Here is a 53,232-nt window from a genome sequence, read left to right as displayed (position 1 = left end):
ATGACTGCGGAGCTGGATCTTGTGCTGGCGTTGGTGGAACAGGACCTGGGAGCCGAGGTGGCGCGCTCGGTCGCACGCCAGCTGGTCATGCACCAGCGCCGTTCGGGCGGGCAGTCACAGCACTCCGAGATGCTCAAGCTCGCACCGAAATCCGACCGCATCCAGCAAGCGCTGGAACATGCGCGCCGCAACCTCGCCGGACCTTTGGGCGTGGAACAGCTGGCTGAGGCTGCACGCCTGAGCCCACGCCAGTTCAGCCGCGTGTTCACGGCCGAGACGGGGCAATCGCCAGCCAAGGCCGTCGAGGGGCTGCGGCTCGAAGCCGCGCGGCTGATGATCGAGAGCAGCCGCCATCCGCTGGAAGTGGTGGCCAGGGAAACGGGCTTTCGCGACCGACGCCACCTGCGCGAGGCCTTCCTGCGCGGCTTCGGCACGTCGCCGCAGGCGGTGCGGCGCGATGCGAGATTCGTGCAATGAGTAGCTGCACGGCCTCGTCGCGCTGATTGCGCGTCGCGCGGCGCAAGACCAGGCGCCCTGCCCGCTCAGTGCGGGCGGCGACCCAGCTGAAGCAATGGTTGCGCGCCTGCGCCATCTTGTTGACGAAAGTGCAATGAAGCATTCGCGCGAGTGCTCTTTTTCCATCGACGCCTGCCTTCTAGATTTGGCGTACCGGTCGGAAAAGGAATCGTCATGAAACCCAGCCTGCTCTCAGCATTCGTCCCCGTGTGCATCTTCGCGGCCGCCATGATTCATGGCGCAGGTGCAGATGGCACCACCGTTGACCCGACGCCTTGCGCCACCAAGAGGGTTCTGGCCGACGTGAAAGCCGAACTGGTCCGGTTCACGGGCGCGGGCTCAAGGCCCGACACGCACGTGCTCCGACCAAAGTAGCAAGCCCGCATCACGCCACAGGCCGATTCCAGATCCTCCGGCCCGCACAAAAGTCAGGGCAAGCGCAACAGCACGCCCATGCCGGTTCCTGATCCACCACCAAACCCTCAAGGAAAACTCATGTCGAAAGGAATGATCATGTCCACCACCCTCCTGTGGCCGCGCTGGCGCAGCGCGCTCGTCTCCGCCGCCTTGAGCGTCGTTTCCGCGGCGACGCTTTTGCCAACGGCATCGATGGCGCAAGCCGACACCGACGAAGTGAACCCCATCCGCGCGTTCAAGGTCAACGTTCCCGAGGCCCAACTCGTGGAGTTGCAAAAGCGCGTGAACGCCACCCGCTGGCCCGACAGGGAAACCGTCGACGACCAATCGCAAGGCCCGCAGCTACTCAAGCTGCAGCAGCTCATTCGCTACTGGGGTACCGACTACGACTGGCGCAGGGCCGAGGCCAGGCTCAACGCGCTGCCGCAGTTCGTCACGGAGATCGACGGACTGGACATCCACTTCATCCACGTGCGTTCGCCGCACCCCAACGCCCTGCCGCTGATCATCACGCACGGCTGGCCGGGATCGGTGCTGGAACAGCTGAAGGTCATCGAGCCGCTGACCAATCCGACCGCGTACGGCGGACGTGCGGAAGACGCTTTCGACGTCGTCATTCCCTCGATGCCCGGCTACGGGTTTTCCGAGCGGCCGACACGCACCGGCTGGGACCCCGAGCACATGGGCCGGGCCTGGGACGTGCTCATGAAGCGCCTGGGCTACACGCGCTATGTGGCCCAGGGCGGCGACTGGGGTTCGGTCGTCGCGGACGCGATGGGACGCCAGGCGCCGCCGGGGCTGCTTGGCATTCACGTCAACATGCCTGCGACCGTGCCGAAGGATGCGGCAAAGGCGCTGAACAATGGCGACCCGGCACCCAAGGGCCTGTCGGCCCCGGAAAAGGCGGCATTCGACCAGCTGGACAGCTTCTTCAGGAAGAACGCGGGCTACGGCGCCATCATGGCGACGCGTCCGCAAGCCGTGGGCTATGCACTGTCCGACTCGCCGGCGGGCCTCGCGGCGTGGTTCTACGACAAGTTCTCGCAGTGGACCTACAGCGGCGGCGACCCCGAGCGCGCGCTGACCAAGGATGAGATGCTCGACGGCATCACGCTGTACTGGCTGACCAATACCGCGGTCTCATCGGCCCGGCTGTACTGGGAGAACAACAACAACAACTTCAGCTCGCCGGCGCAGCGAACCACCGAAATCAAGGTGCCGGTGGCAGTGACGGTGTTTGCCGGCGAGATCTATCGCGCGCCCAAAAGCTGGACTCAGCGCGCCTATCCCACGCTGATCTACTTCAACGAAGTCAGCAAGGGTGGCCACTTCGCCGCCTGGGAGGAGCCGGCGCTCTTCAGCGCCGAACTGCGCGCCGCCTTCCGGCCCCTGCGCTGAAGCACGTCACAAGCACCCAGGGAATCATGATGAAGTTCTCCCGCATGGCCATTGCCGCTTCTTTTTTCCTGCTTGCCATCGCCCAGGTGTACGCCGAGGAATACGACGGCGTGCTCCACATCCAGTCGACGCGCAGCCGCAGCGAAGTTCGTGCACAGGCGGTCGAGGCCGCGCACGCCCGCAACCAGAATGCGGACGCAGCCTCGTCCGTGGTGGCCTCCGCGCCGACGTCGCCGCGCGACCGTGCCACCGTGCAGGCCGAAGCAGTCGCCCACGCGCATCGCCCCAATCAGAACTTGCGCGTCGAAGCTTTCGCGAACAGCCGTATTCCGTCCTACTACGACCTGAACAAGGCATCCAGTCAAGCCCATGTCGGCAAGGGCGCGACGCAGCAATGAGCTTGTTCCAGCCATGAAAAAAGGCCAGCGGCTCGCGCCCTGGCCTTTTTTCTTTCTGACGGGCCGGCGCATCCGGCTGGCCTTCCTGCAGGCACGGAAGTCGCCCGATGGAGCGAGTCCCGGCCAGATCACCAACGGATCACGAATTCACTTGCCCTCCAGATTGAGGTTGTGGGCCGCGAAGCGCGCTTCTGCCCGCACGGTGCTGCGATCGATCGAACCGGCCGTCGGAGGCGTCACGCCCTGGCCGTAGCCGTCGGCATAGCGATCGGGACCATGTGCCGTGGCGACGGCATCCGAGCGCACGATGTTGCGGGCCACCGGGTTGGTGGGAAGCGCAGCAACATGAGACTGGGCGCCTTCCGCGTAGGGGTCTTCGCTGTGCGCAGCAGTCACTGCCTCCGCCTTCACTTCAGCGCGGCTTCGAACAGAGTGGATCGTCAGCACACCGTCGTAGGTTTCTGCTTGTGCGCCAACAACGCTCAAAACCGCAAGCGCGGCACCTGCAAGGATCATCTTTGAGGTCTTCATTTCACTTTCCTTTCCGTGGACTTGAAATTCGAATCGGACCCTGGCAGTGGTGCACTTGGCCGATTCACGCAGAACAGCGGAATTGCTGCGCTGTCAGGTTCACGTGGGAACGAAGGTGGTGGCAACAAGCACCCTGGATTGAAGAGGAGTCTTGACGAAACTGGAACAATTGCGCCGCTGACGAATGCCGCAATGTGCGCGTTGCGTTCAGCGTGATGTGAGCTGACTTGCCCGTGGACTCAAGGCTGTAGAGCGTTGCGCTTTCAGCAATAACAAGTTGCGGCAAGCGTCGTTTATCAGATGCGACCGGCGCTCTACATTGGCGAAACCCACCGCAACGAGGCGTCCGACATGAACACGTGCACAGTGAGCCCGCCAACCACAGCTCATGCGCTGATCACAGGCGCAGAAGCTGCGCCGCAGCCGGAGCGGGCCTTCCAACTGCATGCGGTGCAAGCACGCGCCGAAGCCCAGGCGTTCCCCACCTTGGAGGCAAGGCAGGCACTGTGGCTCAAGGGCGCGATCCTCGTGGCTTTCCTGGCCGCTTCGAGCGTGCCACCGCCGCTCCGTGCGATGTACGGGAAGATGTGGGGCTTCTCCGAACTCACGCTCACGTCGGTGTTTGCAAGCCATGCGCTGGCGCTGATCGCGGCACTGCTCGTTCTCGGCACGCTGTCCGCCTTTCGCGGGCGCCGCGCGATGCTGGTGACCGCACTGGGACTCGAAATCGTCGCGGTCATGTTGTTCTTGCGTGCGGACTCGGTGGCCTGGCTCGTTGCCGCGCGCCTTCTCCAGGACGCCGCCACCGGAATTGCCTGCGGCACGCTGGGTGCCGAACTGGTCGACCTGCACCCGCAACGGAGTGCACTGATCAGTGGCGTGGCACCAATGGTCGGCCTTGGATTGGGAGCGTTGGGCGCCAGCGCGTTGCTGCCGTTCGCTCCGGCGCCGACGCGTCTTGTGTTCGAGATTCTCCTGATCATCTTCATGCTTCAATTGACTGCAGCGCTCTATCTCCCGGAGACGCTGCGGCGCAGTGCCGGCGCCCTGCCGTCTCTGGTGCCAAGAACTGCGGCGCGTTGCTCGCACCGGCGGGGGTTCCATGGAACTCGGCCGGTTCTGCGCAGTTCGGGACCGCGCTGGCAGTTGCAGTCTTCGATGCGAACTTCAATGCCTCGATCCCTGACCCAAGGAGACAGGCGTGATTGAGCAGCGCGAGCGTCCCAACATCCTCATTGCACACCCGGACCCCATCGTGTCCGCGGGCCTGGTGGCAGCCTTGAGCCAGAACGGCACGTTCGAGGTCTACGTCCACGGCGTGGACAACCTGGGCGCGGACGGTCCGCTCGTGGATGCAGTCGTCTCCGACTACGCCGGTGCCTTGCGCCTGACCCACACGAACGAGCGCAAGGCCTGGGGTGTGCGGGGTGCGGCCAGGATCCTTGCGCTCACCTCCAACGACCGCGAGGCGGACATCCGCTGCGCCATCGAGCTTGGCGTGCAGGGCTATCTGCTGGTTGGCGGGCCGCTCAGCGAGTTGATCGACGCCGTGGCATCCGTCGCACGCGGCGTGCGTTTCTTCAGTGCGGCGGTGGCCCAACGCCTGGCGGACAGCCTCACCCGCGAAGCGTTGACGACGCGCGAGGTCGACGTGCTTCAGTTGGTCGTGACCGGCCAGCCGAACAAGGCGATTGCGCGAAGCTTGCGCATCGAACTGGCCACCGTGAAGTCGCACATGAGCGCCATCATGAGAAAGCTGGGCGCGAGTTCGCGCACCGATGCCGCGCGCATCGCGGCCGCGCGTGGCTTGCTGGAGAGCGCCTGCCACACGCATCAGCGCGCACCCGCATCGAAGCCCTTGTCCGTTGAAGCGGCGCAAGCCGCGCTCTAGCGCAAAGCCTTCTTGCGGCCTCCTCCCTTGGTCGGAGAGGCCGGCCATCCGTCCCGCCGATACCCGAACGCGAGCCTGACCCCAGCTTCAAGTCAGGTCGGATGCGATTCAGCGCTGACCTTTCATCCTCAAAAACCTTCTTTCAGGAGTGATCATGACCACAGCCATTCAGACCCGTAAAGTTCTCTATACCGCCCGCGTGCACACCGCAGGCAACCGCGATGGCGGCGTCTCGCGCAGCGACGACGGCCGCCTTGACATCGCCCACGGCGTGCCCGGCAAGTCCGCCACCGGCACCAATCCCGAGCAGTTGCTCGCGGCAGGCTGGTCCGCCTGCTTCCAGGGTGCCATGGGCCTGGCAGCGGGCAAGCTGAAGGTCGGCATCCCGGCACAAACGGCCGTGGACGCGGAGGTGGATCTGGTGCTGGGCGATGACGGCTTCAGCTTGCAGGCGCGCCTGCACGTCAGCCTGCCCGGCCTCTCGCGCAATGTGGCGCAGGCCCTGATCGACGCGGCGCAGGAAACCTGCCCCTATTCGAAGGCCATGGCCGGCAACGTGAACGTGCAGTACTTGCTGGTCTGATGCCGGCAGGTCGTTGCCACTGTCCCTTCATCCGACGGATTTGCCCATGAATTCATCGTTCACACGGCGCGACCTGCTTGCCGGCGCGGCAGCGGTCGCGCTGACCACCACGCCGCTTGCGTTTGCTGCCTCCGCCGCTTCTGCCGCCATACAACCGGCCGCATCGACACCCGGCGCCATTCGCCCTTTCAAAATCAGCGTGCCGCAAGCGAAGCTGGACGACCTGCGCCGGCGCATCGCGGCCGTGCGCTGGCCCGGCAAGGAACTGGTCGCCGACGCGTCGCAGGGCGTGCAGCTCGCCACGATGCGCAAGCTCGCGCAGCATTGGTCGACCACCTACAACTGGCGAAAGATCGAGGCCAGGCTCAACGCGCTGCCGCAGTTCGTCACCGAGATCGACGGCGTGGAAATTCACTTCATTCACGTCCGCTCCAGGCACCCCGATGCGCTGCCGCTCATCGTCACGCATGGCTGGCCCGGTTCCATCATCGAGCAGCTGAAGATCATCGAGCCATTGACCAACCCCACGGCCCACGGAGGCCAGGCGTCGGACGCCTTCGACGTGGTCATTCCTTCCCTGCCCGGCCACGGGTTCTCGGGCAAGCCCACGGAGCTTGGCTGGGATCCCGTGCGAATCGCGCGCGCCTGGGCGGTGCTGATGGAGCGGCTGGGCTACACGCGCTATGCCGCGCAGGGAGGCGACTGGGGCAATGCAGTGACGGAACAGCTGGCGCTGCTGACACCGCCGGGATTGATCGGCATACACACCAACATGCCGGCCACGGTGCCCGACAACGTCAGGCAGGCACTTGCGCTTGGCCACCCCGCGCCATCCGGGCTCGCACCCGACGAGCAGCATGCGTTCGACCAGCTCGACTTCTTCTTCAAGCACGGCCTGGCCTACGCCCAGGAGATGGGGAATCGTCCGCAGACCCTCTATGCCATCGAGGACTCGCCCATCGGGCTGGCGGCCTGGATGCTGGATCACGACGCCCGCAGCTACGAGCTGATCGCGCGGGTGTTCGACGGCCAGCCCGAGGGACTGACCCGCGACGATGTGCTCGACAACATCACGCTCTACTGGCTCACCGAAACAGGGGTTTCATCCGCGCGGCTGTACTGGGAAAGCAAGCTGGATTTCTTCGCGCCGAAGCATGTCGCCATTCCTGTGGCGATCAGTGTGTTTCCCGATGAGCTGTATGCGGCACCGCGCAGCTGGACGCAGCAGGCCTATCCCGGGCTGGTTCACTACAACCGGTTGCCAAAGGGTGGGCATTTCGCCGCGTGGGAGCAGCCGCAATACTTTGTGGACGAACTTCGCGCGGGCTTCAGGTCACTGCGGAGAGGCGACAAAACGGCGTGAACCCGACAGGCGTGCGGCAAGGACTTCCTGCCGCACTTCTCAGGAGAATTCGAGCTTGCTCAAGTCGATGGCGACCATGAGCAAATCGCGCACAGGTCGCAAGTCGGGGCCGCGAACGTAGGCACGCCGGCGGGTGGGCATCCTGAAGCCCTGGATGTCCGTGAAGCCGTCCACGTACTGCGCCGCCGGGAACCCGCCAGCAACGTCCACCACGTAGTCGTGGCGCCGCAGGAGGAAGTCGTCACCGAAGTAGAAGTCCTGCACGTCGCAATGGCTGGCGAAGCGCGCAGGAAATCTCACGCGCAGGCCGCGCCACCGCGCATCGCCCTCCTCGATCGGGTCGATCTCGCTGACCTCGAAGCCCGGCATCGCCATGAAGAACGGCGTGGTCAGATAGGTCCAGAGCGCATAGCCGTTGAAGTAGGCGCGATGGAGCGGATCCCAGGGCGTGTTCATGCTGTGGCCGGCAAAGGAATTGCGCGGGTCCAGGCGCTCCTTGACGAGCTCACCCTCCATCGTCTCGATCGCGACGCGTTCGGGCCTGAAGTTCGTGCGCCAGTTGGGTTGGCCAAAAGGCGCGACCGAGGCGAACTCCTCATGAAGCGACACCTTCATCTGCCGGGGCGCGGGATCCTGGATCAGGCCCTTGAGTGGCCACAGGCCGCCACCCGAGACGATCCGTGCGCTCAGGACATTGAACTGGTTCCAGCGGGCCAGGCCGCCGTGAGCCTCCAATACATCGTCCAGTAACTTGACCATCGCTGCTCCAATTTCGTTTGCCAGAAGCTGCCAGCGTAGTCAGGGACGACCGGGTCAGAAAGCGTGGATTTCGCAAAACTCCATTTCAGCGACAGCATGCAGCGAAGCTTCACGGAGATCGCGTCGCGAGCCGCACGTCAACCGAGCCGCAGGTCCTCATGACGTTCGAAAAGCGCGATGGTCCAGTCGATGAAGACGCGAACCTTGGCACTGAGGTAGCGGTTGGGCGCATACAGCACGTGCACCGGGACCTCCGGCGTGCGCCAGTCCTCGAGCAATGGCACGAGTTGTCCGGCCTTGAAGGCGGGGCCAACCGCGTAGCTTGGCGCCTGGATGATGCCGAGGCTCGCCAGGCCGGCAGCGACATAGGAGTTGGTTTCGTTCACGATGAGCTTGTGCTCGAGCGCGAGTTCAATCTCCGAGTTGCCTTCGAAGAAGCGGAACGCCAGCGCTCGATTGCTGCGCGCGGTCATCAGGCCCACCACCGGCAGCTCGCGAAGCGCTTCGGGCGTTGCCGGTGTGCCATGCGTCTTCAGGAAGGCAGGCGTCGCGCACGTGATGAAGCGGAAGACACCGATCTTTCGGGCCACCATCGACTGCTCGTTGACCTCGCCGGCCCGGATGACGCAGTCAACGCCTTCGGCCACGACGTCGGTGCGCCGGTTGCCCACGCCGAGCTCCAGGTCGACGTCAGGATATGCGCGATAGAAATCAGGCAGGTTGGGCACGATGATCATCGTGCCAATGGCGGCGGGCGCTTCCACGCGCACCTTTCCCGTGGGCTTGCCACGGGACAGGCGCGTGGACGATTCGATGTCGGAAAGGTCGGCCAGCAGACGCACCACGCGTTCGTAGTAGGTCGCGCCCTCCGGGGTGACGGTGACGGAGCGCGTCGTGCGGTGCAACAGTCGCACCTTCAGCTCTTCCTCGAGTCCCTGGATCAGCCGGGTCACCGTGGCATTCGGAACGTCGAGCGTGTCGGCGGCTTTCGTGAAAGTGCCCGCCTCGACCACCCGGACGAAGGCGTTCATTGCGGCGATGCGGTCCATGGTGACGGCCCCTGCTTTGACACGGGCGGCCATCATAGACCGTGGCCGGCAGGCGCGCGGCGATTGTTCCGGCAATGGCAATAACGCATTGATCCGGCTTGTCTTTTTCAAGAGGGCGACGGGCACTAGATTGGAGCCATGCCAACCCCTTGAGGTAACCACCATGATCCATCTGAGCCATGCCGGGTCCGCGGCCCGTTTCGAGGTCCGGTTCCAGTCGCTTTTTCATGAAGGTCGCGGGTATGCGTTCCCTTGCGATGCCGAAGGGCACGTAAAACTCGATTCGCTGTCCGAGCGCGGACGCTCCAGCTACCTGCACGCGCAGGCGATGGTGGGTCGGGAGTTCGCGCTGCCCAACGTCTGCCTTGCCTGAATCCAGGAGATCCTCATGAACGCCTTGATGAACCCGGTGACGGCTGCAGCAGGCATCGTCAGCCATCCTCTCTTTGACACGCAAGCCCTCGAAAGCTGGCTGGCCGATCCCGAAAACCGGGAGGGCCAGGTGCGCGTGCGCCTCATCGAGCCCGACGATCTGGAACGCGAGCGCGAATTCGTCAACGGGCTTTCAGCGCAGACTTCCTACCTGCGCCTGATGTCTGCGAGAAAGCCGACGGATGAAGAGTTGCAACGCTGGACGCGGATCGATCGATCGCGTGAAGGGGCTCTGGTAGCCACGGTGGTCTCCGAAGGCCGGGAACGGCAAGTGGGCGTGGCGCGCTACGTGCTGGACGGCCCGGAAGGCCAGGCCGACTTTGCCGTCGTTGTCGCCGATGAATGGCAGGGCGAAGGCCTCGGCAAGCGTCTCATCCTGGCCTTGATCGATCTCGCCAGGGAGTCCGGCGTGAAGCACCTGTTGGGGAGCGCCATGTCGGACAACAGGCGAATGCTCGCCCTCGCCCGCCGGCTTGGCTTCAGGCTGTCGAAGGAGCCTGGGGCTGCGACCATCACAAACGTGAGCTTGTCGCTGCAGTGAATGCCCGGTCCCGCTCGAGACCGTGACGAAGCAAGCCGGGCCCTCCCTTGTTCAGTTGACGGCCACGTTCTTGTCGCGGATGACCTTGCCCCATTTGTCGAAATCGGTGCGGATACGCGAGGACATCTGCGCCGGGTCGCCGTAGGCGGCCACGGCCCCTGCCTTCACCAGGTGCGCCTGCACGTCCTTGTCGAGCAGGATCTGCTTCACCTCGGCGCTCACGCGATCCACGATCGGCTTGGGCGTGCCGGCCGGCGCCAGCAGACCGCCCCAGGACACCGCGTCGAAGCCCTTGAAGCCCTGCTCCGCAATCGTCTTCACATCCGGCAGCTGCTCGATGCGCTGCGGCGAGCCGACGGCGATGGCGCGAAGCTTGCCGGCCTGGATGTGCGGCAAGGCCGCCACCAGGTCGGCGTACATCACCGGCACCTGGCCGCCGAGCAGGTCGGTCACGGCGGGCGTGCCGCCCTTGTAGGCGATGTGCTGCATGTCGAAGCCACCCAGGTCCTTGAGCATTTCCATCGTCAGGTGACCGAAGCTGCCAGGGCCGGAGCTGGTGTAGTTGAGCTTGCCTTTTTCGGCCTTGGCCTTGGCGATCAGGTCGGGCAAGGTCTTCACATCGGGCAGGACTGCGGGATTGACCACCACGACGATGGGCAGGTCGTACACGCTGGCAACGGGCGCGAAGTCCCTGGACACGTCGTAGCCGGCCGACTTGTAAAGGTGCGGCGCGAGCAGCGTGGGCGTGGCGAGCATCATGAAGGTGTAGCCGTCGGGCGCGCTCTTGGCCACGAATTGCGCGGCAATGGTGCCGGAAGCGCCGGCGCGGTTCTCGACCACCACGGGCTGCTTGAGGCGCTCGGCCAGCTTCTGGCCGACCACGCGCGAGGCCGTGTCGGTCGGGCCGCCCGGCGGGAAAGGCACGATCAGCTTGATCGGCCGCGCGGGCCACTCCTGCGCGACCGCCGGGGCAACCGCAACGATGGCCAGCGAAGCCGTGGCGATCGCCAGGCACTGACGGCGGGTGAAGGTTGCGAATTTCATCAAGAAGTCTCCAGGTTCAAAAATTCAAACAAAGCTACAGGACGCCGCCCTGGCGCAGCGCGGCAATGGCCTGCGCGTCCATGCCCAGCAAGTCGCCGAGCACGCGCTCGGTGTCCTGCGCGAGCAGGGGCGGCGCGGCACGCACGGGCATGCGCTGGCCGTCGATTCGGTAGGGAGGCGCCAGCACCTGCACCCGGCCCGTTTCGGGGTTGGGAAGTTCGGCCAGCAGGCCGGCCTCGGCACTGCGCTGCGACTGCAGGGCCTCCAGCAGGCCCAGGACCTCGCCGCAGGGAATGCCGGCTGCCGTGAGCCGCGCCAGCAACTGTTCACGCGGGCGGCGGGCCAGTTCGGCGCGCAGTTCAGGCAAGAGCACATGGCGGTTCTGCGAGCGGACCAGGTTGGTGGCGAACCGTTCATCGGCCGCCAGGTCCGGACGCTCCAGCACCTCGCTGCAGAAGCGCTGGAACTGCGCGTTGTTGCCGACCGTGATGACCAGCGGGCCATCGGCCGCATCGAACACGCCATAGGGAACGATGGAAGGATGCGCGTTGCCGTACTTGGGCGGGTCGCTGCCCATGAGCAGCGCCTCCATGCCGTAGTAGGCAGTGATCATCAGGCCGCAGTCGTACAGGGCCATCTCCACATGCCGGCCCTGCCCCGTGCGCTGGCGGTCGAACAGGGCCGCCAGGATCGCCTGCGCCGCGAACATGCCGGTGAACATGTCCACCGCCGCCACGCCGAACTTGAGCGGGCCCTGCCCTTCCTCGCCGTTGAGCGCCATCAGGCCGGCCTCGCCTTGCACCACCAGGTCGTAGCCCGGGCGTGCGGCCTCGGGGCCGTCGGTGCGGTAGCCGGTGACGGAGCAGTACACGAGGCCCGGATTGATGGCCTTCAAGGACTCGTAGTCCAGCCCCATCTTGGCGATGCCGCCGAACTTGAAGTTCTGGATCACCACGTCGCTCTTGGCGGCCAGATCGCGCACGAGGCGCTGGCCCTCGGGCTTTTGCAGATCGACACCCACCGACTGCTTGTTGCGGTTGACGCTGTTGAAGTAGGCGGTGTTGCGCGAGCCCACGCGCAGGCCCCAGTCGCGCGTGTCGTCGCCGCGGCCGGGGTGCTCGATCTTGATGACTTCCGCGCCCAGGTCGCCCAGCGCCTGCGCGCACAAGGGACCGGCCAACACACGCGACAGGTCCAGCACGCGAACGCCGGCAAGCGGCAGTCGCACTTCGGTGGGCGCGCTCATCGCTTGCCGCGCAGCAGCGCGAAGTCGGGCGTCTTCTTCGCCAGGAAAGCATCGATGCCCGCCGCGGATTCGGCCGTGCCCTGCGCCTCGACCATGAACTGCGCCTCGCGTTCGAGCTGCGCGTCGAGCGTGTTCGATACCGCCTCGCGGCAAAGCGTCTTGATGCGCGCCGTGGCCTGCTCGGGACCGCCTGCCAGGCGCGTCGCCAATGCGATGGCCTCGGCGTCAGCACCGCCGGGTTCGGTGAGCCGGTTGACCACGCCCAGGGCATGCAGGCGCTCGGCGCCGATGCGGTCGCCCGTGAGGCACATCTCGGTCAGCAACTGGCGCGGCAGTGACTGCGCCAGGAAGGCCGTTGCACCGCCATCGGGTGTGAGGCCCACTTTCACGTACGCGACAGAGAAGGTCGCATCGCGCGCGGCGACAAGCAGGTCGCAGCCCAGCGCCATCGACAGGCCGGCACCGGCCGCGCCCCCTTCCACCGCCGCGACAATGGGCTTGGGAAAGTCGCACAGCAGGCGCACCAGGTCGTGCAGGCCTTCGAGCTTCTCGCGCCGTTGCGCGGGCGCCAGCTGGCGGCGGGTGGCGAGCAGGTTCAGGTCGCCGCCCGAGCAGAAGTAGCCATCGGCGCCCGTGAGCACGACCGCGCCGACGGTGGCATCGTTCGTGGCGGATGCCAACGCGTCGGACAGCGCGCCATACAGGCCAGGGCTGATCGCGTTGCGCTTGCCGGGTGTGTGGATGGCCAGCACCAGCACGGGGCCTTCACGGCGCACGAGGATGGGTGGAACGTTCGTGGTGTCGGTCATTGCACAGTCTCCTGTCCCAGCGCGATGTAGCGCGCCAGGTGATGGTCCTCATCGCCGAGTTGATGGTCGATCATGACCAGCCGCTTGGCGTAGTGCGACAGCGGCAGCTCCCAGGTCATGCCGATGCCGCCGTGCAGCTGGATGCACTCTTCGGCCACGCGTGTGCCGATGCGGCCGATGCTGTACTTGGCCGCCGACAGCGCCTTCTCGCGGCCGATGCGTTCGCCGCCGTCGATGGCAGCGGCCGCATTGATGACGGCCGAGCGCGCCTGCTCGACCTCCAGCAGCAGGTCGGCCATGCGGTGCTGCAGCGCCTGGAAGCTGCCGATGGGCACGCCGAACTGCTTGCGGATGCGCAGGTATTCGAGCGTGTCGCGCTTGGCGACTTCCATCGCGCCCAGTGATTCAGCGGCAAGTGCCAGCAGACCCCAACCGAGCGCGTGCTCGAGCACCGGGGCACCGGCCCCTTCCGCGCCCACCAGCGCGTCGGCGCCCACGCGCACGCCTTTCAGGGTCAGCTCCGCGGCACGGCCGCCGTCGATCTTGGGATAGCCGCGCCACGCGAGGCCCGGCGCGTCGCTTGGCACCAGGAAGAGCGAGATGCCGTCAGCATCGCTGTCGTCACCGCTCGTGCGCGCCGACACCAGCAGCAAGCCCGCTCGCTCACCCTGCTGCACGACCGCCTTGGCACCGCTGAGCGTCCAGCCGTCGCCCGAGCGCTCGGCGCGCGTCGCGACCAGCGTGGTGTCGTAGTGCGCGCCCGGCTCGTCGTGCGCCAGGGCGGCGACGGTGCTGCCGTCGATCAGTGAGGCGATGTGTTCCTTCTGCGCGTCGCTGCCAGCCTGCGCGATGGCGCGGCCCACGATCAGCGCGCCGAGGAAGGGCTCCACGACCAGGCCCTTGCCCAGGCTCTCGAAGACGACAGCCACGTCGAAGCCTGCGCCGCCAAAGCCGCCCACTTCCTCGGGGAACAGGGCGCCCAGGGCGCCGATCTCTGCCAGTTGCGACCAGTGCTTGCGGCTGAAGCCCTCGTCGCTGCGGGCGATGCGGTCACGCGTGCCGAAGTCGTACTGCTCGGCGATGAAGCGGTCCAGCGAGTCCGCCAGCATGCGGCGGTCTTCCGTGTGTTCGAAGTTCATGATGTTGCGCCCTTCAAAGGCCCAGGATCATCTTGGAGATGATGTTCTTCTGGATTTCATTGGAGCCGCCGAAGATCGACAGCTTGCGGTTGTTGAAGTACTGCGCGGCCAGCGGCGCTGCCTCGGCCGGTCCGACGGGCGCCTCGCCCCAGCCTTCGTGCAGCGCGGCCTCGATGAAGGGCTGCGCATACGGTCCCATGGCACGGCGAGCCAGCGAGGAGATCTCCTGGCGGATCTCGGTGCCGCGGATCTTGAGCATGGAGCTTTCCGCGCCCGGCACGCCGCCACCGGCGACGGCGGCAATCACGCGCAGGTTGGTGGTCTTCATGTTTTCAAGGTCGATTTCCACCTTGGCCAGGCGGGCGGCAAAGAGCGGGTCTTGCGCGAGCGGCTGCCCGTTGCGCCGAGCCTTCTTCGCGATGCGCTTGAGCTTTTCCAGCGCCGCGACGGAGAAGCCAACGCCCGCGATGTTGGTGCGCTCGTAGGTCAGCAGGTACTTGGCACAGGTCCAGCCCTTGTCCTGCTCGCCCACCAGGTTCGCAGCCGGCACCCGCACGTCGTTGAAGAACACCTCGTTGACCTCGTGCTCGCCATCGAGCGTGATGATCGGCCGCACTTCCACGCCGGGCGACTTCATGTCCACCAGCAGGAAACTGATGCCCGACTGGGACTTGGCCTCCTTGTTGGTGCGCACCAGGCAGAAGATCATGTTGGCATGCTGGCCCAGCGTGGTCCAGGTCTTCTGGCCATTGACGACGTAGTGGTCGCCGTCCAGCACCGCCGTGGTCTTGACGGAGGCCAGGTCCGAGCCCGAGCCGGGCTCCGAGTAGCCCTGGCACCACCAGTCCTCACTGTTCAGGATGCGGGGCAGCCAGTATTGCTTCTGCGCCTCGCTGCCGTACTTGATGAGCACCGGCCCCAGCATGCTGACGCCGAAGGGCAGGATGCGCGGCGCACCGGCCAGCGCGCATTCGTTCTCGAAGATGAACTTCTGCACCGCGCTCCAGCCCGGTCCGCCGTACTGCCGCGGCCAGTGATTGGCCAGCCAGCCGCGCTCGTGCAGGATGGCGTGCCATTGCACCGTGTCTTCGCGCGTCAGGCGCAGCCCGTTCTTCACCTTGTGCGACAGACGCTCGGGCAGCTTCTCGCGCAGGAACTGCAGCACCTCGCTGCGAAACGCCTCTTCTTCGGCGGTGAACTTCAGATCCATGGTGGTTGCGCTTTCTTCAGAGGATGTCGAACAGTCCCGCCGCGCCCATGCCGCCGGTGATGCACATCGTGTTGGCTGCGAGCGGGTGTTGCTTCAATTCTGATATGGCAATTCAAAATCTACAATTGCCACGCAGATTGACACACTGTCAATCCCTGCTTGACAGCGGACGCCAAGGACCAGAACGCCTTCGCCTCAGGAGGCCAGCACCGGATAGTCCGTGTACCCCTGCGCACCCAAGGTCGACAGCGGGTCGTAGATCGTCTCCGCCACCAGCGGATTCAACGGCGCGCCAATCCTCAGCCGCTGAACCAGGTCGGGATTGGAGATGTAGTCCCTGCCAAACGCGACAGCTTCGATCCCACCGTGGGTCACGGCCTCGGTGGCTGCTGCGAGGTCAAAGCCGTCGTTCGCGATCACGGCGCCTCCGAATGCGCTCTTGAGTTTGCCCAGCAGCGCACCGGGCCCACGGGTCTCCCGGACAAAGAGGAAGGCCAGCTTGCGCTTGCCGAGTTCGGCCGCCACGTAGGGGAACGTGATCTCCGGATGACTGTCGGACACCCCATGGCTCGGAGAACGCGTCGCCAGGTGCATGCCAACCCTGTCCGCGCCCCACACGCTCACGACAGCGTCGGTCACCTCGAGCATGAGCCTTGCGCGGCGCTCCACGCTGCCGCCGTAGGCGTCAGTGCGTTGGTTCGTGCCGTCCTGCAGGAACTGGTCGAGCAGGTAGCCGTTGGCCCCGTGAATGGTGACGCCGTCGAAGCCCGCCGCCTTCGCGTTTTGCGCAGCCGATCGGAACGCCTCGATGACACCCGGGATCTCCTCCAGCCCCAGGCTTCGCGGAACGACGAAGGGACGCTGGGGCCGCAACAGCGACACATGCCCCGGCGCCTGTAACGGGCTCGGTGCCACTGGCAAATCCCCACGCAAATGCGCCGGGTCCGAAATCCGTCCGACGTGCCAGATCTGCATGAAGATGCGTCCCCCGGCCGCATGCACGGCATGGGTCACGAGTCGCCAGCCGGCCAGTTGCTCCGCGGTCCAGACTCCAGGAACGTTCAGGTACCCGACGGCCTGGGGCGACACCGGTACGCCTTCGCTGATGATCAGTCCCGCGTCCGCGCGCTGGGCGTAGTACTCGGCCATGAGGCGATTGGGCACGTGCGCTGGCGCTCCGGCGCGCAACCGCGTGAGCGGCGCCATGACGATGCGGTTCGGCATATGAAGGCTGCCGAGTTGGACGGGGTCGAAGAGTGTGGGCATCTGAACGCTTTGATGGGCAACAAGGTTCAGCGAAGCTTAGGGAGCGATGTGCGCGAGAACAATTGGTCCCGCTGCAGAAGCAAATTCCAGAATCAACAATGATCGACGCGCTGCGAGCCACAGAGCCCCAAAGCGCCTTCGTCATTCCAGTTCAGACAAAGATCCGTTTCAGGGCGACGCTGGATGCCGGCCCCGCCGCGGTCTAGAGTGCTTCCTCAAGACCATTCATGTACCACGCATGTCCCAGCATCAGCACAACGTCCAGGCAGACCTCCATGCGAAAGCAGTCGAGGACGAAAACGAATCGACTCGAAGGCGCTTGCGGGAGGGCACGCTCCTGGATGCGTGGAGAGCCAATCCACCCGCCGGTGTCTCGATTCGAAGCGACGAAGAACTGGACGCGTCCCTTGCGTACATGCTGCGCTCGCACGATGGCGCGCAGGATGTCCACGTTTTTGGCTACGGATCCCTCATGTGGAATCCCGCACTCGAGTACACGCAGGTCATGACTGCGCGCCTTCAAGGCTGGCATCGAAGGTTCTGCTTGCGGCTGCTCTTGGCGAGAGGATCGCCCAACGCACCCGGCGTCATGCTCGCGCTGGATCGGGGCGGGGCCTGCGTCGGACGTGTCTTTCGAATTGCCGCGGCAAAGGTGGATGAAGAATTGCATCTCCTGTGGAGACGCGAAATGCTCGCCGGCGCGTATGACGCGCGGTGGGTCACGGTGCTTGCCGATGGTCGAAGGCTTCGCGCATTGGCGTTCGTCGCGAACCGCCGTCACGCCCGCTACATCGGTGGACTTCCCATCGAGCAGATCGCGCATCTTGTTCGCACGGGACATGGCGAAATCGGCAGCACCCGGGCCTATTTCGAATCCACCCTGGATACGCTGCAATCGATGTCGATCCAGGACGCCGGCATGGAAAGATTGCGCCGGTCGCTTCGACTGGCAGACGGAATGGCGTAGCTGTCGGTCTCGGCGACCGTTTCGTCATCCGTGCCTGAAGCAGGTGCGCCGCGACGTTGCCAATCGCGGCCGACATTCAGCGGCGCAAGCTGCCGCGGTGGCTGGTCAACGTCCCTTGAAATCCAGCAGGGGTCGCGGTTTGCCGGCCTTGAGGGCATCGACCGCGGACTTCAGTCCGGCCCGGACATCTTCAGTCTCGAACAGCGGCATCGCAATGTCGAACATCGCCTCGTCGGCGGCGGAAACACCGCCGACCGCCCAGGCGCGCAACAAGGCCTTGTGCGCTGCGTACGCTCGCGTGGGACCGCGGACGACCTTCTCCGCGAATTCCCTCGCCTCGGCGAGCAGGCTGGCATCGTCCACCACGCGATTGACCACGCCGAAGCGTTCCATCGTGGCCGCTGGCACCCGCTCGGACGTCATCGCCCATTCGGAGGCGCGCGAGCGTCCGGCGCGCTCAGCCACCCGGTAGATGCCGCCCAGAACGGTCACGATGCCCAGCGACTGCTCCGGATGACCGAAGCTTGCGGTGGCGCCTGCGAAGATGACGTCGGCCCTCAGCGCCAATTCCAGGCCACCGCCGAAGCACAGGCCCTGGACCGCGGCAATGACGGGCATCGGCATGCGCTCGAAGCGATTGAAGACCGACATGTAGTGCTCGAATCGCGCGCGCAGTTGATGCGTGCTCGCCTCCGGCCACGACATGATGTCGCCGCCAAAGCTGAAGTTCTCGCCTTCGCTGCGTACCAGAACGGCGCGAGCGCCGCTGTGTTCGATGGCGTCGATGGCAGCCGCCAGTTCGTCGACCATCTGGTCGTCGATGCGGTTCTGCGGCGGGCGGTCGATGACGATCGTGGCGAGCTGTCCTTCGATCGAGTAGGTGAGATGGGTCATGTGGATTCCAGTGCGCATGGATTGAAGAAGAAGATCAGCCGAGGTGCGACTTGAACCAGTCCAGCGCAGCGCCGCTGGACTGTGCGAACTGCGACACGTAGGGGGCGAAGTGGCTGCCTTCGATCGTGACGAGCCGCTTGGGTTGAAGCGCACGCTCGTAGGCCGCCAGTTCGAGATCCGTCAACGTGATCGTGTCGTGCGTGGCAACCACCATCAGCAAGGGCGTTGGCGACACGCGCGCAATCCACTGCCCCGGCTCGTACATGCGAGCCGCGCGCGTGGAACGCACCGTGACGTTGTTCTCCCACACCCCGTCCGGCAGCGGCTGCAGGTAGAAGTCGATGGCATCCTTGGCCCGGTAGGAGGCTGAAACCGCCGGATCCGCGCTCACGATGGTCTGGCGACGAAGAGGCTCGCCGCGCAACTGCGAGCGTTCGTCCTCGGCGAAGGCCTCTTCGATGGCCGCCACATTTTCCGGGGCGATCCGACGCAGCCCTTGCTCGAAACCGCTGATCGTCGGCACCTGCGCGACGACCGCACGCAGACGCCGGTCGGTGGCGCCCAGCACGATGGCGTGTCCGCCGGCATAGCTGGTGCCCCAAAGGCCGATGCGCTTCGGATCGACGCTCGGCAGGGTCTCCAGGTAGCTGATGGCGCGCCGCCAGTCGGCAATCTGCCGCCAGGGATCGACGTCCTGTCGCGGCTGGCCTTCGCTGGCGCCAAAGCCCCGGTGGTCGTGCAGCAGCACCACGAACCCGTTCTCGGCGAAGAGCCTGGCGAACGGCTCGAGTCCGTGCTCCTTCACGCCGGCATAGCCGTGCGCCATCGTGATGGCCGGATGGCGCCCGGCAGGGCCGTCTGGAACGAACAGCCAGCCGCGCAGCTTGACGCCGCCATCGGCTTCGAATTCGACTTCGGTACGTTTGACCATGATGTTTGCTCGCAGGTTGGATGCGTCAGGCGACGCGGTGGAAATGGCTGGCATCGATGCGGCCGTGCACGCGGCGGCCCAGTTCGGCGGAGAACTTCAGGGCAGCGTTCAGCGGGCGATGGTGAATCGCCGCATGCACGACCTTGCCGTCGTCGTCTTTCGTGAGGATCGTGATGCCGAAGAGTTGCACGCCGCCGAAGGCCTTGGCCGACCATTCAAGGTAGGTGCGCTTTCCCTTCGTGGCTTCGTTGGTGAAGGCCAGCGACTCGTAGATCTGGCTGGCCTCGGCCATGACGGCCTTCACCTGCTCGCGCCCGGCGACCGGCTCTGCCAGGACACTGGCTTCCAGCACGATGTCGCTGGCGAAGGCCTCGGCAAAGGTGTCTGCCGACTTCTGCGCGAAGGCTTGCGTCCAGCCTTGCTGCCGCACCTCGGCGCCTGCGTTGACCGAGGCAAGGTGCGTGATGAAGTCCCCAAGGATCTTGGCGAAGGCTTCGGGCCGTTCGACGTGGGGCCAGTGACCGGCCTTGTCGATCACCGCGAGCTCGGGGCGGCTGAAGCGAGGCGCGACGGCGGACGCCACCACTTCGTTGGTCACGAACGGGTCGCCCTGGCCCCTGACGATCAGCACGGGGCCGCCATAGCGGCTCGGGTTCCAGCCGTCGGGATGCCCGGTATTCCAGGCGTCCGCGAAAGCCGCAACGGAAGCCGGCGCGGGGCGATCGCCCAAGGCGCCCAGCGCCTCGGTTTGCGCATCGTCCAGGTCGACGGACAGTTGGCGACGCAGGATGCGCTGCGCCTGGGGCAGTCCCCCCAACTCGCGGAAGGGCTGCATCGCGTCGTCCGCCAAGCCGGTGCCGGCCAGCGGCACCGGCGTGAGCAGGACCAGCCCCGCCACACGCGAGGCATGGCTTGCCGCGACGAGTTCGGCCACCTGCGCGCCCATGCTCTGTCCGACCAGGACCACCGGCGTGCGGATCGAATCGACCACGCGGCCGACGTCTGCTGCAAAGCGCTCCAGCGTGAAAGGGCCCGGCTCCCCTGCCCGATCGCCCATGCCCGCGAGATCAACACGGACAGCGTCCGAACTGCGCTCGCCGAGCGCCGCGACGACCGGGTCCCAGACGGTGGCGCCGTCGAGAAAGCCATGAACAAACAGAATGGTTGGCGTGGTATCTGCCATGCGGTGTCTCCTTGAAAGCCTGGATGGATCAATTGGCAGTGGCGCCGGAAGCGGACCACTCCTTGCTGTCGATGGGCGAGTAGCCATCGGGCTTCCCATCGAGTCGTCCTGCGCGCTGCCCCTGGAATGAAGCCAGCAAGTCGGGCTCCAGGGGCGTGGTGAATGCGTTGTGCACGAGCGTGTACTCCGCCGCCAGGCGTCCAACCGCCTGGACCGCAGCGGTATCGATACGGCCGCCCTCGAGGTAGATGTCGTCGCGAACATGGAAGCGAAGCACCTCGCCGAACACCACGTGGTCGCCGAGATCGCCGATGGGGATGATCCGGTCCACCTTGCACTCGAACGAGATCGGGGCGCCCTTCACGCGCGGTGTGCGGATGGCAACGGAGGGGTCTTTCTCGAGACCCAGCGCAGTGAACTCGTCGACGTCGGATGCGAACTCGAATGCCGAGCGATGCATGAGGTGCGCTTGCGGCAGCGACACCATGTTGTAGACGAACTCGCCGGTGTCCCGGATGTTGACGTAGGTGTCCTTCAGGGTGACGCCATCGGACCGCGGCTGCAGCGAAAGCGACACCATCGGCGGCTTGCGACCGACCGCGGTGAAGAAGGAGATGGGGGCCAAGTTCGCGACGCCATCGGTGGAGATCGTGCTGATCCATCCGATGGCCCGCGGCAGGATCGAGCCGATGAGGAGCTTGTAGGCCGATGTGGGGTCAAGCGTTGCTGCGTCGATGAGCATGATTTCGTTCTCCGCGAGATGTGATTGGAGGGGTTCAGGCGGAACGGCGCGCAACGACCAACTTGGCGGTGAGCGTCTGCAGGATTTCGTCGCGCTGATTGACCGTGTTGGCACGCAGAACGACCATGCCCCGGTCGAGGCGCGAGCGCGAGGGCGTCAGGGAGACCACTTCGCCCAGCACGCGAATCTCGTCACCGGGCCGCGTGGGCGCCTTCCACTCGACTTCCCCACCGGCGCCGACGATGCCGTTGACCAGCGGCGGCCCGCTGGTCACGAGCAATTGCATCGTGACGGCGGCCGTGTGCCATCCGCTGGCCGCGAGGCCGCCGAACACCGACGTGCGCGCGGCGGCCTCGTCAAGGTGGAAAGGCTGGGGGTCGAACTGCTGGGCAAAGGCCTTGATCTGGTCGGTATCGAACTTGTGCGTCGCAGTGTGGAAGGTGTCTCCGACCTTGATGTCGTCGAAGTACAAGGGGTCGCGGTTCATGGATGCGTCCTTTGTGAACAGTGGGCACCGGAAGAGGCAACCCTGCTGGCAACTCTAGGGACGAAGGCGCAGCGGAAACAGACGCGAAACCTGAAAGGCTTATTTCATCGCGATCAATGATCGCGGCGGCGCCCCTTCGCGAGGTCCGCTCGCTGTTGTCTTGAAACGAGGGAAGATTGACATTCAAGCCGAAGCCATGACTTCTACATTCATCGGGTCAATCAACTCGACTTGAAAGGATCCCGATGAATTCGACCGACAACGCCAGAGGCATCGCACCAGCGATCCGCGCACTCGCAAAGCGCACGCTCGTCGTCGCGGCCCTCGCGGGCACGTCCCTCGGCAGCCTTGCAGCGCAAGCCCCGACCACCCACGCGCCGAGGACGACCGTCGTTCTGGTGCATGGCGCCTTTGCCGACGGATCGGGATGGGACAAGGTCATTCCACTCCTGCAAGCCAAAGGTCTTGACGTCGTGTCCGTCCAAAACCCCCTGACCTCTCTTGCTGACGACGTGGCAGCGACGCGTCGCGTGCTGGACACGCAGACGGGGCCCGTTGTTCTGGTCGGGCATTCGTGGGGCGGCGTGGTCATCTCCGAGGTCGGCACGCATGAACACGTGAAGTCGCTGGTCTATGTCGCCGCGTTCGCACCATCGGAAGGGCAATCCGCGGCCGATCTGGGAAAGGGTTATCCGACGCCGCCCGGCCTGAACTTCGTCGTTCCGGACAAGGAAGGCTTCCTGTCCTTGTCGCCCGAGGGCATGGCGAAGCACTTTGCACAAGACTTGCCGGCAGCAACGACCAGGCTGATGAGCGCGACGCAGGGGCCGATCAATGGCAAGAGCTTCGAAGAGAAGGTGACGACGGCCGCGTGGAAGACCACGCCATCCTGGTACGTGCTCACGCAGCAGGACCACATGATCCCGCCTGCCCTGCAAAAAGCCATGGCCGAGAAGATCTCTGCGCACGTCGTCAGCGTGCCGACTTCCCACGTTCCCCAGTTGTCGAAGCCTGCGCAAGTGGCCAACGCCATCATTGCCGCGGCCAGCGTTGCGAAATGAGATACGGCATCTGAACCTTCCGGCCCCGCCGGCCACGGCGGCAAGCCGACCACGCTCGCGCCGGGGTCCTTGGCACGGGCGTTTGACGCGCGAAAGAGATGCGGCGTACTCTTGCTCAAAACCCTTGTTTCCCTCGTTTTGAGCCATCATGAAACACATCGCCATCCTTGTTTTCCCCGGCTTCCAGATCCTCGACCTGGCTGCCATTGCCGCCTTCGAATTGGCCAATGCGACCCAGGAGCAACCGCTCTACAAGGTCGAGTTGCTGTCGGAAAACGGCGGCCTCGTTGAAAGTTCATCCGGGGTGTTCGTCGATTCAAAACGACTGAACTCGACAAGATTCGACACGCTCGTGATGACGGGCGCATTGACCATCGGGCCCCTTCCGGAAAAGCTGTGTCGCTTCCTTCGGGCACGCCAGCGCACCGCGCGCCGCATCGCGAGCATCTGCACCGGGGCCTTCGGCCTGGCCGACGCCGGCCTGCTCGACGGGCGCGCGGCCACGACCCACTGGGCTTTTGCGGGCGAATTCCAGAAGCGCCATCCGCTGGTCAAGTTGCAGCCGGACCGCATCTTCATCCAGGACGGACCCGTGTGGACTTCAGCGGGAATGACGGCCGGCATCGACCTGGTGCTTGCGCTCGTGGAAGACGACCTCGGTGTCGAGGTTGCGCGCGGGGTGGCGAAGAAGATGGTCGTGTATCACCGGCGCGCCGGCGGGCAATCGCAGTTCTCGGCGCTGCTCGAACTGGAGCCGAAGTCCGATCGCATCCAGCAAACGCTGGTTCATGCGCGGGCGAATCTGCGAGACCCGCTCTCGGTTGAAGACCTCGCCGAAGTCGCCCATCTCAGCCCGCGCCAGTTCAGCCGGGCGTTCAAGTCCGAGACCGGGCAATCGCCCGCGCATGCCATCGAGAACCTGCGCGTGGAGGCGGCCCGCCATCTCATCGACGCCGGCAATCTCGCAATGGGCGTGATCGCCGAGGAAGTGGGCTTCGGCGACTCCGAACGAATGCGTCGCGCCTTCATCCGTTCCCTGGGCCACCCGCCACAGAGCATGCGCAGGATGGCGCGACAGAGTGCCACCACTCAACCTGCGATGTCATAAAAGGAGGTTTAAACGACATTTACGCCACGACGGCTCCAGCAGACACTTTCCTCTCCAACACACCCCGTAGCGAAAGGAAAATGTCATGACTCTCAAGCACAACCCAGGCACCGCCCTCATCAGCGGTGCATCGTCCGGCATCGGTGCCATCTACGCCGACCGTCTCGCACGGCGCGGCTTCAACCTGATCCTGGTGGCCCGCAACAGTGATCGACTGCGTGCCCTTGCCGACCACCTTGCCGTGTCGACCGGACGCCGCGTCGAGACCATCACCGCCGACCTCACAGCGCCGCAAGACATCGCGCGGGTCGAAGCAACGCTGCGCACCCGCGAGGACATCACGATGCTGGTGAACAACGCGGGTTTCGGGGCGACCGCGCCGCTGCTCTCCTCCGACATCGACAGGATGGAGGAAATGATCACGCTGAACGTCGGTGCACTCACCCGCCTGGCCTACGCAGCCGCACCTGCATTTGTCCGCCGCGGCACCGGCACCATCATCAACATTGCCTCCGTCGTCGCGATCTCGCCGGAAACGCTCAATGGCGTCTACGGCGGCAGCAAGGCGTACGTCCTTGCTTTCTCCCAGTCGCTGCAACACGAGTTGTCCGACAAGGGCGTGCGGGTCCAGGCCGTTCTTCCCGGGGCCACGGCGACGGAGTTCTGGGGCATTGCCGGTCTGCCGGTCGAACACCTTCCGCAGTCGGTCGGCGTCATGAGCGCCGACGACCTGGTCGATGCCGCGCTTGCAGGGCTCGATCAGGGCGAACGCGTCACCATCCCTTCCCTGCCCGACCAGGCGGAATGGGACGCCTACAACGCCGCGCGCGTTGCAATGGCTGGCAGGCTTTCAAGCGCAGTGGCAGCGCCGCGCTACGGCATCGATCGCTTGCGCGCCGTCGAGGCCGCCACCGTCTGAACCCTTTGCGGGAGCGGCCTCACAGGGGGCCGGCTCTCCGTTGACCCGACGCGAGAGCGCGTGGCCGGCAGTCGGCCATTCGTCCCCACAGACTCGCAAGGACTCACATGCCAAACACCCCATCCCTGCCAAGACGCACCTTCCTGGGCGCCACGACACTCGGTGTTGTTGCCACCCAGTTCGCCGCCGCAACGGCCTTTGCCCAAGCCGCGGAATCTCCGGTGGCGCAGCGGTCGTCGCCTGCGAAGCGCCTCTCTCCACTGAAGCGCATCAACGCCGGCGTACTCAGCGTGGAGTATTTTGAAATCGGTCCGGCCAAGGGCGCACCGGTGATTCTTCTGCACGGCTGGCCCTACGACATCCACACGTATGCCGACGTTGCTCCCATGCTTGCCGCGGCCGGCCACCGGGTCATCGTTCCGTACCTGCGCGGCTATGGCGGAACGCGCTTCCTTTCGGACAAGACGCCTCGCAACGGCCAGCAAAGCGTCATCGCCGTCGACGTCATTGCGCTGATGGATGCGCTCAAGATCGACAAGGCAAGCATTGCAGGCTGTGACTGGGGCGCGCGGACGGCGTGCATCGTGGCGGCGCTGTGGCCCGAGCGCGTGAATGCGCTGGTCTCCGTCAGCGGCTACCTGGTCGGCAGCCAGCAAATCGGCAAAGTTCCGTTGTCCCCACAGGCTGAGTCGCAGTGGTGGTACCAGTACTACTTCGCCACGGAACGGGGACGCCTGGGTTACGAGAAGAACCGCAACGAGTTCGCAAGGCTGATCTGGCAGACCGCATCTCCCAAATGGGCGTTTGACAACGCAACGTTCGAACGCAGCGCAACCGCCTTCGACAACCCCGACCATGTGAGCATCGTGATCCACAACTATCGCTGGCGGCTTGGCTCGGCGGAAGGCGAAGCGAGGTATGACGATCTCGAAGCGCGGCTGGCGCAGGCTCCTGTCATCGGCGTACCGACCATCACGCTCGAAGGAGACGCCAACGGGGCACCGCACCCCGAGCCGAGCGCCTATGCGAAGAAATTCTCGGGGCCCTACGAGCACCGGCTCATCAGCGGCGGCATCGGGCACAACTTGCCCCAGGAGGCGCCTGAAGCCTTTGCGGCCGCCGTCATCGACGTCACCCGCATCTGAGCATTGACGCACGAGCCGCGCGGGCGCGCTCCGCCGCGCCCGTTCGCCATCGTTATTGCATCCGCCGCAATAACGTGCTGCGCCTGGAGGGCTAACCAATCTCTCGCCGCGGACCTACGCTATGTCCAGCCCGGTCCTGCCGGCCTGACATTCAGCACCACCATCGCCATGAGCGCTTTCAACACACGCGGCGTCATCTACGCAACCAACTGCACCCTTGCGGCGCTGCTGGCGCTGTGGATCGCCTTCAGCGCCGGCCTGCCCAACCCGGGGTGGGCGTCGCTGACCGTGTTCATCGTGAGCCAACCGCTGGGCGCGGCCTCGGGTTCGGTCGTCTCGCGTGCGCTGTACCGCACTGCAGGCACCGTGACGGGCGTCATCGCCTCGATGCTGATCCTGCCGGCGCTGGTGCAGACGCCCGGGCTCATGATCGCGGCCGTCGCGGCCTGGGTGGCGCTGTGCATCTACCTCTCGCTGCTGGATCGCAGCCCGCGCAGCTATGCCTTCCTGCTGGCCGGCTACACCGTGGCGCTGGTGGGGTTGCCGATGGTCGGCGACGTGTCGCAGCTTTTCGACACCGGCATTGCGCGCATCGAGGAGATCGTCATCGGGGCCTTCAGCGCGGCGCTGATGCACAGCCTGCTCTTTCCGCGCACGCTCAAGTCCCAGATGCAAGCCCGGCTGGAAGCGACCCTGAAGGATGCGCGCACCTGGATGACTGTGGCGCTGTCACCCCAGGGGGCGAGTGCTGTGGAGCAAGCCGCACGACGTCGCATGGCCGCCGATCTCACCGAGCTGAACCAGCTCGCGAACGGCCAGCGCTTCGACGCCGATACGGGCCCGGCGGACAGCCGCATCGTCTCGGCGCTCGAAACGCGGCTGGTCGCCTTGCTGCCCTTGATGACCGCTGTCGAGGATCGCCTCGGCGCCATCGCACAAGCCGGCGACATGCCGCCGGCCCTGGCGCGCTACGCGGCCGAAGTCCGGCAATGGATCGGGGAAGCCACGCAAGGCGACCAGGATCGTGGTGATCACCTGGTCGCAGCGGCACGACAGGCATCGCCGGCTAACGGCGCCTTGCCGGCATGGACCGAGATGTTGGCCGCGAGCGCAGTCCAGCGCCTGGCCGAACTCGTGGAAGCGTGGAACGACTGCCTTCATCTCATGCCCTTCGTCCGCGACCCGCATCTCGTGCAGGATTCGCGCGTTCGGCAGCTTGCCGATGCGCAGCCTCGGCGGCGCCTGCACGTGGACCATGGTCTTGCGGCCTTCGCAGGCCTGGCAGCTGGCGTGGCCGTGGCACTTGCGGGGGCCGTGGCCATCGTCACGGGCTGGGCGCAGGGCACGGCGATGATCGGCATTGCGGCCGCCGGCTCTTCCGTGTTCGCCTTCATCGACGATCCCCGGCCAATGCAGAAGTTGTTCATCGCGTGGTCGCTGATTGCCGTGCCTGTCGCCGCGCTCTATGTCTTCGCGATTCTTCCGGCCGTCGACGGCTTCGGCGCATTCGCGCTGGTCATGTCCCCGCTTTTCTTCGGCACCGCGCTGTATCTGACCACGCCGCAGCACTGGTTGCGCGCGCTTGGCTTCGCGCTCGTCTCGCAGACGCTGCTCGCACTGCAACCGGCGCTGCGTGCCGACTTCGAGAGCTTCACGACCGTCGCCGTGGGCACAGTGACTGGCGGGCTCATCGCGCTGCTGGTGACCTCGCTCATGCATGTCGTGAGCCCCGAGACCAGCGCCTCCCGCATCCTGCGTGCGGGGTGGCGCGAACTCGCAGCGCTGGCCGCGGGACGGGCATCGTCGGTGCCGGATGCGGCCAGTCGCATGCTCGATCGCGTCGGCATGCTGATCCCGCGCCTCGCAAGGTTGGCAGGCAACACGGAATTCCAGCGCGCGGATGCGCTCAACGACCTGCGGCTCGGCGTCAACACCGCCACGCTGCGCGAGGTGGCGCAGGCCTCCGGCGGCGGCCCGGTCGCACCTGCCATCGATGCGTTGATGGGGCATCTTGCAAATCACTTTGGCGTCCAGTCGCGCAGGGGCCATGTGCCACCGGGCGCCGAAATGCTCGTTGCGCTGGACAACGCCATTGTGCAAATCCTCGCCCTGGGTGGCGCGGCGCCGCGCCTCAAGGGCCTGGTTGCGGCGACAGGCCTTCGTCGAGGCTTGTTTCCAGATGCGCCCCCCTTCGACCACAAGGAGTACGTGCCGTGCTAGCAGAAGTCAGTCTGTTCGGAATCTTCGTCAACATGGGTTTGGTGTCGGCCTTCCTGGCCGGCGCCCTGCTCCTTCCACTGCGCAAGGGGTTGACGCGCATCGGTGCCTATCGCCTGGTATGGCATCCAGCGCTCGTCGACCTTGCACTGTTCACGCTGCTGTGGGGCGGGGTGGCCTTCGCCGCCAGCGTTCTGGACCTTCGCCTGCTCACGCTTCTGGGATGAGGATGTCATGAAAATTTCCCTTCCAACCATCGGACGCATCGCGTTGACCCTGGCGCTCGTCGCACTGGCGCTTGTCGTCGGCCACCTCGGGTGGGACCACTACCGCGAGGCGCCCTGGACGCGCGACGGCCGCGTGCGCGCCGACGTGATCCAGATCGCGCCAGACGTGTCGGGCCTGGTCGAACGCGTGGCGGTGCACGACAACCAGGCGGTGCGGCGCGGCGAGTTGCTCTTCACCATCGATCGCGCACGCTTTCAACTTGCTGTCGAGCAGGCCGACGCCACGGTGCAGGCGTTGCGCGTGCAAATCGACCAAGCCCGGCGCGAGAACCGCCGAAACGTCACGCTCGGCGATCTGGTGCCAGCGGAGTTGCGCGAGCAAGGCGGCACCAAGGTGGACCAGCTCAAGGCGAACCTGCTGCAGGCCTCGGCGGCGCTGGACACCGCACGCCTCAACCTGGCCCGTACGGAGGTCAAGGCGTCGGTCGATGGCTGGGTGACGAACCTCGACCTGCGCCCGGGCGCCTACGCGACCGCGGGCCGCCCCGTCTTCGCCCTGGTGGACCGGAACTCGCTGCACGTACAGGGCTACTTCGAGGAAACGAAGCTCGACCGCATCCATGTCGGCGCGCCGGTGCGCGTGCGCATGATCGGTGACGCGCAGTGGCTCGACGGCCATATCGACAGCATCGCTGCCGGCATCGAGGACCGAGAGCGAAGCGGCAGTAGCAGCCTGCTCGCCAACGTCAACCCGACCTTCAATTGGGTGCGGCTGGCGCAGCGAATTCCGGTGCGGGTGCAGTTGGACCGGGTGCCACAAGACACGCGGCTGATCATGGGGCGCACCGCCACCGTCGAAGTCGTCGAGACGCCGCGGGCCGCCGCGGTCCACGTCGCACAAGGAGCACAGTGATGGTCCGCCTGCTCATGCTCTTTGTCGCTGCGGTGCTCGCGGCCTGTACTACCGTGGGGCCCGACTACGAACGGCCGGCCAACGGGGCGGCCAGCAGCCAGGTCGCGAACGGGCCCTTCCTCGGCGCGAGCGAGGCGGCTTTCGACCCCGACCCGGTCCCTGCGGGCTGGTGGCGCCTCTACGAAAGCCCCACGCTGGACGGGTTGGTGCAGGAAGCCCTGGCCGCCAACACCGATCTGCGCGCCGCGGCGGGGAACATCCAACGCGCCCTCGCCGGCCTGGACTATGCAGACGCGGCACGCAATCCGACCACCAGCCTGCTGGCTGGAACCTCTTACGGACGCCGTTCCGCAGAAGAAGAACTCAGGCCCGGCAAACAGCTGGCCAACCACTTCACCTATGGCCTGGGGGCGAGCGTGTCCTACCAGGTCGACCTGTTCGGCCAGATCTCGCGAACCATCGAATCGGCGCGCGCCGACACCGATGCCGCGCGTGCCGCCTACGACGCAACACGCGTGACGGTGGTCGCAGAGACCACGCGCGCTTTCCTCGATGTCTGCTCGTCCGGCCGCGAGATCGCCGTGGCGGAACGCTCGGTGGCGCTTCAGGAGAAGAGCACCGAACTGACCCGTTCGCTGTTCCAGGCCGGGCGCGGAAACACGCTCGACGTCACCCGCTCCTCGGCCCAGGTTGACCAGGTGCGCGCGATTCTTCCAGTCCTCAGCGCGCAGAAGAAACTGGCGCTCTACCGGCTGGCGGTGCTGACCGGCCATGCGCCAGAAGACTTCCCGCGCGCTGTCCAGTCCTGTGAACAGGAACCGCACCTGACGCGGCCGATCCCTGTCGGCGACGGCGCCAGTCTCCTGCGTCGCCGCCCTGACATCCGGCGCAGCGAATTCGAACTGCATTCGGCCACCGCGCGCATCGGGGTCGCCACGGCCGACCTCTACCCCAAGATCACGCTGGGTGCCTCGATCGGCTCGGTCGGTCTCAACAAGAACTTCCTCGATGCGGACACCCTGAAGTTCTCGCTGGGGCCGCTGATCAGCTGGCAATTCCCCGACCGGTCGCACACCCAGGCCCGCATTCGCGCAGCCGATGCCGACCAGCAAATCGCCTTCGCCCGCTTCGATGGCACCGTGCTGAATGCGCTGAAGGAGACGGAGAGCGCCCTGGAGACCTATGCCCGCGACCTGGAGCGGCACGCGCTGCTCGAGGCGGCTCGCGAGAAGGCAAGCCGCGCGGCGCAGGACACGCAACAGTTGTTCGCGCTGGGCAAGCAAAGCTACCTGCCGGTGCTGGACGCGACGCGCACGCTCACGACCGTCGAGCAATCGGTCGCCGCGGCGGAGAGCAAGCTGGCGTCGGACCAGGTCAATGTGTTCCTGGCACTCGGGGGTGGCTGGGAAGACGACGCGCGTCCTCGTTGATTGACCGCCGCGAGGTTGCTGATCGACCGGCCGCGGCGCTCTTCGACAAGCTCGACACATAGGCCGCCGACTCCGGAGCAAGCGCCGCCCACTTGGGCGGCGCTTGCTCGACCAGGGAAATCGTGGTCTGCAGACTTGCACCGTTCAATCCGATGCGTCTGCAATGCCTGGTAGCGGCAGTGAGATGCGGTCGTTCACGAGGTTGGAGGCGGTCGAGAATCGAACCCTTGTGAAGCGCGACGAATCCGTCGATGTACGTTGCTTCAAGGGCCTCGGCGAAGCCCACGTCCTCGCCGGTCAGACGGACCGGGCGCGATACGGCAACGAATCGGGCATCGACCTCATCGATGGTCTGCGCAGGGACACGAGTCTGGCCGCACGCGGGCAGACCTTTCTCACGCCCAACTCGAGTGCGTCAAGGTGAAGCGCTCGACATGCGCGAGCTGTGACAGCTCTTCCCCGATCGTGCTCAACGCGCTGGTTCGCGAGTTCGAGTTCCCGACGATCAGGCACTGGATTTCGAAGTGGGTGCCGTCGAAGCTCATGGCGAGGCTCTCGGGCGGGATACGCAGTCCGAGTTTGACCACGAAGCGGTGAACCTCCTCGGGTCTCGGCCTGTGCCCCTTGGCAAATCGGAACGTTCCCGTCATCGCCGCATGGGCAGGCAATAGTTGCTCGATCCGGGGAACGACGGCCGTGCAGACCACGAACAAGGCCGTCAGTCCGATGGCCGGCACGTAGAACCCCACCCCCACCAGGATGCCGATCGCAGAGGAACCCCAGATGGATGCCGCGGTCGTCAGGCCACGCACGTTGGAGCCGCTCTTCACGATGATGCCCGCGCCCAGGAAACCGATGCCCGTGAGGACGGCGCCGATGACCTTCGTGGGATCGGCGGCAATGGCGGTTTGGACGCTTCCCCAGTACTACATGGACGGGTAGCCCGCCAGCAAGGTGACGGCGCAGGAGGTGGCGCAAACCAGGCAATAGACCTGGCTGCCAGCAGCGCGCCCGCTGAAATAGCGCTCATAGCCGACGAACCAACCGAGCAGCAGCGCGGTGGCGATGTTCAACACCATCCACACGCCCGCGCCGTGCCAGCTATTGATCACGCCGAGTTGCAACACGACCGATCCTTGTCAACTGCAGCGTGTTCTTGCTCGATGGCAAGGAGATTGCGATCGTTGAAAAAGAGGAGTTCCTGGCCCATGCGCCATCCCTTGAAGATGAAGGTTGCGGCCGGCCGACGAGCGAGCGTGCTTGCCGGACGGGCCAGGTTCACTCTAGGAAAAGCGCCGCCGATCTGTAAGACGACGCAGCACAAAACGCTGTTGCAACTGCATCAATAGCGCGCGCGCCGGCATTCTTGCTGAAACCGGAAAGAGGCTTTGCGCCGCACCTTCTTGTTGCCCGCGAGGTGGCTCTTTAAAGTCTCCCTACGGTGGCAAAAACGGTCACGCAGACCGTCAGGATCCACCGCCGCTTCGTCAAAACGCCACGTCATCAAACCATTGGAGACTTCATCATGCATCCCCTTCGCAAGCTTCGGGAATCCCGAACCGCTACACCCGCCCAGGTAAGCACGCTCCTTGCCGACAACGTCGTATTCAAGAGCCCGATCCTGATCCGGCCGATCGAGGGCCGGGATGTCATCGCGGCCATATTCGCCCAGTCCAGCTCGACGCGCGGCTCCGGTGCCTATACGGCCGAGTTCAAGCTCGATGCGCGCACCACCTTCCTGCGTTGGGAAGGCACCATGGACGGCCACAAGATCGAAAGCCTGGAGGTCATCGTGGACAACGAGCAGGGGCTCATCGAGGAGCGCACGATTGCCCTTCGCCCGTATCCCGCAGTGAAACTGTTCCGCGACGCCATGCACGAATCGCTCAAGGACAAGCTGCCGCCTGATGTTTGGGATTACGCATCGGCCTAGTGCGACCAACAAGCAGCGTTCAGCGCGTTACCAGAAGGAAGTCCCGCCGCGGACTCGGCCTCATCAGCAATGCGTCGCCATCAACTCATCGCAAGGACATCGCCATGCACATCGCCATCCTCACCTTCGACGGTTTCAACGAGCTCGATTCGCTGGTCGCCTTCAGCATCCTCAACCGCGTGAAGAAGCCGGACTGGCGGGTGTCGATCGCCAGCCCCACGGCGCGTGTGCAGTCGATGAACGGCCTGGTGCTCGAAGCCCAAGCCAGCCTGCGCGAGGCCAGCGAGGCGGATGCGGTCATCGTCGGCAGTGGCAGGAAGACGCGCGACGTTGTCGCCGACGCGGCCTTGATGGCGCAGCTGCAGCTTGACCCGTCCCGGCAGCTGCTGGGCGCGCAGTGCTCGGGCACGCTCGTGCTGGCCAAGCTGGGGCTGCTCGACGACGTGCCCGCCTGCACGGACCTGATCACGAAGCCCTGGGTCGAGGAAGCGGGCGTCTGTGTCCTGAATCAGCCGTTCTTTGCCAGGGGCAACGTCGCCACCGCGGGCGGCTGCCTTGCGTCGCAGTACCTGGCCGCGTGGTTGATCGCCCGCCTGGCGGGCATCGAGGAGGTAGATCGCGCACTGCGCTACGTCACGCCTGTGGGGGAGCACGACGAGTACGTCTCGCGCGCATTGCGGAACATTGCGCCCTACCTTGAAGGGGCCGTTGCGACGGCTTGACGACCACGAAAGGAAATCCACATGGAAGCGTTCGAAACGCTGCGCACCAGAAGCGACGGCGGTGTGCTCTTCGCGGAGATCGACAGCGCGCCGATGAACCTGCTCGGCACAAAGATGGTTCGCGACCTGGTGTCTCTCATCCGCATGCTGGACCATGGCGACAGCTGCCGGGTCGTCGTCTTCTCCAGCGCAAATCCGCAGTTTTTCATCCCGCACGTCGACGTGACGCAGGTGCAGGACTACCGTCGGGAAGCGGCGCAGTTGACCGGCGAAGAATCGCTCGGATTGCTGCTGCGCCGCCTGAGCACCACCAAGGCCGTCACCATCGCCCAGATCGACGGTCGCGTGCGGGGTGCGGGCAGCGAGTTCGTGCTGGCCTGCGACATGCGATTCGCCTCCAGGGAGAACGCCGTCTTCGGGCAACTGGAGGCTGGAAGCGGCCTGGTGCCGGGCGCCGGAGGCGTGCAGCACCTGGCGCGGGCCATGGGGCGCGGCAGGGCAATGGAAGTGCTGCTGAGTGCGGATGACTATGACGCTGACCTGGCGGAGCGCTACGGCTGGATCAATCGCGCCATGCCGGCCGCAGACCTTTCGCCATTCGTTGCCGCGCTGGCCCGCCGCATCGCCAGCTTTCCGCGGCAGGCGCTTGAAGACATCAAGGGGCGCGTGAATGCCATCACGCTGGCCGACACCGAAGACTTCCGGATCGACTCGGAACTCTTTGGTGCGGCGATGCGCACCCCCGTTGTCATGCGCAGGATGCAAGCGCTCCTGGCACGCGGGATGCAAACGCCCGGCGACCTGGAACTCAACTTTGGCCGCGAGCTGGCCAAGCTTCCGGATTGAGCCAAAGGCCGGTCTGGCCATACCTGCACCATCATGGCCGTCGAAGCCCGACGGGCGCGCAACACGCCCGAACCGCGTCAATGACCGGCGGCCCGCTCCGCCCCGAAGCCGGTCTGGGCGCGCACGAACTGGGCGGCGAAGGCCTCGCGCTCTCGTTGCGCGCGCGGGCTCCTGTCGAGCTTCGAGGCCACGTACGCCGCCACGAAGGCGAGCGTCATCGAGAACAGCGCCGGATGGTCGTAGGGGAAGATCGCCACCGGATTGCCGAGCACCGCCTTCCACACCCCCGGGGACAGGATCACCAGCACCACCGAGGACACCAGCCCCGCCAACCCGCCGGCCACCGCGCCACGCGTGGTCAGCCCCTTCCAGTACATCGACAGCACCAGCGGCGGGAAGTTGGCCGAGGCCGCGACGTTGAAGGCCAGCGCGACCAGGAACGCGAGGTTCTGTCCCTTGAACACGATGCCCAGCGCGACCGCGATGGCGCCGATCACCAGCGTGGCCTGCTTGGTGACACGCACCTCGGCCGCTTCGTCTGTCCTGCCGCGCCTGATCACGTTGGCGTAGAGGTCGTGGGAGATCGCCGATGCGCCGGCCAGCGCCAGGCCTGAGACCACTGCCAGGATCGTCGCGAAGGTCACCGCCGCGAGGAAGCCGAGGAACACGTTGCCGCCGGTCGCCTTGGCCAGGTGCATCGCCACCATGTTGCCGCCGCCGAGCAGCTTGCCGCCGACCTGGCCGCCTTCGAAGTACTGGGCGTCGGTGCCGACGATCACCACTGCAGCCAAGCCAATGACGAAGCAGGCCAGGAACATGTAGCCGATGCAGGTGTTGGCGACCAACACGCTCTTGCGAGCCTCCCTCGCATTGGGCACCGTGAAGAAGCGCATCAGGATGTGCGGCAAGCCCGACAGGCCGAACACGGTCGCCAGCGCCAGCGAGACGGTGGAGACGGGGTCGGCAAGCAACGAACCCGGACCCAGGATGGCCAGCCCGCTCTTGTGCACGGCCACGGCCTTTGCCGCCAGCGTCTCGAAGCTGAAGCCGAAGTGCGACAGCGACAGCAGCAGCAACAGCGTTCCGCCGATGAGCAGCAGGACGGCCTTGATGATCTGCACCCAGGTCGTGGCGACCATGCCGCCGAAGGTGACGTAGACCATCATCAACACGCCGACACCGACTACCGCGATGTTGTAGTCGATGCCGAACAACAGTTGCACCAACTCACCCGCACCCACGATCTGCACGATCAGGTAGAAGAGCACCACGATCAATGAACTGGTGGCGGCCATCCAGCGCGTGCTCGTGGGGTCGAGCCGGTAGGACACGATGTCGACGAAGGTGAACTTGCCCAGGTTGCGCAGCCGCTCGGCCATCAGGAACAGCATGATCGGCCAGCCGATGAAGAAGCCGACCAGGTAGACGAACCCGTCGAAGCCGCGCGCATAGACCATGCTGATGGCGCCGAGCAGCGTGGCCGCCGACATGTAGTCGCCCGCCACCGCCAGCCCGTTCTTCGTGCCGCTGATGCCGCCGCCGGCGGTGAAGAAATCGCTCGCAGTCTTGCTGCGGCCCGCGGCGCGGTAGGTGATGCCGAGCGTGATCGCGACGAACACGACGAACATCGCGATCGCGGTGAGGTTCAGGGGCTGTTTCTGGCCGCCTTCCACCGCGGGCCCGGCCCACGCCAGGCCATGGGCGAGCAGCGACAGGGTGGCCAGGGCGAAGGTCGATTGGCTGCGGCTCATTTCGTGGCCTCCTCGAGGATGTCGTTGTTGATGTCGTCGAAGGCGCCGTTGGTGCGCCGCACGTACAGCCAGGTCAGGACCCAGCCGACGAGGATCACGGCAGTCGCATGGACGATGCCGACGTTGGTCAGCGCGCCCTCGCCCAGCGGCTGCCTGAGCAACCCGGGACGAAAGGCCACGAGGACGGCCAAGCCGAAGTAGGCCGCGAGCGTCAGCACGACAAGGGTCCACGACAGGCGTGCGCGCCGGCCGACGAGCTCGGCGAACCTGGGATGGCGTCGAATGCGCTCGACGGTGGCTGCATGGGACATGAGGATGGTCTCCTGGGTGGTGTGGTCGGGGCCCTACCCTTGAATCGTCTCGACGAGGTCCTGCACCTGCGCCGGCGACGCGGCCGGCGCGGCCGGCGCTGTCGATGGCGCGTTCTTCACCGAGTCAGGCACACCGCCGACGAGGACGCCCGCATCAACGGCTGCGCGCACTTCGCTCTCCGACAAGCCCAGGCCGCGGAACACCTGTTCGTTGTGTTCACCGCGAAACGCCGGCGCGCTGCGCGGGCCGAGTTCGTCGTCTGAGAACCGCCACGGATAGCCGTGGATGAGATACGAACCACCTCGCCGGTCGGGGACTTCCTGCACGGCGCCCCACTGCTTCGCCCAGTCGGTCTCGGCGAGTTCCTTCAGCGAGCGGATCTGGCCGATCGCGATCTTCGCTTCGTCGAGCTGCGCATCGAGCGTCTTCAGGTCGCGGAAGGACAGCATCCATTTCTGGATCTCCGCATGCAGTGCGTCGTAGTTCTGCAAACGCCGCTCAGCGGTACTGAAGCGCGGATCGCGCGCAAGGTCCATGCGGCGCATCGCGCGCAGATAGTTCGGAAACGTGTTGCTGCCGACGATGCTCTGCGCCGCGACAAACGCCTCGCCCCCCGGCCCGACGAAGTGCGGGCCTTCGGTTGCGCCGAGCACGCCTGGCTCCGCGCCGGTATCGATACCCGCGAGATCAAGGTGCGTGCGCTCGTTGATCGACAGCATCACGGCAGCCATCGCGACGTCGATGTACTGGCCCCGGCCAGTCACTTCGCGCTTGCGCACCGCGGCGAGGACGGCAATGGTTGCCTGCAGGCCCGCGTAGACATCTGCGTGCGACAGCGGATCTGTCCATTTACGGCCAGCATCGATACCCTCGAAATGCTGCATCGTGTTGTGCGTGAAGCCGGCTTCGGCTTGCACCGTGGGGGCATAGGCCATGCGCGACGCCCACGGCCCTCGCTGGCCGTAGCCCGTGATGGACACATAGACCAGCTTCGGATTGCGCTGGTTGAGCGTTTCGTAGTCAAGGCCAAATGACTTGAGCGTGCCCGCACGAAAGTTCTCAACGATGATGTCGGCCTCATCGCAAAGGCGCAGCACCAGCTCGCGGGCGTTCCCCACGTTCAAGTCAATGCTGATGTTGCGCTTGCCGCTGTTCTGTTGCGCGTAATAGCCCGACATGCCGTCCTTGTTCGGGAATGCGCTGCGCGACACGTCCGGACGCGGCGGCTCGATCTTGATCACGTCGGCGCCGAGATCGGCGAGCGTGCGTGCACAGAGCGGGCCGGCCAACACCCGCGAGAAGTCGACGACCTTGAGTCCGTCCAACGGTGCAGTCATGTCAGTTCCCTTCGAATTCAGCCGTGCCGGGGCCCGTCTTGCCGAAGACTTCGAGCCCCCGCTGGAGGTCTTGCGACGCCCAGATCGGTTTTTGCAGTTCGAACATCGCTTCGTCGGCGGCGTTCAGGCCTTCGTCGAGCGCGATGCGCACCAGTTGCTTCGTTGCGCCATGTGCAACGGTCGGGCCGGCGGCCAGTTCCTGAGCGACCGACAGCGAAACCTCGTCGAGCTTGTCGTCGGGCACCACCAGGTTGATCAGGCCCCAGCGTTCAAGCGTTGCCGCGTCATAGCGGCGGCCGAGCATCGACATCTCCTTGGCGCGAGCCGGTCCCGCCCGCACCACTTGGCGCTGGACGCCGCCAAGCAAGGGATGGAGGCCGAGCGCGACTTCGACCGAACCCAACTTGGCTGATTCGGCGACCACGCTGTAGTCGCATGCGAGCACCACTTCGAAGCCGCCACCGAGGCAGGTGCCATTGACGGCGGCGACGATCGGAACGGGCAGCGTCTCGAACGCGCGCAGCACTTCGAGCGGATCGACCAGCCCCTTGCCCTGCCGCGCAACGCGATCCGGGAACAGCGACACCTCGGCGCCTGCCGAGAAATGCCGCAATCCGCTGCGCAACAGGATGGCGCGGGAACCGCGCTTGACCGCCGCGTCGAATTCCTCGAGTAGCGCGCGGTACATCGTTGGACCCATGAGGTTGTGCGGACGAAAATTCATCGTCAGCACGGTCACGCGGTCTTTCATCTCACAAATAACGACAGGTTCGCTCATGCTTGCTCCATGTATCTGGCAAAAGGGGGTCGTGGAATTGGGACCTGGCGAAGTCCCCTTGAAGTGAATGCGGGGCGTCAGCCGCGCATGCAGGTTGAGTTCATGCGGCTGCTCCCCGAAGCAACGGGACGCCCGTCAATTGGCAGAGCTCGTCGAACGATATGTCCGCGCAGATTTCAGTGACCTCCAGGCCCGACGGCGTGACGTCGATGACGGCCAGATCGGTATAGATCCTGCTCACGCAGCCCATCCCCGTGACGGGATAGGAGCACCGTTCGACGATCTTGCTTTCGCCCTGCCTGGTCAGATGCTCCATCATCACGTAGACATCTTTTGCGCCCGACGCGAGATCCATCGCACCGCCAACCGCTGGAATGGCGTCGGCTTGCCCGGTGTGCCAATTCGCCAGGTCGCCATTGACCGACACCTGGAACGCGCCCAGGACGCAGTAGTCCAGATGCCCGCCGCGGACCATTGAGAACGAATCGGCATGGTGAAAGAACGCGCCTCCGGGAAGGAGCGTGACCGGCTCCTTTCCTGCGTTGATCAGGTCCTCGTCGTCTTCGCCGGGCGCTGCTGCGGCTCCCATGCCGAGGATGCCGTTCTCGCTGTGCAAGATGATTTCCCGATGCGGGTCCAGATGATTGGCCACCAGCGTCGGTACGCCAATGCCCAGGTTGACGTATGCGCCTTCCGGGATGTCGCGCGCGACTCGCCGGGCCATTTCGATCCGTGTCAGTTTTTTCATTTCCGCGACCTCTAAACCTGCACCACGCGTTGCACAAAAATTCCCGGGGTCACGACGGCCTCTGGATCCAGGGCACCGAGTGGGACGATTTCGCTGACTTGCGCGATTGAAATCGTCGCCGCGCTGGCCATCACGGGGCCAAAATTGCGACCAGACATCCTGTAGGTCATGTTGCCCCATCGGTCGGCGCGATGAGCCTTCACGAGCGCATAGTCGGCCTTCAGCGGCAATTCGAAGACGTAATTCTTGCCATCGATGCTGCGGGATTCTTTTTCTTCAGCGAGTTGGGTTCCATGGCCTGTCGGGGTATAAAAGCCGCCGATTCCGGCGCCCGCCGCCCGCATGCGTTCCGCCAAAGTGCCTTGTGGAACCACTTCAAGTTCCACTTCGCCCGCCCGGTAAGCCGCGTCAAACAAGCTTGCGCCGGCCAAGCGCGGAAAGGAACAAATGAGCTTTCTTACACGCTTGTTCCGGATCAGTGCACCAAATCCTGAATCGTCGGTTCCAGAGTTATTGCTGATGATGGTCAGATCGCGTGCACCCTGCGCAACCAGCGCGTCAACAAGTTGAAATGGAAGGCCAGCTCGCCCAAAGCCGCTGATCATGATGGTTGCACCATCCTTGACGTCTTCCAGCGCGGCGGCGCATGTTTGCAGAATCTTGTTGAGCATGAGGAAAAATCCAAAGCGAAGATCTCAAGGGAAACGAGCAGCCATCAGCCTTCGCTCGGGTCGAATGGAGACGCCCGGTTTTCAAGCTTCCATCTTTTCTCGGCGACCGTATCGGGTCGAGGTGGCCGAATGCTGTCGATCAGCCAAAGCTCGCGCGGTGTTTCGCCGACATGCAACTCGTAGTGATAGCCTCGATCCTGCACAAAGGGTGCAATCGCGGCATTTGCTTTGCGCAGCCAGGACTGTGTCCACTCGGCATCCTTGGAGATATGCCTGGCGAATTGATCCAATCTGATCCTGACAAAATCGTCTCGCGGCACTGCTCCCATGAAGAAGCAGTCTTTCGGCTGTTCGTGAAACAGAACGCCGACGTAGAAGCGCGGAATGATGTAGATGTCGGTGATGCGTCTCGCCATCTCCTGTTTGTCATCTGCCGTGTAGGCGCCGACTGGGTGATAGATATTCCACAAAGGCATTTTGGGTCTCCTTGGTTCAAAGATTGACGTGCTCGAGGCGGCGATAGCGGTAGCCCCAGGGACCGGCTACCCGATTGAATTGATGCTTACGGAAGTGCAGGAATCTTGGGAGGCGGATGCGGCTGCTTGTCAGCTTCCCTTGGGCTTCAAGGGCGACGTGCCCGCCGGGTCCGTCGTGATCAGTTTCTTGTTGACGAATTCCTCGAAGCCGGCCATTGACAGTTCCCTTCCGAATCCAGAATTCTTGACACCGCCAAATGGCAGCTGGGGAATGGTCGAAAACGGTCGATTGACGAACACCATGCCGCTGTCAATACGCCCTGCAATCTGCTCGCCGCGCGCAAGATCGGCGGTCATGACAGAGCCTCCCAGCCCATAGGGCGAATCGTTTGCGAGCTGAATGGCTTCTTCTTCATTTTCGACAACGAAGAAAGAAGCGACGGGACCGAAGAACTCTTCCCGATAGATCGGGTTGCTCGTGCTGACGTTGCTGAGGATCGTGGGTTCAATAAAGAACCCTTCCCGATCGATGCGATGGCCGCCAGTCTCGATTGCTGCGCCGGAGCCCACGGCGCGCTGGATCTGGTCAAGGAGGTGGCCGAGCGCTTTCTCTGACGAAATCGGCCCGAGCGTCGTTTTTGCGTCCGCAGGGTCGCCAGCCTGAAGGGCGGCCATGGCCTTCTTGAAGCCGCTGAGGAATTCCTCGCCGCGCCGTTTGCCGACAACGATGATGCGTTTCGAGCCAACGCAAACCTGTCCGCAATTCAGGGTGCGTCCAATCAATGCGGTATTGATGGCCCATTCAAGTGGTGCGTCCTCCAGGACGATCATCGCGTCGCTGCCACCCAATTCGAGTACGACCTTTTTCAGATTGCGCCCGGCCCGCTCGGCAACTGCGGCGCCGGCTCTTTCACTGCCCGTGAGCGTTACGCCACGCACGCGGGAATCGTCGATGATCCTCCCGGTCTGGTCGATCGACGCGAAAACGTTGGTGTAGACACCCGCCGGTGCACCCGCTTCTTCAAACAGTCGAGCAAAGGCCAGCGCACATTGCGGCACGTTTTCGGCATGCTTCAAGATGAGTACATTGCCAACCATGAGCTGCGGAGCGGCAACGCGGGCGATCTGGTAATACGGGTAATTCCACGGCTCGATACCCAGCAGGACGCCAACCGGATAAACATGGACTTTGGCACCGGACACCGCCGGCAACTGTTTGGGCTCAAGGAACTCGTGTGCGTGCTGCGCGTAATAGTCGAGGATATTTGCTGACAACCTCACTTCGGCGAGTGCTTCGGCAAGCCTCTTTCCCATTTCCAGCGTGATGATCTGCGCATATTCGTTTTCCTTGTCTCGCAGGATGGACGCTGCCTTCGCGATAACATTTGCCCGATCCGCGACCGACCGATGCCGCCAATCCTTTTCAAAAGCATGATGAGCCGTCGCGACAATTGCATCGATGTCGTGGTCCTTTGCACTTTCGAACGTCTTGATCAATTTTCCGGTCGCCGGGTTGATCGTCTGGTATTCCATCTCGTGTCCTCGCTGTGTCAATAAAACATGAATGGAAAAATGGAATCAGACAGCGCCTCGGCTTCTGAATTTTTTTGCATCCATGCAACGTTGTCTTTATTCTGGACGCGGCCCTGGCGGCCGACAATGCCATTGGGAACGGATGCAGCGTTCACTGCCAGTTAACATGGCGCCGCCGACTCTGTGGTCAAAAAGGGGATCTATGGGACGCGCCGGCGAGTGCGCATGTACGGTGCACTGGTGCTGCGCGAGCGCCCTACTCCGGCGCTCACATGACGTGTTATCCGGCGTGTTGAAGGCAGACGCGCCCGCAACCAGTCGATCAGACTGAACCAGTGGCTTGAAGGATCGATTGCGTCACGACGCCTCAGCCATCGCGCGATGGTGATGCCGCCTCGTCGACAGCTGCGACGCGACAAGATGCGGTGACGCTCCGAATTGAAACGCGAGATACAGGATCGCGTAAATCAACACGCCTATTTCCAGCTCTCGGCGTATTCCTTCAATTCTTTCTCAAGGTATTCCACCAGCGCCCGTTTTGCCGGCGACGGGAAGCGGCTTGGAAGCGTCAGGATGTAGAGGCTGTTGAGCTGACCGACGATCCGGTACTGCGGAAGTACCTGCTGCAGATTTTGCGCAGTCGGTCCGTGAATTGCGTAAATCGGAAGAATACCGATGCCCATGCCTTCCAGTACAGCATCGAGAATGAACGGATAGTCCGCCGACTGTAGCGTGGGCTGGATATGGACGAGCTGGGCGTCCGTATCGTCATTTCGATTTCTCAGCTCGATCGTGGACTCCTGGCTTGGCGGCAACCCGATAAAAGTCTGCGACGCGAGGTCCGCGGGGGAGTCAATCGGCCCGCGTCTCTGAAAATAATCCGCGGATGCGCAAAGCACCCAGTCGATTGAACAGGCTTCACGCGCGACGGAATCCAGCGGCGGCGTCCTCTCGATCCGCAGCGCAACGTCGATCTCGGAAGCAATGAGATCGTCGATCCGGTTGTTGAAGGTGACTGCCAGCGAGACTCCCGGATGAATCCGCGCAAATTCGCGCAGCTTGGGTCCGACAAACAACCTGCCGATGCCGGTGGGTACGCTGATGCGAATCCGCCCCGTCAGCGTGTGCCCAAGCATGTCGATGCATGCGCGGGCGTTGTCCAGGTCATCCAGCATGCGCCGTCCGCTGGCGTAGAGCACCTGACCCGCTTCGGTCAACTCGAAACTTCGCGCCGATCGTCGAACAAGTTGCGCTCCTGTTTCACGCTCCAGTACCTTGAGTCGCTGGCTCATGTTCGACGTGGACATATCGAGCTTGCGCGCTGCCGCGGCCAGGCCGTGACACTCGACGATCTCAACAAACAACGTGATCAGATTCAGGTCCATTCGGGATTCTCGACCGCAAGCTTCTTGCCAGCGGCGTTCCAGCAGGCAGGATCCTTTCCCGATGTGCGCCTGAGCTATTTCTTGTCCGTGCCGTCCGGATTGACGGGGATGGTGCCGCTCGGTCCGATACCGGTGATTTGCACAATCACTTCTTCATCCTTCGCGCCGTCGTAGTGAATTTCCTTCGGCGTGTGGACCGCGAATCCGCCTGTCTTCACAGGGGTGGTGGATTGCGGATCGAACTTCGGCCCGGTGCCGGTCCACCAGGTGCCCTTGATGACCGTGACGTAGCGCGCCTCCGGATGCCAATGCGGCTGGCTCATCGTGTTGGGTGCGAATTTCGCGCGGATCGTGTAGATCCCCGCTTTGCCCGGGTCACCGTTGACGACCGTGAAGGTGACGCCCGGCAAGCCGGGATAGTCCTTCCACTGGAGCTTGTCCATGTCGACGATGGAGATCGCATCGTCGCGCGAGCCGGCGGCGGTGACCGTGCCGCTCACGATGAGCGCGACAAGACATGTCGCAATGGCCAGCCAGGCTGAATTGGGCCGATGGGCGTTGGATCCAATCATGCAGGTCTCCTGATGAAGGCGCCCAGCGCCCTGGTTCGTGGCTCTACGCAGCCGGCAGGCTAGCAGGTGGAGCAAGGCATCGCAAGGCGGATTTCAATCCGCGCGCAGCAATGACGGTCCTGCCTTTGCAGCCAGGCGCGCGCTAAGCAAACGCATCCCGCGACCACCGGATGTTCGTCTTCGTGCGATCAAAGAAGGGCGCAAAAACCGAAAGCAGTGCAACACGCCCGCTGTCCACGACAGGGCCATGCACCGTACCGCGAGGGATGAACATCAGGTCACCGGCCTTGACGCGCCGGGTCTCCTCGCCGACCCGGAAACCACACTCGCCTTGCAGGACCAACACGACCTCGTCGTGATCCGGCTGAACGTGAATGACATCGGAATTGCCTTTGAGGATGTTGACGTTGCACGAGAGGTCCTGCCCGTCAAACAGGAACGTGCGTTTGATCGGGTCCCCGGCAGTTGCCGGGTCTGTCGTGAGGGTAGCCAGAGCGTCCTCAAGCCGGTGGAAGTACTGCGAACTCATGAGGATGCTCCTTGACCGTGGCTTGCGAACGTTGACTGGACATCAGTTGCAGCCAGGCGCAGCATTGGGGCGGCTGCCGGCGACGACACCCATGAGCCGTTCGAGACCCAAAACATGGAAAGGAGACCATCATGTACGCAGTGGTAAGACACTATTCTGGAAATGGGACCAGCGAGTTGTTCGACATGCTGGAAGAGCGCAGGGGCGACGTGGAAAGCACCATGCGAGCGGTCAGTGGTTTTGTGAGCTACACACTGGCCCGCAGCGATGACGGCGGATTTTCGGTGACCGTCTGCCAGGACAAGGCCGGTGTCGAAGAGAGCGTTCGCGCGGCGAAAGAATGGGTAGCGAAAAACGCCGCAAATACCGGAGTGGGCGCCCCGAAGGTATCTGAGGGTCCTGTCATCCTTCAGTTGAAATAGCAGCGGCACTTTCCCATCGGCACCATGGCCCGGCGCTGTGGCGACTCAAGTCACAAGCTCTTGCCGGCCTGCAACGCGAGCGACAGGAGGCGCCACGCACCCGCGGCGATCAAGGCCAGGCCGAGCGCCGCGGCCAGGCGTTCTCCGCGCGGCGCGAGCTTTTCGATGGCTACGGCGATCGAAAGCGCAGCGATCCAGGCAAGGTTCATGACCCCGCCGACAAACAGGAGTGCCATCAGCGCCCAGCAGCAGCCGATGCAGAACAGCCCGTGCCGCAGTCCCATCACAAAGGCGCCGCGGACTCCGCCCCGCCATTCGCCGAGCAGGAAACCCATGGGCGTGCGACAGCGCGCCAGGCAGATCCTTTTCAGTGGCGAGAACTGGTAGGCGCCAGCGATCACCAGCAAGGCCCCGTTCAACGGCGCAGAAGTGCTGACGATCATCGGATCCACCCATCCCTGTGCTTGCAGCAGCCACTGCACGGCGGTGGCCGCGGCGCTGAAGGCGAACCACAGCAGCAGGTAAGCCGCCACGAAGCTGCGCCACCGTGCAGGCTCGCCGTTGCGCTTGCACAGGTCATCGAAGACCAGAAGCATCGGCAACGCTGACGGCAGCATCATGGCTGCCATCATCACCGCCCACATGCATCCGGTCGCCAGCACGTTCGTGGCGCTCCAGGCAGGCGATGCCGGCATCGTGAGTTGGGCCAGCGGGTGGCCCATGTTGACCGCCAGCCACGCCAGCAACGCCCACGCGATCACGCTGATCACAAGGATCTGCGTCGTGACCTTGCGCCCGTGCGTCAGGACGGAGCGGGCACTTTGCGAGATGGCGTCCAACAAGGTGGTCATCGGTGCTCTTGCAGAACAAGTTCCAGCGCCTGCCGGTGCTTGCGGATGACGGGCAATCGGCGTAGCGTATCGAGGCTCTCCGATCGACGCAATCACGACCTGCGCGGACCGTACCTGGCGGGTCAACCGAGGAGAATCACGATGGCCTCATGGCAGATCAGTGGCGAATACATGGAGACCTGCAACTGCACGCTGCTGTGTCCCTGCATCATTTCAAACCTCGCGGCGCGGCCCGTTGAAGGCGACTGCAAGGTGGCCATTGCGATGCGCATCGACAAGGGCGCCAAGGACGGCGAGAAGCTTGACGGCTTGTCGTTCATCGTCGTGATGCACTCACCCGGCGCAATGGCGGATGGCAACATCGCGGTCGGACTCATCATTGACGATCGCGCTTCGCAACAGCAGGAGGCGGCCATCACGGCCATCGCCACGGGTGCGGCTGGCGGCCCGATGGCGGCGCTTGCACCGCTCGTGGGTCGCATCGCCGGGGTCGAGCGCCGGCCGATCCAGTTCGATTCGCAGGGTCTGAATCGCGCGGTACGCGCAGCCGAGCTGGTCGATCAGGCCTGCGAGGGCATCCCCAGCGCCAGCGCTCCAGGCGAGGCCCTTGGCGTGGACAACACGCTTCACCCGGTGAACAGCCGGCTGTCCCTGGCGAAGGCCACGCGCAGCCGGTTCAACGTGTTTGGCATGCAGTGGGACGATTCGACGGGCACGCGCAACGCCCACTTTGCTCCGTTTGCGTGGGCTGCATAGGAAGAGGCAACTGTTGCTTCGTTGCTGGAACGCCGATGCAGTTCGCCCCCACGCCGCGAGCGTGTTTGCCGGCTTGTCCTACACCTGCCCTCAGGCCGCTGTCGTGTCCGGCGCTGCGCCTCGCAAGGAATCCCGGGATTCGCCAGGTGTGGTCAGGAGCGCATGAAGCATCCGTGCGATGAGCACGGGCGTGTCGGGCTCGCCGAGGTACTGCGGCCGGCCGAGCACGATGGCGCGCGGAATGGCCAGCAGCACATGGTGGGCGAGAAAGGCAGCCTTCTCGCGGTCGCGTACCAGCACTTCATCAGCAAACTTTTCCATCAACGCCGGCATGGCAACAGCGGACCAGAAGTGCTCCGACTTGACGAGTTCCAGCCGCACCAGTTCCTCGTAGTAAGTCGCCTTGAGGTTGAACTCCGGATCGACTTGCGCCCAACGCTCCAGCGCCGCCAAGCCAAAGCGCAGCAGCGAGACGATGCCCTCGAAGAGTCCCGCTGAAGGCGGCAACGCCGCGATGTGTTCGACCACCTCGCGCCGCGCGTCGCGGCGGTAGTCGTTGAAGATCGCGGCGATCAGCGACTCCATCGTGGGGAAGTACTCGTAGATCGAGCTGACCGCGACGCCCGAGCGCTCGGACAGGTTCTGCACGGTCAACGCATCGCGGCCCTCGCCGTCGAGGATCTCGCGCCCGCTTTGCTTGAGTGCCTCCACCAAGGCGACCGAACGCGTCTGGCGTGGCCGCTTGCGCGGCTGGGCCGGAACCTCGATGCGCACGATGTCGCTGCCGGAGGGCTTCGCGCGGGTCATGTCAGTTCAGGGGGTCACGATGTTGAACGTGGGCTTGAAAGTGTCCATCATGCCGAGCAGTTCGGTGAGCTTGCCGGCATTGCCCTCGACGCGGACGTCGCCTTGCTTGAGCGCCGTCGCGAAGTCCAGCTGCCGCAGGCTGATCCGGTCCAGCACGGACTTGCTCATGCGCACCGCCACGTCGGCCTTCACATGCTGCGTGCCGTCGCGGTGCGTGAGCACGCCGTTGCGCAAGGTCAAGGCAAAGGACTGCTTGACGTCCTCGAAGCGCCAGTTGAGCGTCATGTCGTTGCCCTGCGCCTTCTCGGAATCGAGCCGCACGGCCAGGTAGTCGAAGAACATCGCCGGCGTCGCGCCCTTGACGAGGTCTTCCGTGGGACGGCTCGCCAGCTCGGGCGCGCCGTTGCGCAGGTCGGCCGCGCCCGACAGGTAGATGTTGCGCCAGACGGCCGATTCGCTCTGGTAGCCGAGTTGCTCCAACGCGTCGGCCTGCGCCTCGCGTGCCTCCTTGTTGTCCGGCTCGGCGAAGACCAGGTGGTTGCCGATCTGCACGGCCCAGCGGTAGTCGCCCCGGCCCATCGCGTCGCGCATCTGCGCCAGCACGGCCGCTGCCCCGCCCATCGATGCCACATAGCGCTTGCCTGCATCCACCGGCGGCAGCGGATCGAGGTTGGCCGGATTGGCGTCATAGAAGCCGAGGTAACGCTGGTAGACCGCGCGCACGTTGAAGCTCAGCACGCCGTAGTAGCCGCGCGTGTACCACTTCCTGTCGAGATCGCCCGGCAGCTTCTGGATCGCCGCGGAGATCTCGTTGGGCGTGAGCCCCTGGTTGGCCAGGTGCAGCGTGCGGTCGTTCATGAAGGCGTACATGTCGCGCTGGTCGGCCAGCAGCATGCGGATGTTCTCGCCGCCCCAAGTAGGCCAGCTGTGCTGGGTGAACATCACCTCGGCCTTTTCGCCATAGCGCACGAGGCTGTCGTCGAGGTACCTGGACCAGCCCTTGGCATCGCGCACCTGCGCGCCGCGCGGCGTGAGCAGGTTGTGCATCACGCGCGTGGCGTTCTCGGCCATGCATAGCGCATGTTGCCTGGGCAGGTACATGTGCATTTCGGAGGGCGCCTCGGTGTTGGGCGTGAGCTGGAATTCGATGGGCACGCCATCGATGACGTGCGATTCGAATTCCTTGGTGATGAGCTTCGTCGGCGCAATCAGCGTGATGCTGCCGCTGCGCGGCGTGCCCTTGCCCAGGCCCGCGTCGATCTGCGCGCGCTCGCCGCGCGGCAGCACGGAGCCGCCCTGGTACATGCCGCGGCGGAACATCGCCGTGCCGGCCAGCAAGTTCTCGCTGATCGCCTCTTCCAGGAAGCCGGACGGCGCGTAGATCTTGACCTTGCCGGATTTCACATCCGCCTCGTCGACCACGCCGCGCACGCCGCCGAAGTGATCGATATGGCTGTGGGAGTAGATCACCGCCACCACCGGCCTGGCGGGGCGATGCTGGCGATACAGCGCGAGTGCGGCGCGAGCCGTCTCGGCGCTCATCAGCGGGTCGATGATGATGAGGCCGCGGTCGCCTTCGATCACCGTCATGTTGGCCAGGTCCATGCCGCGCAGCTGGTAGACGCGGTCGGTGACCTTGAAGAGGCCTGCGCGCGCATTGAGCTGGGCATGGCGCCAGAGGCTCGGGTTCACGGTGGCGGGGGCCTGGTCGGGCTGAAGGAAGTCGTAGGCATGCGAGTCCCACACGACCTGCCCTGCGTCGTTCCTGATCTGGCCGTCGAAGGGCGCGATCAGGCCGCGACCGGCTGCTTCGAAATCGGCACGGTCCTCAAAGGGCAGTTGCTTGAGCACCGCGGCGTTGCGTGAGGCCGTGGCTTCGCTGGCGGCCTTGGCGGGGCCGGCCGGGGCCGCATCCGTCGGCGCGGCCTGAATTGAACCGAAGGCCAGCGCGAGAGACAGCGCCATCGCCGTTGCCTTGAAATGCTTCATGTCTGTTCCTGGATTTCGGTCAGGGGGCGCAGCGCCGAATCGAAGTCGGCCATGGAAGGGAAGGCCAAGGGCCGCAGCGCGTCGATCTCGTGCAGGCGTTCGCGGTATTGCTGCATCAACTCATCGCGCTGCTCAGGTTGGATATAAGGAACGTGCCAGGCCACGAACGGCGGGAGCACCGTCATGCCCGTGTAGCCGAGCGTGCCGCGCAGGATCGGGCGCAGCATCTCCTCGAGTTCGCCATGGATGCCACCCTCGCACAGCATGTGCGGCTGGCCGCCGATCGTCACGGCGATCATCGCCTTCTTGCCCTTGAGGCCGCCACGGTCGTAGAAGCGCATGCCGCCGTAGCACAGCCCCGAGATCAGGACGCGATCGATCCAGCCTTTCAGGATGGCGGGCATCGAGAACCAGTAGATCGGGAAGTTGAAGATGACCAGGTCTGCGCGCTGCAGCTTGTCGAGCTCGGCCAGGATGTCGGGCGCCAGCGTTTTCGTCTCGTAGCCGTGACGCTGCTCGAGCGCGTAGACCAGATGCTCCGGGTTGGCGCGGCTTCCGAAGTCGTCGGCGTCGGCGACGGCCTTCCACTGCATCGCATAGAGATCGGAGACCTCGACCTCGTGGCCTTGGGCACGCAGTTCATGCGTCGCGGCTTTCATCATCGATGTGCAGAAGGAGCCGGGCTCGTTGTGCGCGTGGACGATCAGGACATTCATCGGGCGCGCTCCTTCATTTCGCCCGCGCTGCGGCAAGCTTTTCTTGCAGCGCATCGATGCGGCGATGGTTGTCGTCGGAACCGATGTAGCTGCGAAACAGCCACTCCTGCACGCGCATCGCGCCATCGAGGTCCTGGTTCAGCACCTGGTTCGACAGCCGCTTGGTCTCTGCCAGCGTCGTGCGGTCATACGAGGCCATCTCGCGCGCAATGGTTTCCACCGAAGCAAGCAGCTCGCCTTCCGGAAACACCTGGCTCACATAGCCCATGCGCAGGGCCTCTTCCGCACCGTAGATGCGCCCGGTGAGCGCCACTTCCTTCGCGCGGCCCAGTCCGATGATGCGCCACAGCGGATCCATGATCGGCGTGAGCGACAGCACGACTTCGCGCTGGCCGAACTTGGCGCGGGTGGACGCGTAGCGGATGTCGCACATCATCGTGAGGTCGAAGCCACCGGCGATGGCGGCGCCGCCGACAGCGCAGATCACCGGCTGCGGGCAGAACAGCACCGCGCGGTAGGCGCGGTGGAACAGCGCCACGTAAGCCTCGTTCGAGACCTTTTCGAGCTTGCGGATTTCGTTGAGGTCGAAGCCGGCGGAGAAGTACTTCTCGCCACCGGTCAGGACGATCACGTTGACGTCATCGCGCTCGCCGAGCGTGGTGAACATCGAGCTGACTTCATCGAGCACATCGGGCGCAAGCGCATTGCCTTTGTCCGGCCGATGGATGGTGACGGTGGCGACCTTGTCGCGCACGTCGAGCTGGAGGTACTGGTACTCCATCTGCGTCACCCGAGGCTGCGCGCAATGATGAGCTTCTGGATGTGACTCGTGCCTTCATAGATCTTCGTCACACGCACGTCGCGGTAGTAGCGCTCCACGGGGAAGTCGGTCAGGTAGCCATATCCGCCATGGATCTGCAGCGAGTCGGAGCACACCTTCTCGGCCATTTCGCTCGCAAAGAGCTTGGCCATCGATGCCTCCTTGGCGCAAGGCAAGCCGGCCTCGCACAGGCGCGCTGCATAGAGCATGTACTGCTGCGCCACGTCCACCTGCGTTGCCATGTCGGCCAGGTCGAAGCCCACGCCCTGCAGCTTGAAGATGGGTGCGCCGTAGGCCTCGCGCTCCTTCGCATATTTCACCGCCGCATCCAGGGCGGCACGCGCTGCGCCGATGGCCACGGCCGCGATGGCCACACGGCCTTCGGAGAGCGAGGCCATGATGCGCTTGTAGCCCGAGCCCTCTTCGCCCAGGATGTTTTCCACCGGCACGCGGCAGTCGTCCAGCTGGATCTGCGCGACATGCGCCGAGCGCTGGCCAAGCTTGTCTTCCACGCGCGAGACCTTGTAGCCGGGGTCCTTGGCATTCACGATGAGCAGGCTGCTGCCGTTCTTGCCCGCGGCCTTGTCCGTCACGGTCAGCACCAGGCCCACGCCGGCTTCGCTGCCGTTGGAGATGAACTGCTTGCTGCCATTGACGACGTAGTGATCGCCGTCACGGCGCGCCGTGGTGCGGAAGGCGGCGGTGTCCGAACCCGCATGTGGCTCGCTGAGCAGGAAGGCGCCGATGTGCTCGCCGGACGCCAGCTTGGGCAGAAACTCCTGCTTCTGCGCCTCGGTGCCGGCCCGGCTGATCATGAAGCCGACCGAGTTGTGCACGTGCATCAGCGTGGCAAAGCCCGCGTCCACAGCGGCGAACTCCTCGATCACCAGGCAGTACTCGACAAAGCTGGCGCCCGACCCACCGTAGGCCTCGGGCGTGAGCATGCCCATGAAGCCGAGTTCGCCGACAGTGGCGAGTTCACGATGGGGCCACGCGCAGGTGCGGTCGCGTTCGGCCGCGGTGGGCGCGACGACTTCGGCCGCCACCTTGCGCGCCGAGTCGCGGATCATGATTTCCTGTTCGCTCAGGAAGGCTGCGGAGTTGTCGTTCATGCTTGTCCGGGCTCTGGTTCGTTGAATGCCGTCCAGCTTAGGAGCGAGGGGCCTGTGTTCGCCCCCTTCTTTTTGGGGTGGGTGGGGGCTCGGCGGTCACGCGGTCACGGATAGGGGGCTGGATCACGCCGACCTCCCAGAAACAGGGGGGTCTGGACGCGCCGTGCACTTCTAGAGTGACCGCCATGATCCAAACCACATGGCATGAGCGTGTCGCCGTGCTCGCACTCGACCGCCCTGCGTCGCTGAACGCACTCGACCCCGAACTCCTGCACGCCCTTGGCACGGCCATGTCTGATGCCCTGGACGGCCACGCCACAGCGCTCGTGCTTACCGGCACAGGTCGCGCCTTCTCGGCGGGCGCCGACCTGCGCTGGTTCGCGCAACGCAGCGCACAAGGCGTCGAAGCGCAACGCATTGCGTTGAAAGAGATGCTGGAAGCCGGTGGCAGCGTCGTTCGGGCCATTCTGGAAGCGCCCGTTCCCGTGGTCTCTGCCATCAACGGACCCTGCATCGGCGGCGCGTTGGGCATCGCGCTGGCTGCGGACGTTGCACTGGCCGGCCGCTCGGCCTACTTCTCGCTGCCGCAGGTACCCCAGCTCGGCATCGTGCCGGACCTGGGCGCCAGCTGGCTGCTCCCGCGCCTGGTCGGACGGCCGCGTGCGATGGGCATGTCCCTGTTCGGCGACAGGATCCACGCCGGGCAGGCCGAACAATGGGGCATGGTCTGGAAGTGCGTCGACGATGCCGATCTGCAGGCGCAGGCGCTTTCGATTGCACGGCAGCTTGCGGCCGCGCCCGCGCAGGCGGTCATCGGCACCCGACGGCTGCTCGATGAGGCCTTTGCATGCCCCATGGAACAGCAGCTCTCCGAAGAGGGGCGCCGGCAAATGGATCTGGTGAAACCTCTCGCGGCCCGCTGACATCTTCTGGCTAGGGTCGCTTCAGGAAGCAGGTCGCTGTCGCGGTGGCAAGGAGCTTGCCGTCCCTGGCCTTCAGGGTGCCCTCGGACGTCGCAATGTTCCGCGAGATGTGGACCCGACGCGTGAGACTCAAATGGGAAATGGTGAGGAGGAGCCAGGGGGGCGTGACGAGGACGTTGCGTATCCCCCTCCGCGAATGTCCCCCGGCCTTCGGCCTCCTCCTTGATTTCGCTGCGCGGGACACCCAACGCCCTCGGCACGTGGAACGGTCCGTTGTTCCGGCTGTTCAACCACTGCGCGTCTGGATCACGTCGATGGTGTGCTCCCCGCAGCGAAATCAAGGAGGGGCGGGCTCAACCCGTCGATGCAACACTTCAAAGACGAATCGAGGTGTTAATTGACGATGAGCACAGGTCAGCGAATTCAT

The 53,232-nt window shown here is 64.7% G+C and carries 62 protein-coding genes (1 of these 62 only partly in view); 26 read left to right on the top strand and 36 right to left on the bottom strand.

What is annotated here, in order from left to right:
- The 4 genes from QTI66_RS35835 to QTI66_RS35820 form a co-directional block, all read left to right on the top strand.
- Positions 1 to 477, top strand: partial view of a GlxA family transcriptional regulator gene (locus QTI66_RS35835; protein ID WP_286565136.1) — the 3' portion only. It extends 468 nt beyond the left edge of the window; only the last 477 of its 945 coding nucleotides appear in the window; its start codon lies off the left edge, out of view; it ends in the stop codon at positions 475 to 477.
- Between the two features lie 213 nt (positions 478 to 690).
- On the top strand, positions 691 to 891 hold the full coding sequence (locus QTI66_RS35830) for a hypothetical protein (protein ID WP_286565135.1): 201 nt from the start codon (positions 691 to 693) through the stop codon (positions 889 to 891).
- Positions 892 to 1,029: 138 nt separating this feature from the next.
- On the top strand, positions 1,030 to 2,331 hold the full coding sequence (locus QTI66_RS35825) for an epoxide hydrolase family protein (protein ID WP_286565134.1): 1,302 nt from the start codon (positions 1,030 to 1,032) through the stop codon (positions 2,329 to 2,331).
- 44 nt (positions 2,332 to 2,375) lie between these two features.
- Complete coding sequence (locus tag QTI66_RS35820; RefSeq protein WP_286565133.1) at positions 2,376 to 2,729, top strand: hypothetical protein; 354 nt, start codon at positions 2,376 to 2,378, stop codon at positions 2,727 to 2,729.
- A gap of 147 nt (positions 2,730 to 2,876) precedes the next feature.
- Here QTI66_RS35820 and QTI66_RS35815 read toward each other — a convergent pair whose 3' ends face one another.
- A complete protein-coding gene (locus tag QTI66_RS35815; protein WP_286565132.1) occupies positions 2,877 to 3,245 on the bottom strand; it encodes a helicase SNF2 in 369 nt (122 codons plus the stop codon).
- A gap of 366 nt (positions 3,246 to 3,611) precedes the next feature.
- Here QTI66_RS35815 and QTI66_RS35810 point away from each other — a divergent pair, with 366 nt between their 5' ends.
- The 4 genes from QTI66_RS35810 to QTI66_RS35795 all read left to right on the top strand — a co-directional run bounded on the left by QTI66_RS35810 (position 3,612) and on the right by QTI66_RS35795 (position 7,097).
- Positions 3,612 to 4,469 (top strand): MFS transporter, encoded by an 858-nt coding sequence (locus QTI66_RS35810; RefSeq protein ID WP_286565131.1) that lies wholly within the window; start codon positions 3,612 to 3,614, stop codon positions 4,467 to 4,469.
- Positions 4,462 to 5,151: a response regulator transcription factor gene (locus QTI66_RS35805; protein ID WP_286565130.1), complete on the top strand. Its 690-nt coding sequence runs from the start codon at positions 4,462 to 4,464 to the stop codon at positions 5,149 to 5,151. The genes QTI66_RS35810 and QTI66_RS35805 overlap by 8 nt, the downstream gene beginning before the upstream one ends.
- A gap of 154 nt (positions 5,152 to 5,305) precedes the next feature.
- Positions 5,306 to 5,734, top strand: coding sequence for an organic hydroperoxide resistance protein (locus QTI66_RS35800; protein WP_286565129.1), 429 nt, complete (start codon positions 5,306 to 5,308; stop codon positions 5,732 to 5,734).
- A 46-nt stretch (positions 5,735 to 5,780) separates the two neighbouring features.
- Positions 5,781 to 7,097, top strand: coding sequence for an epoxide hydrolase family protein (locus tag QTI66_RS35795; RefSeq protein WP_286565128.1), 1,317 nt, complete (start codon positions 5,781 to 5,783; stop codon positions 7,095 to 7,097).
- A 39-nt stretch (positions 7,098 to 7,136) separates the two neighbouring features.
- On the opposite strand, the gene QTI66_RS35790 is transcribed toward QTI66_RS35795, so the two are convergent.
- Together QTI66_RS35790 and QTI66_RS35785 are read right to left on the bottom strand one after the other, a co-directional pair.
- Positions 7,137 to 7,856, bottom strand: a complete 720-nt coding sequence (locus QTI66_RS35790; protein ID WP_286565127.1) for a hypothetical protein — start codon at positions 7,854 to 7,856, stop codon at positions 7,137 to 7,139.
- A gap of 137 nt (positions 7,857 to 7,993) precedes the next feature.
- Positions 7,994 to 8,905, bottom strand: coding sequence for a LysR family transcriptional regulator (locus tag QTI66_RS35785; RefSeq protein WP_286565126.1), 912 nt, complete (start codon positions 8,903 to 8,905; stop codon positions 7,994 to 7,996).
- 163 nt (positions 8,906 to 9,068) lie between these two features.
- Here QTI66_RS35785 and QTI66_RS35780 point away from each other — a divergent pair, with 163 nt between their 5' ends.
- The gene (locus tag QTI66_RS35780) at positions 9,069 to 9,278 is read left to right on the top strand and encodes a hypothetical protein (protein WP_286565125.1); all 210 of its coding nucleotides are present in this window, start codon (positions 9,069 to 9,071) and stop codon (positions 9,276 to 9,278) included.
- A 15-nt stretch (positions 9,279 to 9,293) separates the two neighbouring features.
- Positions 9,294 to 9,878, top strand: coding sequence for a GNAT family N-acetyltransferase (locus tag QTI66_RS35775; RefSeq protein ID WP_286565124.1), 585 nt, complete (start codon positions 9,294 to 9,296; stop codon positions 9,876 to 9,878).
- A gap of 51 nt (positions 9,879 to 9,929) precedes the next feature.
- Here QTI66_RS35775 and QTI66_RS35770 read toward each other — a convergent pair whose 3' ends face one another.
- The 7 genes from QTI66_RS35770 to QTI66_RS35740 all read right to left on the bottom strand — a co-directional run bounded on the left by QTI66_RS35770 (position 9,930) and on the right by QTI66_RS35740 (position 17,124).
- A complete protein-coding gene (locus tag QTI66_RS35770; protein WP_286565123.1) occupies positions 9,930 to 10,922 on the bottom strand; it encodes a Bug family tripartite tricarboxylate transporter substrate binding protein in 993 nt (330 codons plus the stop codon).
- Between the two features lie 34 nt (positions 10,923 to 10,956).
- Complete coding sequence (locus QTI66_RS35765) at positions 10,957 to 12,168, bottom strand: CaiB/BaiF CoA transferase family protein (RefSeq protein ID WP_286565122.1); 1,212 nt, start codon at positions 12,166 to 12,168, stop codon at positions 10,957 to 10,959.
- Positions 12,165 to 12,977 carry an oxepin-CoA hydrolase, alternative type gene (locus tag QTI66_RS35760; protein WP_286565121.1) on the bottom strand — a complete coding sequence of 271 codons (813 nt, stop codon included), beginning with the start codon at positions 12,975 to 12,977 and terminating at the stop codon, positions 12,165 to 12,167. The genes QTI66_RS35765 and QTI66_RS35760 overlap by 4 nt, the downstream gene beginning before the upstream one ends.
- Positions 12,974 to 14,116, bottom strand: coding sequence for an acyl-CoA dehydrogenase family protein (locus QTI66_RS35755; protein ID WP_286565120.1), 1,143 nt, complete (start codon positions 14,114 to 14,116; stop codon positions 12,974 to 12,976). The genes QTI66_RS35760 and QTI66_RS35755 overlap by 4 nt, the downstream gene beginning before the upstream one ends.
- 13 nt (positions 14,117 to 14,129) lie before the next feature.
- A complete protein-coding gene (locus QTI66_RS35750; protein WP_286565119.1) occupies positions 14,130 to 15,326 on the bottom strand; it encodes an acyl-CoA dehydrogenase family protein in 1,197 nt (398 codons plus the stop codon).
- A gap of 195 nt (positions 15,327 to 15,521) precedes the next feature.
- Complete coding sequence (locus tag QTI66_RS35745; protein WP_286565118.1) at positions 15,522 to 16,592, bottom strand: alkene reductase; 1,071 nt, start codon at positions 16,590 to 16,592, stop codon at positions 15,522 to 15,524.
- 202 nt (positions 16,593 to 16,794) lie between these two features.
- Positions 16,795 to 17,124 (bottom strand): hypothetical protein, encoded by a 330-nt coding sequence (locus QTI66_RS35740; RefSeq protein ID WP_286565147.1) that lies wholly within the window; start codon positions 17,122 to 17,124, stop codon positions 16,795 to 16,797.
- On the opposite strand from QTI66_RS35740, the gene QTI66_RS35735 reads away from it, so the two are divergent.
- Positions 17,008 to 17,559: a gamma-glutamylcyclotransferase gene (locus QTI66_RS35735; RefSeq protein WP_353506270.1), complete on the top strand. Its 552-nt coding sequence runs from the start codon at positions 17,008 to 17,010 to the stop codon at positions 17,557 to 17,559. The genes QTI66_RS35740 and QTI66_RS35735 overlap by 117 nt on opposite strands.
- Positions 17,560 to 17,664: 105 nt before the next feature.
- Here the strand turns inward: QTI66_RS35735 and QTI66_RS35730 are convergent, their stop codons facing one another.
- The 5 genes from QTI66_RS35730 to QTI66_RS35710 are packed head-to-tail and all read right to left on the bottom strand — an operon-like array spanning position 17,665 to position 21,796.
- A complete protein-coding gene (locus QTI66_RS35730; RefSeq protein WP_286565117.1) occupies positions 17,665 to 18,453 on the bottom strand; it encodes an enoyl-CoA hydratase/isomerase family protein in 789 nt (262 codons plus the stop codon).
- A 34-nt stretch (positions 18,454 to 18,487) separates the two neighbouring features.
- Positions 18,488 to 19,384 (bottom strand): alpha/beta hydrolase, encoded by an 897-nt coding sequence (locus QTI66_RS35725; protein WP_286565116.1) that lies wholly within the window; start codon positions 19,382 to 19,384, stop codon positions 18,488 to 18,490.
- A gap of 25 nt (positions 19,385 to 19,409) precedes the next feature.
- On the bottom strand, positions 19,410 to 20,567 hold the full coding sequence (locus QTI66_RS35720; RefSeq protein ID WP_286565115.1) for an alpha/beta fold hydrolase: 1,158 nt from the start codon (positions 20,565 to 20,567) through the stop codon (positions 19,410 to 19,412).
- A gap of 28 nt (positions 20,568 to 20,595) precedes the next feature.
- The gene (locus QTI66_RS35715; protein WP_286565114.1) at positions 20,596 to 21,309 is read right to left on the bottom strand and encodes a flavin reductase family protein; all 714 of its coding nucleotides are present in this window, start codon (positions 21,307 to 21,309) and stop codon (positions 20,596 to 20,598) included.
- Positions 21,310 to 21,343: 34 nt separating this feature from the next.
- The gene (locus tag QTI66_RS35710; RefSeq protein ID WP_286565113.1) at positions 21,344 to 21,796 is read right to left on the bottom strand and encodes a MaoC family dehydratase; all 453 of its coding nucleotides are present in this window, start codon (positions 21,794 to 21,796) and stop codon (positions 21,344 to 21,346) included.
- Between the two features lie 245 nt (positions 21,797 to 22,041).
- Between QTI66_RS35710 and QTI66_RS35705 the strand changes: the two genes are divergently transcribed.
- From QTI66_RS35705 to QTI66_RS35665, 9 genes are all read left to right on the top strand, one after another.
- The gene (locus QTI66_RS35705) at positions 22,042 to 22,857 is read left to right on the top strand and encodes an alpha/beta fold hydrolase (RefSeq protein ID WP_286565112.1); all 816 of its coding nucleotides are present in this window, start codon (positions 22,042 to 22,044) and stop codon (positions 22,855 to 22,857) included.
- Positions 22,858 to 23,005: 148 nt separating this feature from the next.
- On the top strand, positions 23,006 to 23,965 hold the full coding sequence (locus tag QTI66_RS35700) for a GlxA family transcriptional regulator (RefSeq protein ID WP_286565111.1): 960 nt from the start codon (positions 23,006 to 23,008) through the stop codon (positions 23,963 to 23,965).
- Positions 23,966 to 24,050: 85 nt separating this feature from the next.
- Entirely contained in the window at positions 24,051 to 24,884 is an 834-nt protein-coding gene (locus QTI66_RS35695; protein WP_286565110.1) for an SDR family NAD(P)-dependent oxidoreductase, read from the top strand.
- A gap of 107 nt (positions 24,885 to 24,991) precedes the next feature.
- Positions 24,992 to 26,029, top strand: coding sequence for an alpha/beta fold hydrolase (locus QTI66_RS35690; RefSeq protein ID WP_286565109.1), 1,038 nt, complete (start codon positions 24,992 to 24,994; stop codon positions 26,027 to 26,029).
- 168 nt (positions 26,030 to 26,197) lie between these two features.
- Entirely contained in the window at positions 26,198 to 28,249 is a 2,052-nt protein-coding gene (locus tag QTI66_RS35685) for an FUSC family protein (protein ID WP_286565108.1), read from the top strand.
- Positions 28,243 to 28,473, top strand: a complete 231-nt coding sequence (locus QTI66_RS35680) for a DUF1656 domain-containing protein (RefSeq protein ID WP_286565107.1) — start codon at positions 28,243 to 28,245, stop codon at positions 28,471 to 28,473. The genes QTI66_RS35685 and QTI66_RS35680 overlap by 7 nt, the downstream gene beginning before the upstream one ends.
- A gap of 7 nt (positions 28,474 to 28,480) precedes the next feature.
- Positions 28,481 to 29,386 (top strand): efflux RND transporter periplasmic adaptor subunit, encoded by a 906-nt coding sequence (locus QTI66_RS35675; protein WP_286565106.1) that lies wholly within the window; start codon positions 28,481 to 28,483, stop codon positions 29,384 to 29,386.
- Positions 29,386 to 30,816: an efflux transporter outer membrane subunit gene (locus QTI66_RS35670; RefSeq protein ID WP_353506269.1), complete on the top strand. Its 1,431-nt coding sequence runs from the start codon at positions 29,386 to 29,388 to the stop codon at positions 30,814 to 30,816. The genes QTI66_RS35675 and QTI66_RS35670 overlap by 1 nt, the downstream gene beginning before the upstream one ends.
- Positions 30,817 to 31,045: 229 nt before the next feature.
- The gene (locus QTI66_RS35665) at positions 31,046 to 31,240 is read left to right on the top strand and encodes a hypothetical protein (RefSeq protein WP_286565104.1); all 195 of its coding nucleotides are present in this window, start codon (positions 31,046 to 31,048) and stop codon (positions 31,238 to 31,240) included.
- On the opposite strand, the gene QTI66_RS35660 is transcribed toward QTI66_RS35665, so the two are convergent.
- The 3 genes from QTI66_RS35660 to QTI66_RS35655 form a co-directional block, all read right to left on the bottom strand.
- Positions 31,212 to 31,718, bottom strand: coding sequence for an MgtC/SapB family protein (locus QTI66_RS35660; protein WP_506555401.1), 507 nt, complete (start codon positions 31,716 to 31,718; stop codon positions 31,212 to 31,214). The two genes, QTI66_RS35665 and QTI66_RS35660, sit on opposite strands and share 29 nt — an antisense overlap.
- Before the next feature lie 24 nt (positions 31,719 to 31,742).
- Positions 31,743 to 31,943, bottom strand: a complete 201-nt coding sequence (locus QTI66_RS40125) for a hypothetical protein (RefSeq protein WP_506555400.1) — start codon at positions 31,941 to 31,943, stop codon at positions 31,743 to 31,745.
- A 215-nt stretch (positions 31,944 to 32,158) separates the two neighbouring features.
- Positions 32,159 to 32,347, bottom strand: a complete 189-nt coding sequence (locus tag QTI66_RS35655; RefSeq protein WP_286565103.1) for a hypothetical protein — start codon at positions 32,345 to 32,347, stop codon at positions 32,159 to 32,161.
- On the opposite strand from QTI66_RS35655, the gene QTI66_RS35650 reads away from it, so the two are divergent.
- The 3 genes from QTI66_RS35650 to QTI66_RS35640 all read left to right on the top strand — a co-directional run bounded on the left by QTI66_RS35650 (position 32,342) and on the right by QTI66_RS35640 (position 34,317).
- Positions 32,342 to 32,749, top strand: coding sequence for a nuclear transport factor 2 family protein (locus QTI66_RS35650; RefSeq protein ID WP_286565102.1), 408 nt, complete (start codon positions 32,342 to 32,344; stop codon positions 32,747 to 32,749). The genes QTI66_RS35655 and QTI66_RS35650 overlap by 6 nt on opposite strands.
- Before the next feature lie 104 nt (positions 32,750 to 32,853).
- Entirely contained in the window at positions 32,854 to 33,471 is a 618-nt protein-coding gene (locus tag QTI66_RS35645) for a DJ-1/PfpI family protein (RefSeq protein WP_286565101.1), read from the top strand.
- Positions 33,472 to 33,492: 21 nt separating this feature from the next.
- Entirely contained in the window at positions 33,493 to 34,317 is an 825-nt protein-coding gene (locus QTI66_RS35640) for an enoyl-CoA hydratase/isomerase family protein (RefSeq protein WP_286565100.1), read from the top strand.
- 77 nt (positions 34,318 to 34,394) lie between these two features.
- Here the strand turns inward: QTI66_RS35640 and actP are convergent, their stop codons facing one another.
- From actP to QTI66_RS35580, 12 genes are all read right to left on the bottom strand, one after another.
- Positions 34,395 to 36,068 carry a cation/acetate symporter ActP gene (gene actP, locus QTI66_RS35635; protein ID WP_286565099.1) on the bottom strand — a complete coding sequence of 558 codons (1,674 nt, stop codon included), beginning with the start codon at positions 36,066 to 36,068 and terminating at the stop codon, positions 34,395 to 34,397.
- The gene (locus QTI66_RS35630; protein ID WP_286565098.1) at positions 36,065 to 36,379 is read right to left on the bottom strand and encodes a DUF485 domain-containing protein; all 315 of its coding nucleotides are present in this window, start codon (positions 36,377 to 36,379) and stop codon (positions 36,065 to 36,067) included. The genes actP and QTI66_RS35630 overlap by 4 nt, the downstream gene beginning before the upstream one ends.
- A gap of 33 nt (positions 36,380 to 36,412) precedes the next feature.
- Entirely contained in the window at positions 36,413 to 37,717 is a 1,305-nt protein-coding gene (locus QTI66_RS35625) for a CaiB/BaiF CoA transferase family protein (protein ID WP_286565097.1), read from the bottom strand.
- Between the two features lies 1 nt (position 37,718).
- Positions 37,719 to 38,495, bottom strand: coding sequence for an enoyl-CoA hydratase/isomerase family protein (locus QTI66_RS35620; protein ID WP_286565096.1), 777 nt, complete (start codon positions 38,493 to 38,495; stop codon positions 37,719 to 37,721).
- Positions 38,496 to 38,595: 100 nt separating this feature from the next.
- Positions 38,596 to 39,243: a 3-oxoacid CoA-transferase subunit B gene (locus QTI66_RS35615; protein ID WP_286565095.1), complete on the bottom strand. Its 648-nt coding sequence runs from the start codon at positions 39,241 to 39,243 to the stop codon at positions 38,596 to 38,598.
- 11 nt (positions 39,244 to 39,254) lie between these two features.
- Positions 39,255 to 39,914: a 3-oxoacid CoA-transferase subunit A gene (locus QTI66_RS35610; protein WP_286565094.1), complete on the bottom strand. Its 660-nt coding sequence runs from the start codon at positions 39,912 to 39,914 to the stop codon at positions 39,255 to 39,257.
- A 44-nt stretch (positions 39,915 to 39,958) separates the two neighbouring features.
- Positions 39,959 to 40,390 carry a tautomerase family protein gene (locus QTI66_RS35605; RefSeq protein WP_286565093.1) on the bottom strand — a complete coding sequence of 144 codons (432 nt, stop codon included), beginning with the start codon at positions 40,388 to 40,390 and terminating at the stop codon, positions 39,959 to 39,961.
- 129 nt (positions 40,391 to 40,519) lie between these two features.
- On the bottom strand, positions 40,520 to 41,923 hold the full coding sequence (locus QTI66_RS35600; protein ID WP_286565092.1) for an NAD-dependent succinate-semialdehyde dehydrogenase: 1,404 nt from the start codon (positions 41,921 to 41,923) through the stop codon (positions 40,520 to 40,522).
- Between the two features lie 17 nt (positions 41,924 to 41,940).
- A complete protein-coding gene (locus QTI66_RS35595; RefSeq protein ID WP_286565091.1) occupies positions 41,941 to 42,078 on the bottom strand; it encodes a hypothetical protein in 138 nt (45 codons plus the stop codon).
- Positions 42,079 to 42,399: 321 nt separating this feature from the next.
- The gene (locus QTI66_RS35590) at positions 42,400 to 43,308 is read right to left on the bottom strand and encodes a LysR family transcriptional regulator (RefSeq protein WP_286565090.1); all 909 of its coding nucleotides are present in this window, start codon (positions 43,306 to 43,308) and stop codon (positions 42,400 to 42,402) included.
- Positions 43,309 to 43,382: 74 nt separating this feature from the next.
- A complete protein-coding gene (locus QTI66_RS35585) occupies positions 43,383 to 43,880 on the bottom strand; it encodes a cupin domain-containing protein (RefSeq protein WP_286565089.1) in 498 nt (165 codons plus the stop codon).
- 142 nt (positions 43,881 to 44,022) lie between these two features.
- Positions 44,023 to 44,409: a cupin domain-containing protein gene (locus QTI66_RS35580; RefSeq protein ID WP_286565088.1), complete on the bottom strand. Its 387-nt coding sequence runs from the start codon at positions 44,407 to 44,409 to the stop codon at positions 44,023 to 44,025.
- A 131-nt stretch (positions 44,410 to 44,540) separates the two neighbouring features.
- Between QTI66_RS35580 and QTI66_RS35575 the strand changes: the two genes are divergently transcribed.
- A complete protein-coding gene (locus QTI66_RS35575; protein ID WP_286565087.1) occupies positions 44,541 to 44,831 on the top strand; it encodes a hypothetical protein in 291 nt (96 codons plus the stop codon).
- A 50-nt stretch (positions 44,832 to 44,881) separates the two neighbouring features.
- Here the strand turns inward: QTI66_RS35575 and QTI66_RS35570 are convergent, their stop codons facing one another.
- Positions 44,882 to 45,682 carry a DUF2182 domain-containing protein gene (locus QTI66_RS35570; protein ID WP_286565086.1) on the bottom strand — a complete coding sequence of 267 codons (801 nt, stop codon included), beginning with the start codon at positions 45,680 to 45,682 and terminating at the stop codon, positions 44,882 to 44,884.
- 141 nt (positions 45,683 to 45,823) lie between these two features.
- Between QTI66_RS35570 and QTI66_RS35565 the strand changes: the two genes are divergently transcribed.
- Positions 45,824 to 46,438, top strand: a complete 615-nt coding sequence (locus QTI66_RS35565) for a DUF1326 domain-containing protein (RefSeq protein WP_286565085.1) — start codon at positions 45,824 to 45,826, stop codon at positions 46,436 to 46,438.
- A 90-nt stretch (positions 46,439 to 46,528) separates the two neighbouring features.
- Here QTI66_RS35565 and QTI66_RS35560 read toward each other — a convergent pair whose 3' ends face one another.
- The 5 genes from QTI66_RS35560 to QTI66_RS35540 are packed head-to-tail and all read right to left on the bottom strand — an operon-like array spanning position 46,529 to position 51,882.
- On the bottom strand, positions 46,529 to 47,245 hold the full coding sequence (locus QTI66_RS35560; RefSeq protein WP_286565084.1) for a TetR/AcrR family transcriptional regulator: 717 nt from the start codon (positions 47,243 to 47,245) through the stop codon (positions 46,529 to 46,531).
- Between the two features lie 6 nt (positions 47,246 to 47,251).
- The gene (locus QTI66_RS35555; RefSeq protein WP_286565083.1) at positions 47,252 to 49,234 is read right to left on the bottom strand and encodes an alkyl/aryl-sulfatase; all 1,983 of its coding nucleotides are present in this window, start codon (positions 49,232 to 49,234) and stop codon (positions 47,252 to 47,254) included.
- Positions 49,231 to 49,950 (bottom strand): NAD(P)H-dependent oxidoreductase, encoded by a 720-nt coding sequence (locus QTI66_RS35550; RefSeq protein WP_286565082.1) that lies wholly within the window; start codon positions 49,948 to 49,950, stop codon positions 49,231 to 49,233. Before QTI66_RS35550 ends, QTI66_RS35555 begins: the two co-directional genes overlap by 4 nt.
- A 13-nt stretch (positions 49,951 to 49,963) precedes the next feature.
- Complete coding sequence (locus QTI66_RS35545; RefSeq protein ID WP_286565145.1) at positions 49,964 to 50,731, bottom strand: enoyl-CoA hydratase/isomerase family protein; 768 nt, start codon at positions 50,729 to 50,731, stop codon at positions 49,964 to 49,966.
- A gap of 5 nt (positions 50,732 to 50,736) precedes the next feature.
- Positions 50,737 to 51,882: an acyl-CoA dehydrogenase family protein gene (locus QTI66_RS35540; RefSeq protein ID WP_286565081.1), complete on the bottom strand. Its 1,146-nt coding sequence runs from the start codon at positions 51,880 to 51,882 to the stop codon at positions 50,737 to 50,739.
- Positions 51,883 to 52,067: 185 nt separating this feature from the next.
- On the opposite strand from QTI66_RS35540, the gene QTI66_RS35535 reads away from it, so the two are divergent.
- A complete protein-coding gene (locus QTI66_RS35535) occupies positions 52,068 to 52,805 on the top strand; it encodes an enoyl-CoA hydratase/isomerase family protein (protein WP_286565080.1) in 738 nt (245 codons plus the stop codon).
- The last annotated feature ends 427 nt before the right edge of the window (positions 52,806 to 53,232 follow it).

The sequence above is a fragment of the Variovorax brevis genome (assembly GCF_030317105.1).
Lineage (GTDB): Bacteria > Pseudomonadota > Gammaproteobacteria > Burkholderiales > Burkholderiaceae_C > Variovorax > Variovorax brevis.
This window is presented reverse-complemented; position numbering and strand designations above follow the sequence as displayed.

Bases quoted from the DNA above. Each gene is read 5' to 3' on its own strand.
- QTI66_RS35670 (WP_353506269.1), top strand. From the start codon at position 29,386: ATGGTCCGCCTGCTCATGCTCTTTGTCGCTGCGGTGCTCGCGGCCTGT.
- QTI66_RS35720 (WP_286565115.1), bottom strand. From the start codon at position 20,567: ATGGCAGATACCACGCCAACCATTCTGTTTGTTCATGGCTTTCTCGAC.
- QTI66_RS35755 (WP_286565120.1), bottom strand. From the start codon at position 14,116: ATGAACTTCGAACACACGGAAGACCGCCGCATGCTGGCGGACTCGCTG.
- QTI66_RS35690 (WP_286565109.1), top strand. From the start codon at position 24,992: ATGCCAAACACCCCATCCCTGCCAAGACGCACCTTCCTGGGCGCCACG.
- QTI66_RS35725 (WP_286565116.1), bottom strand. From the start codon at position 19,384: ATGGTCAAACGTACCGAAGTCGAATTCGAAGCCGATGGCGGCGTCAAG.
- QTI66_RS35675 (WP_286565106.1), top strand. From the start codon at position 28,481: ATGAAAATTTCCCTTCCAACCATCGGACGCATCGCGTTGACCCTGGCG.
- QTI66_RS35740 (WP_286565147.1), bottom strand. From the start codon at position 17,124: ATGCCAGCCTTGAAGGCGCGCAGTCATGACCTGCGTGTACTCGAGTGC.
- QTI66_RS35540 (WP_286565081.1), bottom strand. From the start codon at position 51,882: ATGAACGACAACTCCGCAGCCTTCCTGAGCGAACAGGAAATCATGATC.
- QTI66_RS35815 (WP_286565132.1), bottom strand. From the start codon at position 3,245: ATGATCCTTGCAGGTGCCGCGCTTGCGGTTTTGAGCGTTGTTGGCGCA.
- QTI66_RS35785 (WP_286565126.1), bottom strand. From the start codon at position 8,905: ATGGACCGCATCGCCGCAATGAACGCCTTCGTCCGGGTGGTCGAGGCG.
- QTI66_RS35760 (WP_286565121.1), bottom strand. From the start codon at position 12,977: ATGACCGACACCACGAACGTTCCACCCATCCTCGTGCGCCGTGAAGGC.
- QTI66_RS35715 (WP_286565114.1), bottom strand. From the start codon at position 21,309: ATGCTCATCGACGCAGCAACGCTTGACCCCACATCGGCCTACAAGCTC.
- QTI66_RS35550 (WP_286565082.1), bottom strand. From the start codon at position 49,950: ATGAATGTCCTGATCGTCCACGCGCACAACGAGCCCGGCTCCTTCTGC.
- QTI66_RS35795 (WP_286565128.1), top strand. From the start codon at position 5,781: ATGAATTCATCGTTCACACGGCGCGACCTGCTTGCCGGCGCGGCAGCG.
- QTI66_RS35825 (WP_286565134.1), top strand. From the start codon at position 1,030: ATGTCCACCACCCTCCTGTGGCCGCGCTGGCGCAGCGCGCTCGTCTCC.
- QTI66_RS35555 (WP_286565083.1), bottom strand. From the start codon at position 49,234: ATGAAGCATTTCAAGGCAACGGCGATGGCGCTGTCTCTCGCGCTGGCC.
- QTI66_RS35705 (WP_286565112.1), top strand. From the start codon at position 22,042: ATGAATTCGACCGACAACGCCAGAGGCATCGCACCAGCGATCCGCGCA.
- QTI66_RS35640 (WP_286565100.1), top strand. From the start codon at position 33,493: ATGGAAGCGTTCGAAACGCTGCGCACCAGAAGCGACGGCGGTGTGCTC.
- QTI66_RS35630 (WP_286565098.1), bottom strand. From the start codon at position 36,379: ATGTCCCATGCAGCCACCGTCGAGCGCATTCGACGCCATCCCAGGTTC.
- QTI66_RS35535 (WP_286565080.1), top strand. From the start codon at position 52,068: ATGATCCAAACCACATGGCATGAGCGTGTCGCCGTGCTCGCACTCGAC.
- QTI66_RS35745 (WP_286565118.1), bottom strand. From the start codon at position 16,592: ATGCCCACACTCTTCGACCCCGTCCAACTCGGCAGCCTTCATATGCCG.
- QTI66_RS35790 (WP_286565127.1), bottom strand. From the start codon at position 7,856: ATGGTCAAGTTACTGGACGATGTATTGGAGGCTCACGGCGGCCTGGCC.
- QTI66_RS35645 (WP_286565101.1), top strand. From the start codon at position 32,854: ATGCACATCGCCATCCTCACCTTCGACGGTTTCAACGAGCTCGATTCG.
- QTI66_RS35770 (WP_286565123.1), bottom strand. From the start codon at position 10,922: ATGAAATTCGCAACCTTCACCCGCCGTCAGTGCCTGGCGATCGCCACG.
- QTI66_RS35695 (WP_286565110.1), top strand. From the start codon at position 24,051: ATGACTCTCAAGCACAACCCAGGCACCGCCCTCATCAGCGGTGCATCG.
- QTI66_RS35610 (WP_286565094.1), bottom strand. From the start codon at position 39,914: ATGCTCAACAAGATTCTGCAAACATGCGCCGCCGCGCTGGAAGACGTC.
- QTI66_RS35545 (WP_286565145.1), bottom strand. From the start codon at position 50,731: ATGGAGTACCAGTACCTCCAGCTCGACGTGCGCGACAAGGTCGCCACC.
- actP (WP_286565099.1), bottom strand. From the start codon at position 36,068: ATGAGCCGCAGCCAATCGACCTTCGCCCTGGCCACCCTGTCGCTGCTC.
- QTI66_RS35580 (WP_286565088.1), bottom strand. From the start codon at position 44,409: ATGAGTTCGCAGTACTTCCACCGGCTTGAGGACGCTCTGGCTACCCTC.
- QTI66_RS35830 (WP_286565135.1), top strand. From the start codon at position 691: ATGAAACCCAGCCTGCTCTCAGCATTCGTCCCCGTGTGCATCTTCGCG.
- QTI66_RS35735 (WP_353506270.1), top strand. From the start codon at position 17,008: ATGCTGCGCTCGCACGATGGCGCGCAGGATGTCCACGTTTTTGGCTAC.
- QTI66_RS35575 (WP_286565087.1), top strand. From the start codon at position 44,541: ATGTACGCAGTGGTAAGACACTATTCTGGAAATGGGACCAGCGAGTTG.
- QTI66_RS35710 (WP_286565113.1), bottom strand. From the start codon at position 21,796: ATGAACCGCGACCCCTTGTACTTCGACGACATCAAGGTCGGAGACACC.
- QTI66_RS35820 (WP_286565133.1), top strand. From the start codon at position 2,376: ATGGCCATTGCCGCTTCTTTTTTCCTGCTTGCCATCGCCCAGGTGTAC.
- QTI66_RS35625 (WP_286565097.1), bottom strand. From the start codon at position 37,717: ATGACTGCACCGTTGGACGGACTCAAGGTCGTCGACTTCTCGCGGGTG.
- QTI66_RS35775 (WP_286565124.1), top strand. From the start codon at position 9,294: ATGAACGCCTTGATGAACCCGGTGACGGCTGCAGCAGGCATCGTCAGC.
- QTI66_RS35650 (WP_286565102.1), top strand. From the start codon at position 32,342: ATGCATCCCCTTCGCAAGCTTCGGGAATCCCGAACCGCTACACCCGCC.
- QTI66_RS35700 (WP_286565111.1), top strand. From the start codon at position 23,006: ATGAAACACATCGCCATCCTTGTTTTCCCCGGCTTCCAGATCCTCGAC.
- QTI66_RS35600 (WP_286565092.1), bottom strand. From the start codon at position 41,923: ATGGAATACCAGACGATCAACCCGGCGACCGGAAAATTGATCAAGACG.
- QTI66_RS35780 (WP_286565125.1), top strand. From the start codon at position 9,069: ATGATCCATCTGAGCCATGCCGGGTCCGCGGCCCGTTTCGAGGTCCGG.
- QTI66_RS35620 (WP_286565096.1), bottom strand. From the start codon at position 38,495: ATGAGCGAACCTGTCGTTATTTGTGAGATGAAAGACCGCGTGACCGTG.
- QTI66_RS35605 (WP_286565093.1), bottom strand. From the start codon at position 40,390: ATGCCTTTGTGGAATATCTATCACCCAGTCGGCGCCTACACGGCAGAT.
- QTI66_RS35590 (WP_286565090.1), bottom strand. From the start codon at position 43,308: ATGGACCTGAATCTGATCACGTTGTTTGTTGAGATCGTCGAGTGTCAC.
- QTI66_RS35570 (WP_286565086.1), bottom strand. From the start codon at position 45,682: ATGACCACCTTGTTGGACGCCATCTCGCAAAGTGCCCGCTCCGTCCTG.
- QTI66_RS35565 (WP_286565085.1), top strand. From the start codon at position 45,824: ATGGCCTCATGGCAGATCAGTGGCGAATACATGGAGACCTGCAACTGC.
- QTI66_RS35585 (WP_286565089.1), bottom strand. From the start codon at position 43,880: ATGATTGGATCCAACGCCCATCGGCCCAATTCAGCCTGGCTGGCCATT.
- QTI66_RS35750 (WP_286565119.1), bottom strand. From the start codon at position 15,326: ATGGATCTGAAGTTCACCGCCGAAGAAGAGGCGTTTCGCAGCGAGGTG.
- QTI66_RS35810 (WP_286565131.1), top strand. From the start codon at position 3,612: ATGAACACGTGCACAGTGAGCCCGCCAACCACAGCTCATGCGCTGATC.
- QTI66_RS35615 (WP_286565095.1), bottom strand. From the start codon at position 39,243: ATGAAAAAACTGACACGGATCGAAATGGCCCGGCGAGTCGCGCGCGAC.
- QTI66_RS35560 (WP_286565084.1), bottom strand. From the start codon at position 47,245: ATGACCCGCGCGAAGCCCTCCGGCAGCGACATCGTGCGCATCGAGGTT.
- QTI66_RS35800 (WP_286565129.1), top strand. From the start codon at position 5,306: ATGACCACAGCCATTCAGACCCGTAAAGTTCTCTATACCGCCCGCGTG.
- QTI66_RS35685 (WP_286565108.1), top strand. From the start codon at position 26,198: ATGAGCGCTTTCAACACACGCGGCGTCATCTACGCAACCAACTGCACC.
- QTI66_RS35730 (WP_286565117.1), bottom strand. From the start codon at position 18,453: ATGACCCATCTCACCTACTCGATCGAAGGACAGCTCGCCACGATCGTC.
- QTI66_RS35655 (WP_286565103.1), bottom strand. From the start codon at position 32,347: ATGCATGATGAAGTCTCCAATGGTTTGATGACGTGGCGTTTTGACGAA.
- QTI66_RS35765 (WP_286565122.1), bottom strand. From the start codon at position 12,168: ATGAGCGCGCCCACCGAAGTGCGACTGCCGCTTGCCGGCGTTCGCGTG.